This window comes from Pantoea leporis (genome assembly GCF_028048155.1).
Lineage (GTDB): Bacteria > Pseudomonadota > Gammaproteobacteria > Enterobacterales > Enterobacteriaceae > Pantoea > Pantoea leporis.
Map to the genome: position 1 here is coordinate 171,938 of NZ_JALMEU010000007.1, position 40,566 is coordinate 212,503.

General features: G+C 56.2%; 30 protein-coding genes and 1 riboswitch (1 of these 31 running past the window's edge). Of the genes, 13 read left to right on the top strand and 17 right to left on the bottom strand.

The annotated features are described in order from the left end of the window. Positions 1 to 1,127, bottom strand: partial view of a signal recognition particle-docking protein FtsY gene (ftsY, locus tag MWH02_RS17540; protein WP_101763101.1) — the 5' portion only. The gene continues 319 nt to the left of window position 1, outside the view; only the first 1,127 of its 1,446 coding nucleotides appear in the window; it begins with the start codon at positions 1,125 to 1,127; its stop codon lies beyond the left edge, outside the window. A 232-nt stretch (positions 1,128 to 1,359) separates the two neighbouring features. On the opposite strand from ftsY, the gene rsmD reads away from it, so the two are divergent. Both rsmD and MWH02_RS17550 read left to right on the top strand, forming a co-directional pair. Next, positions 1,360 to 1,956 (top strand): 16S rRNA (guanine(966)-N(2))-methyltransferase, encoded by a 597-nt coding sequence (gene rsmD, locus MWH02_RS17545; RefSeq protein ID WP_101763102.1) that lies wholly within the window; start codon positions 1,360 to 1,362, stop codon positions 1,954 to 1,956. Further along, positions 1,946 to 2,215: a DUF1145 family protein gene (locus MWH02_RS17550; RefSeq protein ID WP_008109883.1), complete on the top strand. Its 270-nt coding sequence runs from the start codon at positions 1,946 to 1,948 to the stop codon at positions 2,213 to 2,215. The genes rsmD and MWH02_RS17550 overlap by 11 nt, the downstream gene beginning before the upstream one ends. Positions 2,216 to 2,255: 40 nt before the next feature. On the opposite strand, the gene MWH02_RS17555 is transcribed toward MWH02_RS17550, so the two are convergent. Next, entirely contained in the window at positions 2,256 to 2,612 is a 357-nt protein-coding gene (locus MWH02_RS17555; protein WP_222211757.1) for a DUF2500 domain-containing protein, read from the bottom strand. 164 nt (positions 2,613 to 2,776) lie between these two features. Here MWH02_RS17555 and MWH02_RS17560 point away from each other — a divergent pair, with 164 nt between their 5' ends. Then, positions 2,777 to 3,406, top strand: a complete 630-nt coding sequence (locus MWH02_RS17560) for a lysoplasmalogenase (RefSeq protein WP_101763104.1) — start codon at positions 2,777 to 2,779, stop codon at positions 3,404 to 3,406. A 92-nt stretch (positions 3,407 to 3,498) separates the two neighbouring features. Next, a complete protein-coding gene (locus tag MWH02_RS17565; protein WP_271461133.1) occupies positions 3,499 to 5,775 on the top strand; it encodes a zinc/cadmium/mercury/lead-transporting ATPase in 2,277 nt (758 codons plus the stop codon). On the opposite strand, the gene tusA is transcribed toward MWH02_RS17565, so the two are convergent. After that, positions 5,772 to 6,017: a sulfurtransferase TusA gene (gene tusA / locus MWH02_RS17570; protein ID WP_036649974.1), complete on the bottom strand. Its 246-nt coding sequence runs from the start codon at positions 6,015 to 6,017 to the stop codon at positions 5,772 to 5,774. The genes MWH02_RS17565 and tusA overlap by 4 nt on opposite strands. A gap of 192 nt (positions 6,018 to 6,209) precedes the next feature. On the opposite strand from tusA, the gene MWH02_RS17575 reads away from it, so the two are divergent. Together MWH02_RS17575 and MWH02_RS17580 are read left to right on the top strand one after the other, a co-directional pair. After that, entirely contained in the window at positions 6,210 to 6,875 is a 666-nt protein-coding gene (locus MWH02_RS17575) for a 7-cyano-7-deazaguanine/7-aminomethyl-7-deazaguanine transporter (RefSeq protein ID WP_271461134.1), read from the top strand. A 116-nt stretch (positions 6,876 to 6,991) separates the two neighbouring features. Next, on the top strand, positions 6,992 to 7,549 hold the full coding sequence (locus MWH02_RS17580) for a DcrB family lipoprotein (protein WP_271461135.1): 558 nt from the start codon (positions 6,992 to 6,994) through the stop codon (positions 7,547 to 7,549). 183 nt (positions 7,550 to 7,732) lie between these two features. Here MWH02_RS17580 and glgP read toward each other — a convergent pair whose 3' ends face one another. The 6 genes from glgP to asd all read right to left on the bottom strand — a co-directional run bounded on the left by glgP (position 7,733) and on the right by asd (position 18,634). Beyond that, positions 7,733 to 10,180 (bottom strand): glycogen phosphorylase, encoded by a 2,448-nt coding sequence (glgP, locus tag MWH02_RS17585; protein WP_101763107.1) that lies wholly within the window; start codon positions 10,178 to 10,180, stop codon positions 7,733 to 7,735. A 21-nt stretch (positions 10,181 to 10,201) separates the two neighbouring features. Continuing rightward, positions 10,202 to 11,635, bottom strand: coding sequence for a glycogen synthase GlgA (glgA, locus tag MWH02_RS17590; protein ID WP_101763108.1), 1,434 nt, complete (start codon positions 11,633 to 11,635; stop codon positions 10,202 to 10,204). A gap of 63 nt (positions 11,636 to 11,698) precedes the next feature. Next, on the bottom strand, positions 11,699 to 12,991 hold the full coding sequence (gene glgC / locus MWH02_RS17595; RefSeq protein WP_192236049.1) for a glucose-1-phosphate adenylyltransferase: 1,293 nt from the start codon (positions 12,989 to 12,991) through the stop codon (positions 11,699 to 11,701). A 10-nt stretch (positions 12,992 to 13,001) separates the two neighbouring features. Next, on the bottom strand, positions 13,002 to 14,981 hold the full coding sequence (gene glgX, locus MWH02_RS17600; protein ID WP_271461136.1) for a glycogen debranching protein GlgX: 1,980 nt from the start codon (positions 14,979 to 14,981) through the stop codon (positions 13,002 to 13,004). After that, on the bottom strand, positions 14,981 to 17,167 hold the full coding sequence (gene glgB, locus MWH02_RS17605; RefSeq protein ID WP_271461137.1) for a 1,4-alpha-glucan branching enzyme: 2,187 nt from the start codon (positions 17,165 to 17,167) through the stop codon (positions 14,981 to 14,983). Before glgB ends, glgX begins: the two co-directional genes overlap by 1 nt. A 357-nt stretch (positions 17,168 to 17,524) precedes the next feature. Then, on the bottom strand, positions 17,525 to 18,634 hold the full coding sequence (asd, locus tag MWH02_RS17610) for an aspartate-semialdehyde dehydrogenase (protein WP_271461138.1): 1,110 nt from the start codon (positions 18,632 to 18,634) through the stop codon (positions 17,525 to 17,527). Positions 18,635 to 18,829: 195 nt separating this feature from the next. Between asd and MWH02_RS17615 the strand changes: the two genes are divergently transcribed. Beyond that, the gene (locus MWH02_RS17615) at positions 18,830 to 19,423 is read left to right on the top strand and encodes a YhgN family NAAT transporter (protein WP_110868123.1); all 594 of its coding nucleotides are present in this window, start codon (positions 18,830 to 18,832) and stop codon (positions 19,421 to 19,423) included. 87 nt (positions 19,424 to 19,510) lie between these two features. On the opposite strand, the gene panS is transcribed toward MWH02_RS17615, so the two are convergent. From panS to lysC, 3 genes are all read right to left on the bottom strand, one after another. Next, positions 19,511 to 20,434: a ketopantoate/pantoate/pantothenate transporter PanS gene (gene panS, locus MWH02_RS17620; RefSeq protein WP_101763113.1), complete on the bottom strand. Its 924-nt coding sequence runs from the start codon at positions 20,432 to 20,434 to the stop codon at positions 19,511 to 19,513. 174 nt (positions 20,435 to 20,608) lie between these two features. Next, positions 20,609 to 21,301 (bottom strand): aquaporin Z, encoded by a 693-nt coding sequence (gene aqpZ / locus MWH02_RS17625; protein ID WP_271461139.1) that lies wholly within the window; start codon positions 21,299 to 21,301, stop codon positions 20,609 to 20,611. A gap of 264 nt (positions 21,302 to 21,565) precedes the next feature. Further along, positions 21,566 to 22,921 (bottom strand): lysine-sensitive aspartokinase 3, encoded by a 1,356-nt coding sequence (gene lysC / locus MWH02_RS17630; protein WP_110868121.1) that lies wholly within the window; start codon positions 22,919 to 22,921, stop codon positions 21,566 to 21,568. Between the two features lie 112 nt (positions 22,922 to 23,033). Beyond that, positions 23,034 to 23,228, bottom strand: a riboswitch (Lysine riboswitch). Positions 23,229 to 23,601: 373 nt separating this feature from the next. Here lysC and pgi point away from each other — a divergent pair. The 5 genes from pgi to MWH02_RS17655 all read left to right on the top strand — a co-directional run bounded on the left by pgi (position 23,602) and on the right by MWH02_RS17655 (position 29,565). Then, positions 23,602 to 25,248, top strand: coding sequence for a glucose-6-phosphate isomerase (gene pgi / locus MWH02_RS17635; protein ID WP_137384941.1), 1,647 nt, complete (start codon positions 23,602 to 23,604; stop codon positions 25,246 to 25,248). Positions 25,249 to 25,771: 523 nt separating this feature from the next. Beyond that, positions 25,772 to 26,020 carry an exopolysaccharide production protein YjbE gene (gene yjbE / locus MWH02_RS17640; RefSeq protein ID WP_101763117.1) on the top strand — a complete coding sequence of 83 codons (249 nt, stop codon included), beginning with the start codon at positions 25,772 to 25,774 and terminating at the stop codon, positions 26,018 to 26,020. Positions 26,021 to 26,093: 73 nt separating this feature from the next. Beyond that, positions 26,094 to 26,741: a YjbF family lipoprotein gene (locus MWH02_RS17645; RefSeq protein WP_110868119.1), complete on the top strand. Its 648-nt coding sequence runs from the start codon at positions 26,094 to 26,096 to the stop codon at positions 26,739 to 26,741. Continuing rightward, complete coding sequence (locus MWH02_RS17650; RefSeq protein WP_137384939.1) at positions 26,738 to 27,475, top strand: capsule biosynthesis GfcC family protein; 738 nt, start codon at positions 26,738 to 26,740, stop codon at positions 27,473 to 27,475. Before MWH02_RS17645 ends, MWH02_RS17650 begins: the two co-directional genes overlap by 4 nt. Then, positions 27,475 to 29,565 (top strand): YjbH domain-containing protein, encoded by a 2,091-nt coding sequence (locus tag MWH02_RS17655; protein ID WP_101763120.1) that lies wholly within the window; start codon positions 27,475 to 27,477, stop codon positions 29,563 to 29,565. Before MWH02_RS17650 ends, MWH02_RS17655 begins: the two co-directional genes overlap by 1 nt. A 97-nt stretch (positions 29,566 to 29,662) precedes the next feature. Here MWH02_RS17655 and metH read toward each other — a convergent pair whose 3' ends face one another. After that, positions 29,663 to 33,346 (bottom strand): methionine synthase, encoded by a 3,684-nt coding sequence (metH, locus tag MWH02_RS17660; RefSeq protein ID WP_271461140.1) that lies wholly within the window; start codon positions 33,344 to 33,346, stop codon positions 29,663 to 29,665. A 197-nt stretch (positions 33,347 to 33,543) separates the two neighbouring features. Between metH and iclR the strand changes: the two genes are divergently transcribed. After that, on the top strand, positions 33,544 to 34,377 hold the full coding sequence (gene iclR, locus MWH02_RS17665) for a glyoxylate bypass operon transcriptional repressor IclR (RefSeq protein ID WP_101763122.1): 834 nt from the start codon (positions 33,544 to 33,546) through the stop codon (positions 34,375 to 34,377). On the opposite strand, the gene aceK is transcribed toward iclR, so the two are convergent. The 4 genes from aceK to metA form a co-directional block, all read right to left on the bottom strand. Continuing rightward, positions 34,374 to 36,107: a bifunctional isocitrate dehydrogenase kinase/phosphatase gene (gene aceK, locus MWH02_RS17670; protein WP_192412743.1), complete on the bottom strand. Its 1,734-nt coding sequence runs from the start codon at positions 36,105 to 36,107 to the stop codon at positions 34,374 to 34,376. The genes iclR and aceK overlap by 4 nt on opposite strands. A 57-nt stretch (positions 36,108 to 36,164) precedes the next feature. Next, positions 36,165 to 37,466, bottom strand: coding sequence for an isocitrate lyase (gene aceA / locus MWH02_RS17675; protein ID WP_271461141.1), 1,302 nt, complete (start codon positions 37,464 to 37,466; stop codon positions 36,165 to 36,167). Positions 37,467 to 37,482: 16 nt separating this feature from the next. Further along, positions 37,483 to 39,081, bottom strand: a complete 1,599-nt coding sequence (gene aceB, locus MWH02_RS17680; protein ID WP_192412745.1) for a malate synthase A — start codon at positions 39,079 to 39,081, stop codon at positions 37,483 to 37,485. Positions 39,082 to 39,347: 266 nt separating this feature from the next. Beyond that, the gene (metA, locus tag MWH02_RS17685; RefSeq protein ID WP_101763126.1) at positions 39,348 to 40,277 is read right to left on the bottom strand and encodes a homoserine O-acetyltransferase MetA; all 930 of its coding nucleotides are present in this window, start codon (positions 40,275 to 40,277) and stop codon (positions 39,348 to 39,350) included. Between the last annotated feature and the right edge of the window lie 289 nt (positions 40,278 to 40,566).

Below are 40,566 nucleotides of genomic sequence, written 5' to 3' on the forward strand. Positions count from 1 at the left end.
TGCGATTTGTTCTGCAGACGACCAGCGGTATCGGCGATCAGTACATCCACATTGCGCGACTTGGCCGCCTGGATGGCGTCAAAAATCACCGAGGCAGAATCTGCGCCGGTATGCTGCGCCACCACAGGAATGTTGTTGCGCTGGCCCCAAACCTGCAGCTGCTCAACGGCGGCGGCACGGAAGGTATCGCCCGCTGCCAGCATCACCGATTTGCCCTGCGCCTGATACTGACGCGCCAGCTTACCGATGGTGGTGGTTTTACCCACGCCGTTGACGCCCACCATCAGGATGACGAATGGCGTTTTGCCACCCACTTCCAGCGGCTGATCCACTTTTTCCAGAATACCGGACATTTCCGCTTTCAGCAGGCCATACAGCGCTTCCGCATCGCGTAGCTGCTTGCGGTTGGCCTGTTGTGTCAGATTGGTGATGATGCGGCGGGTGGTTTCGACGCCAACGTCGGCAATCAGCAGCTGCTCTTCCAGCTCTTCAAACAGATCGTCATCGATTTTCTTGCCGCGGAACAGGCTGATAAAGCCCGAACCGAGGTTTTCGCGGGTTTTTACCAGGCTGCGTTTCAGTCGGGCGAAGAAGCCCTCTTTGGTCGGACGCTCCTGCTCCTGCGCGATGATTGGCGCAGCGGCCAGCGGCAGATCGCTCACGGTATCCTGCGTGGCTTCGGCTAGCTCAGCATCTTCCGCATAGGTTTCCGCTAACGCCAGCGCTTCCAGTTCTTCGTCAGTTAATGGCGCTTCTTCGTGCAGTTCAGGCTCATCAATTGCCAGCTCTTCCAGCTGCGGCTCTTCTTCGATAGGTGCCACATCCGGCGCTGCTATCTCTTCTGGCAGCACCTCTTCAACGATTGCGGTAACCGGCTCAGGTTCCTGCGGCTCGATGACCGGCTCTTCAATCAGTTCCGGTTCAACCTGCTGCTGTTCCGCCACCTGTTCGGTGACGGCGACGGTTTCAACAGCCTGCGCTTCGGCGCGATCGAGCGCACTCTCTTCAACGGCAGGCTCAGCGACCACCTCGGCAGTTTGCTGCTGCTCTTCAGCAGGTTGTTGCGTCTCTTCTTCTTTGCCAAAGCCTAACCAGGAAAAAAAGCCGCGTTTTTTCTCTTTTGCCATTGTGTGACCCTACTCCTCGATGGCTTATTCCCGGTAGCACGCTTGTTCCCAGGGGATAAAATATTCAATTTTAAGCGGGTGAGCGGCGTAAAAATCAGGTAATTACGCGCGCTATACCAACTCAGTAGTCTAACACTTTCCAGCCAGCGCACCACAGCACCCTTTTTTAACGTTTCTTCTGCCCGCTACGCCCGTTAAACTACGCAACAAAATATGACGAGTTGTGAGCGAAATGAGTAAATCCCCCCGCAGCAGCAGCGCTGGCCAGATCCGCATCATTGGCGGTCAGTGGCGCGGCCGTAAATTACCGGTGCCGGATAGCGCAGGTTTGCGCCCGACCACCGATCGTGTACGTGAAACCCTGTTTAACTGGCTGGCGCCGGATATTCAGGAAGCGCGCTGCCTCGATTGCTTCGCCGGCAGCGGCGCGTTAGGGCTGGAAGCGCTGTCTCGCTATGCAGCGTCGGCCACGCTGCTGGAGCTGGAGCGTTCGGTGGCGCAACAGCTGTCACAGAATCTGCAAACGCTGCGTGCTACGCAGGCAAAAGTGGTGCAAACCAACACGCTGCAGTGGTTAAGCCAGCCGGGCGAACCGTTTGACGTGGTGTTTGTTGACCCGCCTTTCCGTAAAGGGCTGTTACAGGAAACATTGTCGCTGCTGGAGCAAAATGGCTGGTTAGCGGCTGAAGCGCTGATTTATGTCGAGAGCGAAGTGGAAAATGGCACACCTGTCGCACCCGCAAATTGGGATTTGTACCGCGAGAAGATTGCCGGTCAGGTGGCTTATCGCTTATATCAACGCCAACAGGAGACGCACGATGTGGCTTAATTTGGGACGTTTGCTGATGATTTGCGTCTGGGCCTTTTTATTGCTCAATCTGGTGCAACCTTTCCCAACGCCGCTGCGCTATTTCGTGCACGTGGCGCTGTTCTTTATGGTGATTATGCACGGCCTGCAGCTAGTGTTGCTGCGCGCCACCCAGCCAAAAGACGCCCCAAAACTGAGCGGCGTAACCCAGGCGAAGATCTTCTTTTTTGGCGTGTTTGAGCTGCTGGCGTGGCAGAAAAAGCATTATCCGAAGATGTAGTTTCGTGCGGTTTATAGTCAGGTCGCAATGAATGGCGACCCTACGGGGCCGGAGTAAAACTCACAAAACGCGTGCCTTTCATCTTCAACTCGCCCTTAGCGCCCTTATCGATCTGGTGATACTGGTTCGCATTCACCGTCACTTTAATATCGCTGGCACCGTTCAGCGGATGGAACCAGGCTTCATATTTCATCTCTTCCGCCACAATCTCTTCGCGCTGTCGTGAACGGCGATTGGGCGACGGAAATTCGCGTTTGGTTTTCACTTCCACGCTCAGCGAGCGCACCGGCGAGGCATCGTTCACCGCCGTTTCGCGGCGCTGTTTAATAAACTGACGGGTCGCCAAAACGGCAATAATGGCCAGTACGATGAAAAAGATTAGCGGTGGTTTGCTCATGATTTATCTCGTGCTTTGCGTTAATTCGGAACGGGTAAAGACGACAAAGCATACAACCAGAGTCGGCTGATTGTCACATTCGCCGCCGGTAACTTACACTGAGATCGTGATTTTGGGAAAATTCATCAAACTGGCGGACATTTCGTCCAGAAAAGGGAGAAAACATGCTTTGGTCTTTCCTTGCCGTACTTTTTTCCGGCTGGCTTTACGTCGATGCTTCATATCGCGGTCCGCAATGGCAACGCTGGCTATTTAAACCTGTCACCTTGCTGTTACTCGTTGCCTGGGCGTGGCAAGCGCCAACCTTCAACACCACCGATTATTTGATTCTGGCCGGGCTGGTCGCCACGCTGGTGGGTGACGCGTTAATGCTGTTACCGCGTCAGCAAATGCTCTATGCGCTGGGCGCATTCTTCCTGTCGCATCTGCTGTATACCATCAGTTTTGCCGCGCACATGACCATGAGTTTCTTCTGGCCGATCCCCCTCACCTTCCTGATCATTGGCGTGATCGTTATCGGGATTCTGTGGAGCAAACTGGAAGATCTGCGCTGGCCTATCTGCACCTTGATCGGCATGACGCTAGTGATGAACTGGATGGCGGCGGAGAACTACTTCTTCCGTCCAACTGACTTCAGTTTCTCGCTGCTGGTGGGTGCCGCGTTGCTGCTGTTAGCCAATATTGTCTGGTTTATCTCGCATTATCGCCGCCGTTTCAGCGCCGATAGCGCCATCGTCGCCGCTTGCTACTTCGCCGGTCACTTCATGATTGTGCGTTCACTGTGGCTCTACTGAAAGTAGCCTTACCTTCCGCTTGACTCTGGAGTCCACTCCAGAGTGTAGCATTAGGGCGCGGGCATCAGCCCGCCCCTGATTCCGGAGGTTACATGCATCAACATGCTCACCCTTGCCGCTGTGGCAAATCACACCGTCAGCCACAGCCGCTATGCTCGATTCGCAGCGTAAAACCCGCAACATTGAACATCTCCGCGGCGCAGCCCATCACGCCAGACAGCGATTGCGGCTGCTGTGACAGCGACAGCGGATCGCCAGGCGGCGAAAGCGACGCCGAAAGCGACAGGCCCGCCCTCTCTTCACATCAATTCCGCTGGCAGATTGCGGGCATGGATTGCCCCAGCTGCGCGCGTAAAATCGAAACCGCCGTGCAACGTGTACCGCAGGTTCAGCAAGCACGCGTGATTTTTGCCAGTGAAAAACTGGTGGTCGATGCCGACCAGGATATCCGCGCCACCATCGAACAGGTGGTGAAAAATGCCGGCTTCGCGCTGAGCGCCAGCGATTCCCCATCGCCTCCACAACCCGAAAGCCGCTGGCAGGAAAACGCCGGTTTGCTGCTGCTTGGCGGAATGATGCTCGCCAGTTGGCTGCTGAGCCAGCTTTCGCCGGTTTGGGGCGATCGCCTGTTTATCGCCACCACGTTGTTAGGTTTAGCGCCGATCGCGCGCAGCGCCTGGAAACTGCTGCGTAGCGGTTCGCCGTTCAGCATTGAGATGCTGATGACCATTGCCGCCGCTGGTGCGCTGGTGATTGGCGCGCACGCCGAAGCCGCGATGGTGCTCCTGCTGTTTCAACTGGGTGAACGCCTCGAAGCGTACGCCGCCGCACGCGCACGCCGTGGCGTCACCGCGCTGATGGCGCTGCGTCCCGCTACCGCCACGCGCATCAACGGCACACAGCGGGAAAACGTCCGCTTAGAAGCGCTGCAGCCCGGCGATGTGATTGAAGTGGCGGCCGGCGGACGTTTACCCGCCGATGGCGAACTGCTGCACGCCAGCGCCAGCTTTGATGAAAGCGCGCTGACCGGTGAATCGTTGCCGGTAGCGCGTGAGCCAGGCGAGCAGATCATGGCCGGTGCCACCAGCCTTGATCGTCTGGTGACGCTGAAAGTCATTTCCCAGCCGGGCCAAAGTGCCATTGACCGCATCCTGCAACTGATTGAGGAAGCCGAAACCCATCGTGCGCCGGTTGAGCGTTTTATCGATCGCTTCAGCCGCATCTATACGCCCGCCATTATGCTGCTGGCGCTGCTGGTGATGGTGCTGCCGCCGCTGCTGGGTTTTGGTGCGTGGTTGCCGTGGATTTATAAAGGGCTGACGCTGTTGCTGATTGGTTGCCCTTGTGCGCTGGTGATCTCCACGCCAGCCGCCATCACTTCCGGCCTGGCTGCTGCCGCGCGTCAGGGCGCGCTGATCAAAGGCGGCGCGGCGCTGGAGCGGCTCAGTCGCGTAAATATGATGGCGTTCGACAAAACCGGCACGCTGACCGCCGGTAAACCGCAGATCAGCCACATCCAGCCATTTGCCGCGATGGCGGAAAACAACTTGCTCACCATCGCCGCCGCCGTAGAACAGGGTTCCACCCATCCGCTGGCGCGGGCGATTGTCAGCGAGGCCGAGCGGCGCGCGCTCAGGCTTCCGCAAGCTGCACAGCAGCAAACGCTGGCCGGCAGTGGTATTCGTGCTGCGATAGATGGCGTGACCTATCAACTGCTGGCGCCGCGCGAAGTCAGCCATCTTGATAATGCACAACAGCAGCAGATTGCTCAGCTGGAAGCGCAAGGCCAAACCGTGGTGCTGCTGTTGCAGGAGCAGCAGGTTCTTGGCGCGTTAGCCTTGCAGGATCAGTTGCGCGCTGAAGCCCTCAGCGCGCTGTCTGAACTGAAGAAGCTTGGTGTTAACAGCATGATGCTGACCGGCGACAATCCACGCGCGGCTGCGGCCATTGCCGCTAAGCTCAACATCGATTATCGCGCAGGTTTACTGCCCGCCGATAAAGTTGCGGCGGTGAGGACGTTAGGCACACAGCACGCATTGGCAATGGTCGGCGATGGCATTAACGATGCGCCCGCCATGAAAGCCGCCACCATCGGCATTGCGATGGGCAGCGGCACCGATGTGGCGCTGGAAGCCGCAGATGTGGCATTAACGCAAAATCAGCTGGCGATTCTGCCGCGCACCATTGTGCTGGCACGGCGCACGCGTGCCATCATTCGTCAGAACGTGGCGCTGGCGTTGGGATTAAAGGCGATTTTTCTGGTCACCACGCTGCTCGGCTTCACCGGTTTGTGGCTGGCGGTCTTAGCGGATTCCGGTGCCACCGCACTGGTGACAGCCAACGCGCTGCGCTTGCTGCGTCAGCGTTAGGCGCCTTTTTTAATCAGAAACTGGTACGGCAAGCTTTCGGTCTGCTGTGCCAGCAACTCATGCTCCATAAAGCGGCAGAAACCAGGGATATCGCGCGTGGTGGCGGGATCGTCAGCAATGATCAGCAAGGTTTCACCGGCCTGCATGCTGCGCACGGTTTTACGCACCATCATTACCGGCTCCGGGCAGCGCAGGCCAAGGGCATCAAGCTGATGGTCTGGCGCAGAAAAGGGATCGCTCATGATTCTCTGTCGTTGTTAGGGATGGGCGCTCATTCTAGCGCGCGAATAAGCCAACGCAAGGCGATAACGATTGCGTTAAAATTAACCATTGCATAAATTGCGCAACGCGTTAAGATGCCGCCGATTTTTTATTTACCACCGTGCCAATGCACGAACCTGGGTTCCCTCACCCCATCACTAAAAAGGCTTACAATGATTAACTTCTCTGCACGTCAGCGCATGCATGCGCTGTTTTGGCTATCGCTATTCCATCTGCTGGTGATCACCTCCAGTAACTATCTGGTCCAGCTGCCGGTTTCCATCTTCGGCTTCCACACCACTTGGGGCGCGTTTAGCTTTCCGTTTATTTTCCTCGCCACCGATCTGACCGTGCGCATCTTTGGCGCGCCGCTGGCACGTCGCATTATTCTGGCGGTGATGATTCCCGCGCTAGTGATCTCCTACATTGTTTCCTGCGTGTTCTATCAGGGCGAATGGCAAGGTTGGGCGTCACTGGAAGAGATGAATCTGTTTGTTGCCCGTATCGCCTGCGCCAGCTTTATGGCTTATGCGCTGGGACAAATCCTCGATGTGCACGTTTTTAACCGTTTGCGCCGTTTATCGCAGTGGTGGATTGCGCCAGCGGCAGCGATGTTCCTCGGTAATATCAGCGATACGCTGGCCTTCTTTTTCATCGCCTTCTACAAGAGCCCAGATCAATTTATGGCCACGCATTGGGTCGAAATCGCACTGGTGGATTACAGCTTCAAGGTGCTGATCTGCATGATCTTCTTCCTGCCCGCTTACGGCGTGCTGCTAAATGCCATGCTGAAGCGCTTAGCCGAACGTTCCGCGCAGCAGCAGATCAATTTCGGCTAATTGCACATACACTAAATGCCGCATTACGCTAAGATTTCCTGACACTCCGGCGGTTGCTTTTGCTAACTAAATCCGCTTGTATAACGGCTGACTGGAATCATGTAAAAGGGAAAAGAATGCGTAACGTAGTGAAATATGTGGGTATTGGCCTGTTGGTTATCGGCCTGGCGGCATGTGACCAGAAGAAAGATGATGCGGCAGCGAACAGCAACGGTGCGAGCGCCAGCCAGTCGGCCCAGACGGTTAACCTGATGGACGGCAAACTGAGTTTCTCTCTACCGGCGGGCATGTCTGACAAGAGCGGCAAGCTCGGCTCTGAATCCACCAACATGCACGTCTATGCCGACGAAACCGGTCAGCGCGCGATTATCGTGATTGCCGGCGATCCCACCAACGAAGCGCTTGATGCGCTGGCACAGCGTCTGGAACAGCAGCAGCGCGGTCGCGACCCACAGCTGCAGGTGGTGTCTAACAAAGCGGTGACGCTGAAAGACCAGCCGGCACAGCAGCTGGATACGGTGATTTCTGCCAGCAATCAGACCTCATGGTCTTCGGTGATTCTGGCGAAAGTGGATGGCAAACTGCTGACGCTGCAAATTACCTTGCCAGCCGACAACCAGCAGCAAGCGCAAAGCGATGCAGATAGCATCGTCAAAAGCATCACGTTGAAATAATACCCTTCATCCTTCGAACGGCAGGTGCGTTGGCTGCATTCGTTCACCCCGGTCACTTACTAAAGTAAGCTCCCGGGGATTCGCTCATTTGCCGCCTTCCTGCCGTCCAAATGATTTTGGGTATCGATTTGGGTGTTCACGTAGGGTCGCCATTCATGGCGACTTGGTTCTGCAATCCTCGCCTTACAATCTCACTGGCGAAATGTGCCAGATCTCATCCGCATATTCCTGAATGGTGCGGTCCGACGAGAAATAACCCATATTGGCGATATTCAGCGCCGCGCTGCGTTGCCACTTATCCGGCTGACGATACAGCTTGTCCACCTTGTCCTGCGTATCCACATAGCTGCGGTAATCCGCCAGCAGCTGATAGTGATCGCCGAAGTTCACCAGCGCATCAAACAGATTGCGATAGCGCCCTGGCTCCTGCGGGCTGAACACCCCGCTGGCGATTTGCGTCAGCGCCTGATGCAGCTCAGGATCATCCTCATAATACTTACGCGGGTTGTAACCGTCGGTGCGCAGCTTCTCGACCTGCGGCGTAGTGTTACCGAAGATAAAGATATTCTCCTTGCCGACATGCTCCAGCATCTCAACGTTGGCACCATCCAGCGTACCGATGGTTAACGCGCCGTTCAGCGCAAACTTCATGTTACTAGTGCCAGAGGCTTCGGTACCGGCAGTGGAGATCTGCTCGGAGAGATCCGCCGCCGGAATGATGATCTGCGCCAGGCTCACGCCATAGTTTGGAATGAACACCACCTTCAGCTTGTTCTTCACCTGCGGATCGTTGTTGATCACATTGGCGACGTCGTTAATCAAGTGAATGATGTGTTTCGCCACGTAATAGGCCGACGCCGCTTTGCCGGCGAAGAGATTAACGCGCGGCACCCATTCAGCGCTGGGATCGGCCTTGATGCGGTTGTAGCGCGTGATAACGTGCAGCACGTTCAGCAGCTGACGTTTGTATTCGTGGATGCGCTTGATCTGCACATCAAACAGCGCATGCGGATCGAGCACGATATCCATGTTCTTCGCCACCCAATCCGCCAGGCGTTTTTTGTTGGCAAACTTGGCGTCGGCGATCTGCTGGATAAAGGCCGGATAATCGATCTGCGTGGTCAATTCGTTGAGCTGGCCAAGATCGGTGCGCCAGTTGCGGCCAATCGCCTCGTCCAGCACCTCGGAGAGCGCCGGATTTGCCAGCGCCAGCCAGCGACGTGGCGTCACGCCGTTGGTTTTATTGCAGAAACGGCCCGGGAACAGACGCGCGAAGTCAGCGAACAGCGATTGCACCATCAAATTGGAGTGCAACTCTGACACACCGTTAACTTTGTGACTCACCACCACCGCCAGCCACGCCATGCGAATGCGGCGGCCGTCGTTCTCATCGATGATCGAGATGCGCGCTAACAGCTCCCAATCATCCGGGTAATATTCCTGAATGGTTTTCAGGAAGTAGTCGTTAATTTCAAAAATAATGCTGAGATGACGCGGCAGGATCTTGCCAATCATATCCACTGGCCAGGTTTCCAGCGCTTCCGTCATCAGCGTGTGGTTGGTGTAGGAGAACACCTGACAGGTCACTTCAAAGGCATCGTCCCAGCTGAATTTCTGCTCGTCGATCAGTATGCGCATCAGTTCCGGGATCGCCAGCACCGGATGCGTATCGTTGAGGTGGATGGCAATTTTGTCCGGCAAATTGTCCCAGGTTTCATGCATCTGCCAGTGACGATTGAGAATATCCTGCACCGTCGAGGAGACGAGGAAATACTCCTGACGCAGACGCAGCTCGCGCCCCGAATAGGTGGAATCATCGGGATAGAGCACGCGCGACACGTTTTCCGAATGGTTTTTATCTTCTACCGCGGCGAAGTAATCCCCCTGGTTGAACTTACCAAGATTGATTTCGTTACTGGCCTGCGCGCCCCACAAGCGCAGCGTGTTGGTGGCATCGGTATCAAAACCGGGAATGATTTGATCGTAAGCCATCGCCACGATCTCCTCGGTTTCCACCCAGCGCACCCGCGCGCCTTCATGCTGCAGACGGCCACCGAAGCGCACTTTGTAGCGCGTATTAAAGCGCTGAAATTCCCACGGATTGCCGTACTCCAGCCAATAATCCGGCGATTCGCGCTGCTGGCCGTCAACGATATTCTGCTTAAACATGCCGTAGTCATAACGAATGCCGTAGCCGCGCCCCGGTAAACCGAGCGTGGCGAGCGAATCCAGGAAGCAGGCCGCCAAACGCCCCAAACCGCCATTACCGAGGCCGGGATCGTTCTCCTCTTCCATCAGTTCGCTGAGGTCGAGGCCCATCTCTTCCAGCGCCTGATTGAGATCCTCATAAATGCCCATCGCCAGCAACGCGTTGCCGAGCGTGCGCCCCATCAGGAACTCCATCGACAGGTAATAAACCTGCCGCACATCCTGCGAGAGCTGCGCGCGGCTGGAGCGCAGCCAGCGTTCCACCATGCGATCACGCACCGCCAGCAGCGCGGCGTTGAGCCACTCATGCTTATTCGCGATCGATGGATCTTTACCAATAGTAAACATCAGCTTATAGGCGATTGAGTGCTTCAGTGCATCAACCGTCAGCGTGGGTGAGGCATAGGTGAAAGGTGCATTCATATCAAGTATCCCAATCTCTCATTACAGCAAACGTTGATAAAGATCGCGGTAGGCTTGTGCTGCCACCTGCCAACTAAAATCCATCCCCATCGCCTGCCGCTGAACGTAACGCCAGAGTGCAGGACGAGACCACAGAACAAATGCGCGCCGAATCGCCCGCAGCAGCGACCAGGCATTACTGTCTTCAAAAGTGAAACCGCTGGCGACGCCATCCGCCAGATTCTCAAGCGAGCTGTCTTGCACCGTATCCGCCAGTCCGCCAGTGCGACGCACCAGCGGCAGCGTACCGTATTTCAAACCATACAGCTGGGTTAAGCCGCACGGCTCAAAACGGCTCGGCACCATAATCACATCCGCGCCGCCAACAATGCGGTGCGAGAAGGCTTCGTGATAACCAATCTGCACGCCAACGCGGCCCGGATGCTCCGCCGCCGCCGCAAGGAAACCTTGCTGCAGCTCCGCATCGCCCTGACCGAGCAGCACCAACTGTCCGCCCTGCGCCAGTAAGCCCGGTAGCGCTTCCAGCACCAGATCCAGCCCTTTCTGTTTGGTCAGACGGCTGATGACGCAGAACACCGGTGCTTTATCATCCACCTTCAGGCCCATGGCAATTTGCAGCTGGCGCTTGTTCTCCGCTTTGCTCTCCAGCGTTTCGCTGTCGTAGCGCGCGGTGAGCAGCAGGTCGTGCGCCGGATCCCAGATGCCCGGATCGACACCGTTCAAAATCCCGCTCAGGCGCCCTTCACGCAGTCGCTGTTCGAGCAGTGATTCCATGCCGTAACCAAATTCCGGTCGGGTAATCTCCAGCGCGTAAGTCGGGCTGACCGCCGTAATGTGATCGGCAAAGAACAGCCCCGCCTTGAGGTAGGAAATTTGCCCGAAGAACTCCAGTCCATGCATGTCGAAGAACGCGCGCGGGATCTGGATCTCATCCAGATGACGCGCCGAAAACAGCCCTTGGTACGCCAGATTATGCACGGTGAACACCGTTTTCGCCGGACGCCCGCGCGCCGCAATATAAGCGCAGGTTAAGCCAGCATGCCAGTCATGCGCATGCACGATATCTGGCTGCCAGTCGGTATCCAGCCCGCTGGCAATCTCGGCGCCCATCCAGCCCAGCAGCGCAAAACGCAGATAGTTATCGACGTAAGCAAACTGCGACGTATCGTGATACGGGCTGCCGGGACGTTCATACAATCCCGGCGCATCGATTAAATAAATACCAACGCCGTTAAATTGTCCAAAAAGTAAGCGTACCGGTCCCGCAAAAGTTTGCAACTCCGCCAGGACCTCTGTATCAGGAATCCCTTTACGCAGATCCGGAAAGGCGGGAATCAACACCCGCGCATCCGTACCATCGGCTATTTGCGCCTGTGGTAATGCACCGACGACATCAGCCAGTCCGCCGGTTTTCAACAGCGGGAAAAGCTCTGAACAGACATGTAAAACCTGCATCCTGAACCCCTATTGTTATCGCACACGTTCCACGCGGCAATTTTCTCTATATTCTTTCGTCACTTACTGACCGCCTCCGGCCAATTTGGCCAGCATGGCGCGCGTCACCAGTACGATGCCCTCTTCAGAACGGTAAAAACGACGGCTGTCTTCGTCGGGGTTTTCGCCAATGACCATACCTTCTGGCAGTTCGCAGGCGCGATCGATCACGCAGCGACGCAGACGACACGATCGGCCAACCACCACATCAGGCAGCAGCACTGCGGAATCAATATTGCAAAACGAGTTGATGCGAATACGCGGGAACAGCACCGAGTTCACCACCACCGAACCGGAGATGATGCAGCCGCCCGAGACCAGCGAATTCATTGTCATGCCGTGGCTACCGGATCGATCCTGAACAAATTTCGCCGGCGGCAGCGGCTCCATGTGGGTACGAATCGGCCAGCTGTGATCGTACATATCCAGCTCAGGCGTGACCGACGCTAAATCGAGATTGGCGCGCCAGTAAGCTTCCAGCGTTCCGACGTCGCGCCAGTACGGCTCAGCGTTTTCATCAACCTGCACGCAGGAGAGCGTGAAGGAGTGCGCATACGCCTCGCCGCTGGCGACGATTTTCGGCAACAGATCTTTGCCGAAATCGTGGCTGGAATCGGCCACGAGCAGATCCTCTTCCAGCAGCTGATAAAGATAATCGGCATTGAACACATAAATGCCCATGCTGGCCAGCGCGCGGGTATCGTCACCCGGCATTGACGGCGGCTTCGGCGGTTTTTCGACAAAATCGATTACGTTGTTTTCGGCATCCACCGCCATCACCCCAAACGCCGTGGCTTCAGCTAACGGCACCGGCAAGCAGGCGATGGTGCATTTGGCACCGCGATCGACGTGGTCGAGCAGCATGCGCGAGTAATCCATTTTGTAGATGTGATCCCCGGCGAGGATCACGATGTACTGCGCGTTATAGCGGCGAATAATGTCGAGGTTTTGCGTCACCGCATCGGCAGTCCCGCGATACCAATGTTCGGTAGCGGCACGCTGCTGCGCCGGCAGCAGATCGACAAACTCATTCATCTCTTCGTTGAACAGCGACCAGCCACGCTGGATGTGCTGCACCAGCGTATGCGACTGATATTGAGTGATCACGCCGATGCGCCGAATGCCCGAGTTGATGCAGTTGGACAGCGCAAAGTCGATGATGCGGAACTTGCCACCGAAGTGCACGGCAGGTTTGGCGCGTTTCGCGGTGAGATCTTTCAGGCGCGTACCGCGCCCGCCAGCAAGGATCAGGGCAACCGTTTGTGTAGGGAGCTGGCGCGCCAGCATCAGATGATCTGTTCTATCTAATTTCACCATGTCTGACTCCTTATGATTGCTTTAGGAACACACACACACCGTGTGCGGGACCGTGCCAGACAGTTGTCAGGATGGGGTTATCTTCCCCGGCGAAAGGAGGAATGGCACGCCACTCTCCGTCTGGTAAGGCGATATCACTCACCGATTCCGTGGCGTTTATTGTTATTAACCAGCGGCCGGAGAGCAGGATCTGCATTCGGTGCGTCCCCTGTTCCCACTGCTCGGTTTCCAGTGGTGTGCCGCTGGCATTGCACCACTGCACGCTGCCATCGCCCTCCTGCCACCAGCGATCCTGCGTCAACGCGGGAATGCGCTGGCGCAGACGGATTAACGCAGCAGTGAAGTCGACCAGGCCAAAATCATCCTGTTGCCAGTTCAACCAGGTCAGCGGGTTGTCCTGACAATAGGCGTTGTTGTTGCCATGCTGGCTGTGACCGCGTTCGTCACCCGCCAGCAGCATCGGCGTGCCCTGCGCCAGCAGCAGCGTGGTCAGTAAGCCATGCACGCTGCGCCGCCGCCGTTCGACAATATCGAAATTGACCTGCAGTCCCTCTTTGCCGTGGTTATGGCTGAAGTTACTGCTGCTGCCGTCGCGATTGTCTTCGCCGTTAGCCTGATTGTGTTTGTTGTTAAAACTCACCACATCGCGCAGCGTGAAGCCGTCGTGAGCGGTAATGAGATTGATGCTGGCGTGCGGTAGTCGCGCCTCACGCTGGAAAACGTCGCTGGATGCGGCAAAACGGCGGGCGAAATCGCCATTATTCAGTTGACCATGCAGCCAGTAACGGCGCGCCGCATCGCGAAAATGGTCGTTCCACTCGGCGAAGTCCGGCGGAAAGTTGCCGACCTGATAACCACCGGGGCCGATGTCCCACGGCTCGGCAATCAGCTTCACCTGCGACAGCAGCGGACAGGCTTTGATGGCGGCAAACAGCGGCGCATCCTGATGAAACTCCGGTGTGCGTCCCAACACGCTGGCGAGGTCAAAACGGAACCCATCAACATGGCAAACACGCACCCAGTAGCGCAGCGCTTCCAGCGCCCACGTCATCACCTGCGGATGACTGAGATTTAGCGTGTTGCCGCAGCCGGTCCAGTTTTGATAGTCGCCGTTGCCATCCAGCCAGTAATAGCTGGCGTTATCCACGCCGCGTAGGGAAATCGTTGGCCCGATCTCTTCCAGCTCGGCGGTATGGTTGAACACCACATCCAGAATCACTTCGATGCCCGCGGCATGCAGTGCTTTAACCGCCTGCTGAAACTCCTGCAGCGGCGTTAAACCGTTTTCTCCCGAGGCGTAACGCGCATCCACCGCCCACAAGGCAAAGGGGTTGTAGCCCCAGTAATTACTCAATCCCAAACGGCGCAGGCGCGGCTCGCTGGTGAATTGGGCAATCGGCAACAGTTCCAGCGCGGTGATGCCGAGGTGGCGCAGGTACTTCACCATAGCAGGATGACCCAGCGCCGCATAAGTGCCACGCAATCTTTCCGGAATTTCCGGATGCTGCTGGGTTAAGCCGCGTACGTGCGCTTCATAGATCACCGTGTTGCCCCACGGCGTGCGCGGCGCGTGATCGTCCTCCCAGTCAAAATCTTCGGCAGTCACCAACGATTTGGGCGCGATGGCGGCGTTATCCAAACCATTTAGCTCACGTTCCCCGCCGTTGAAACGCGCGTCGTCCGCCACTTCACCCGCCACCGCTTTGGCGCAGGGATCGACCAACAGCTTAGCCGGATTGAAGCGATGTCCCTGCTGCGGCGCCCATGGACCGTGTACGCGATAGCCGTAGCGCTGGCCGGGCTTCAGCGCGGGAAAATAGCCGTGCCAGATGTCACCGCTGCGCGCGGGCAGTGCGAAACGGCGCTCAGCACCGTGCGCGTCGAACAGGCAGAGTTCAACGCGTTCGGCATGCTGGGAGAACAGCGTAAAATTAACGCCGTGCCCATCATAGTGCGCACCTAACGGTTCCGGCTGCCCCTGCTCCAGCATCAGTCGCTCTCCCGCACCAGCCAAAGCGTTGCCAGCGGCGGTAAGGTCAAACTCAGCGACTGCGGCCGACCGTGACTCTCCATCTCATCGGTGTGTACCACGCCGTGATTGCGCGTGTCGCTGCCGTGATAATCGTGCTGGTCGGTGTTCATGATCTCGCGCCAGCCGCCACGCTGGTTGACGCCAAAGCGATAGTTGTGACGCGCCACTGGCGTAAAGTTGCTGGCTACGATGATTTCATTGCCGTCGCGATCGCGGCGCACAAATACAAACACGGAGTTTTCGTAGTCATCGACCACCAGCCACTCAAAACCTTGCCCATCAAAGTCGAGCTGATGCAGCGGCGCGTAATGGCGATAGGTGTGATTGAGATCGCGCACCAGACGATGCACGCCGTTGTGCCAGTTATCCTCACCTTCCAGCAGATGCCAGTCGAGGCTGGTGTCGTGGTTCCATTCGCGACCCTGCGCAAATTCATTGCCCATAAATTGCAGCTTCTTACCGGGGAAACCCCACATCCAGCCGTAATAGGCGCGCAGGTTAGCGAACTTCTGCCAGGCATCGCCCGGCATGCGATCGAGAATCGAACGTTTGCCGTGCACCACTTCGTCATGCGACAGCGGCAGCACGAAGTTTTCGGTGTAGTTGTAGATCATGCCAAAGGTCATCAGCTGATGATGATAACGGCGATGCACCGGGTCGAGCTTCATATAGTCCAGTGTGTCGTGCATCCAGCCAAGGTTCCATTTGAACCAGAAGCCGAGGCCGCCATCTTCTGAAGGGCGCGTAACGCCGGGATAATCGGTGGACTCTTCCGCCACCGTGACGCTGCCCGGTGCGGTGCGACCCAAAACGCGGTTGGTGTGACGCAGGAACGAAATCGCTTCGAGGTTCTCGCGTCCACCAAACTGGTTCGGCACCCATTCGCCTTCGGCGCGGCTGTAATCACGGTAGATCATTGATGCCACCGCATCGACGCGCAGCCCATCAATGCCGAAACGCTCCATCCAGTACAAGGCGTTGCCGGAGAGATAATTGCTCACTTCACGGCGACCAAAGTTGTAGATCAGCGTGTTCCAGTCCTGATGAAAACCTTCGCGCGGATCGCTGTGTTCGTAGAGTTCGGTGCCATCGAACTTCGCCAGGCCAAAATCATCACTCGGGAAGTGGCCAGGCACCCAATCGAGCAGCACGTTAATACCAGCATCATGCGCGGCGGCCACGAAGTGGCGGAACTCATCGCGCGTACCGAAACGGCGCGTCGGCGCATACATGCCGAGCGGCTGATAGCCCCAGCTGCCATCAAAGGGGTGTTCGTTAATCGGCATCAGTTCGATGTGGGTGAAGCCCATCTCTTTAACGTAAGGAATCAGCTGCTCCGCCAGCTCTTTGTAGCTGAGCCAGAAGTTGTTATCGGTGTGACGTCGCCATGAACCGAGGTGCACTTCATAAATCGAAATCGGCTGGTCAAAAGCATTGGCGGCCTTACGCTGCGGCTGCATCTCGGTTTTCGGCGGCAGCCCGCAGATCATCGAGGCGGTTTGCGGACGCATCTGCGCTTCAAAGGCGAAGGGATCGGCTTTGATGCGCATCTGGCCGGAATTATCCACGATTTCAAATTTATAGAGCTGGCCGTTTACCGCGCCCGGCACAAACAGTTCCCAGACGCCAAGTTCACGGCGAAAACGCATGGGATGACGTCGGCCATCCCAGAAGTTGAACTCGCCTACCACCGATACGCGACGCGCGTTAGGTGCCCAAACGGCGAACCGCGTGCCGTGCACGCCATCAATGGTGGTGCCGTGCGCGCCGAGGGTTTCGTAGGGACGCAGATGCGTGCCTTCACCCAATAACCATGCATCCATTTCCTCCAGCAGCGGGCCGAAGCGATAGGCATCATCAATCAGGTTTTGCTGGCCGTGCCAGTTCACTGCCAGCTGATAACCAAAGCGGTTTTTACGACGCGGAATCACGCCACTGAAGAAACCGCGTGAGTCGAGGCAGGTAAGCTGAGCACATTTGCGTCCGGTGTTGGTTTCAATGACCCAAACATCGGAGGCATCGGGCAGCAGCGCACGCACTTCAAGGCCTGCAGCCGTTTGGTGCATGCCCAGTAGTGAAAAGGGATCGGCATAATTCCCGGCAAAAAGGGCATTGATCGCCTGGCGATCGGGAAGCTCTGACATGACTTTCTTCCTATGATTTTGCGCAGGCGACCAGAGTCGGCAGGATTATCGCCTCGGGTGCGCTGCTTTTCATTGAGCCATAGGTACACCGTGAGGACACAACCGTCCGTGGGAAAGATCTTCACCGTGTACAACAACCATTCAGTTCGAAAAAACAAAAACAGTTAACAACCGGCACATCTCTGTTAAATCATAGCTTGGCGATAGCAGAAGCCAGGGAGGATCGTGAAAAATACTTATCGGGCAAGCAAAAAAGGGAAGCGGATCACTTGTCAGGCGCAATTTGCATGAATTTTTGCGGCCTGGATAATTAAAAAAAGGCCGGGAAACCCCGGCCTTTCTGGTTTGCCGCTGCGCTTAGTCGATCAGCAGACGCAGCATGCGGCGCAGCGGTTCAGCCGCGCCCCACAGTAACTGATCGCCCACCGTGAAGGCGGAAAGGTATTCCGGCCCCATGTTCAGTTTGCGCAGGCGGCCTACTGGCGTGGTCAGGGTGCCGGTGACGGCGGCTGGCGTCAGTTCGCGCATGGTGATGTCGCGGTCGTTTGGCACCACTTTCACCCATTCGTTATGCGAGGCCAGAAGCTGTTCGATTTCGCTCAGCGGCAGGTCTTTTTTCAGCTTCAGAGTGAATGCCTGGCTGTGGCAGCGCAGCGCACCAACGCGCACGCACAGGCCATCAACCGGAATCACACTGCTGGTACGCAGGATTTTGTTGGTCTCCGCCTGGCCTTTCCACTCTTCACGGCTCTGGCCGTTATCCAGCTGCTTGTCGATCCACGGAATCAGGCTGCCCGCCAGCGGTACGCCGAAATTGTCGGTTGGCAACGTGCCAGAACGGGTGAAATCGGTCACGCTGCGTTCGATATCCAGAATTGCCGAAGCCGGATCCTGGAGCGACTTCGCCACGTGGTCATGCAGCATGCCCATCTGCGTCAGCAGTTCACGCATATGACGCGCGCCGCCGCCTGATGCCGCCTGATAAGTCGCCACCGAGGCCCATTCAACCAGATCGTTAGCAAACAGACCGCCCAGCGACATCAGCATCAGACTGACGGTGCAGTTACCGCCGACAAAGGTTTTGATGCCGTTATTGAGGCCCTGACGAATCACGTTATGGTTAACCGGATCGAGAATGATGATGGCGTCATCTTTCATGCGCAGCGTGGAAGCCGCGTCAATCCAGTAACCCTGCCAGCCGCTTTCGCGCAGCTTCGGATAGACTTCACTGGTGTAATCACCGCCCTGGCAGGTGATAATAATATCCAGCGCCTTCAGCGCCTCGATATCAAAAGCATCCTGCAGCGCACCGGTCGACTTACCGCCGAATGTGGGTGCCGCCTGACCAAGCTGTGACGTGGAGAAGAAGACCGGATTGATGACATCAAAATCGCGTTCTTCGCTCATGCGTGACATCAGCACTGAGCCGACCATGCCACGCCAACCAATAAAACCTACATTCTTCATTTTCTGTCCGTCTCGGGTGCTCTCGAAAGAGGCCGTGTGGTGCGAGGAAAAGACTGGCCGGATAATCGTGCCGGTCTGCGTAATAATCAGGTTTACCTATGACCGTCAACTCTACAAAATGCAGCACTTCTGGCAAGTGAATTAATTCGATTGCGCCAACTTTTTCAGCAGTACAACTAATAATGGCTAACCAACATGACTGAAATGATATCCGCGACCATATTGCTGCTGTTGATTATGGATCCGCTGGGCAACCTGCCGATTTTTATGTCGGTATTGAAGCATCTGGAACCCAAACGCCGCCGCGTGGTACTGATGCGCGAAATGCTGATTGCGCTGATTCTGATGCTGCTGTTTTTATTCGCCGGTGAACGCATCCTGGCGTTTCTCAATCTGCGCACTGAAACCGTGTCGATCTCCGGCGGCATCATTCTTTTCCTGATCGCCATCCGCATGATTTTCCCGTCAGAGGAGAGCAGCTCGAGTGGCTTGCCGGCCGGTGAAGAACCGTTCCTTGTGCCGCTGGCAATTCCGCTGGTGGCCGGTCCGTCCCTGCTGGCGACGCTGATGCTGTTGTCGCATCAATATCCCAACCAAATGACGCATCTGGTCGGCGCGCTGCTGATCGCGTGGGGTTTGACGGTGGTGATTCTGCTGATGTCGGGTCTGTTTTTACGCCTGCTGGGCGACAAAGGCGTTAACGCGCTGGAGCGCCTGATGGGATTGATTTTGATTATGCTGGCGACGCAGATGTTCCTGGATGGGATTCGTACCTATCTGAAGCTGTAATACATTCAGAGCGCAGGCAGCGTAGCGGCGCAATTTATTGCGCCGCTACGCTATGTGCATGAATTAATTGTGATGCTTTTTTGAATATTACTTCTGCTTCTTATCAATCGGTTTACCCGACCAGTAACCGGCCAGCAGCGAACCTGACAGGTTGTGCCACACCGAGAACAGCGCGCCCGGCAAGGCCGCTAACGGCGAGAAGTAAAGTTTGCCCAGCGTCGCCGCCAGACCTGAGTTCTGCATGCCCACTTCCAGCGCCAGCGTGCGGCAGGTCGATTCATCGAAGCCAAACAGCTTACCGCCCCAATAACCGCCCAACAGACCGATCGCGTTGTGCAGGATCACCGCCACAATCACCATCAAGCCGACAGAACCGATAAAGCCCTGGCTGCCAGCCACCACCGCGCTAATGATCAGCAGAATGCACACCATAGAAAACGCCGGCAGATAAGGCTCAACGCGGCGCACCACGCTATTCATGGAGTGATGGATAATCAGACCCAAGCTAATCGGAATCACCACGATTTTCACGATGCTGAGCAGCATACCGACCACATCCACCTGAATGTGGGTATCAACGTAGAAGCGTGTTAGCAGCGGTGTGGCGAATACACCTACCAGCGCCGACACGGATGAGATGGTCACCGACAGCGCCACATCGCCCTTCGCCAGATAAATCATCACGTTTGAAGCGGTGCCGCTGGCCACGCTGCCGACCAGAATCATGCCTGCCGCCAGATCCGGTGGCATCTGGAACAGCTTCGCCAGGCCCCACGCGGCCAGCGGCATCACCAGATAATGCAGGAAAGTCCCGGCGATCACCGGCGCAGGACGCACCAGCACGCGTTTGAAATCATCAATGTTTAGCGTCACGCCCATGCCGAACATAATCAGCATCAGCAGGTAAGTCACCCACGGCCCAATGCCGAGAAAGGTGCCAGGAGAATAATAAGCAGCGACCGAGAGCAGCACGGCCCAGAGCGGGAACAGGCGGGTAAGTTTGCCGAGCATAACCAGACTTCCTTAGGAATTTTTTTATATTGCCACAGATGAAATGTCGCGCAGGGAACGACCACAGCGACGGACGCGGGATCATAACATTTCATTATCTTGACGTAAGGCGGGAAGTCGCTTGCGGGGCAAAATGCGGATCGGCTGCTGCCGATCCGCTGAAATACGGCAAAGTTACTCTGCTTTTTCCAGTGCAAAGCGGTAGATCGCACCACCAATCGCGGCACCGATAATCGGTAACAACCAGAACATCCACAGCTGTTCCAATGCCCAGCCGCCCTGGAAGATCGCCACACCGCTACTGCGCGCCGGGTTGACTGAGGTATTGGTGACGGGAATGCTCACCAGGTGAATCAGCGTTAGCGCCAGGCCGATTGCAATGGGCGCGAAGCCAGCCGGAGCACGTTTATCGGTCGCGCCCATGATCACAATCAGGAACACGGCGGTCAGCACCAGCTCGGCGATCATGCCCGCCTGCAGGCTAAAGCCCCCCGGCGAATGTTCACCGTAACCGTTCGACGCGAAGCCGCTGGCCACGGCATCGAAACCGGCTTTACCGCTGGCGATCAAATACAGCACGCCAGCAGCCGCAACCGCGCCGACCAGCTGCGCGATAATATAAGGCACAACCTGCGCCGTCGGGAAACGTCCGCCAACCGTCAGACCGAGGGTGACCGCCGGGTTAAAATGGCCGCCCGAAATATGGCCGACGGCAAATGCCATTACCAACACCGTCAGACCAAACGCCAGCGCAACACCAGCAAAACCAATACCCAATTCTGGAAACGCCGCGGCCAAAACCGCACTGCCACAACCGCCCAACACCAGCACGAAAGTGCCCAGCGTTTCAGCCACTAATCTTTTCATCTCTGTTCCCTCAAATAATTTAATGTTTTCGCGGCGGGATTATCGTTTTTGGCGATTGAAGCGCAACCGAAGAATAAGGGATTAGGGTGATTTTTAGGCGATAGCAGCGTATTTGAGACGGTTCTCGCGAGCCATAATGGGGTTCATCAGAAATGTCTGGAGCGAAGCAGTGAATGCCGCTGGGCTTGAATTATTGTTTAAAAAATTTCACCAATAAAAAAGCCGGACCCGGTCCGGCTTGATTCCGCATGCTAAAAACTGGCCTTAAGAACCAAAAAGATTCTTGTGCAGCGCACGTACCACTTCTTCCGCGTCTGGGGTGGGAACCAGGAAGCAAAGGTTATAACTGCTGGCACCGTAGCAAATCATGCGCAGGTTGAACGGCTCGAGTGCGCCAAACACTTCTTTGCCGACGCCGCACGCTTTTGACAGGTTGTTGCCGATGATCGCCACCAGCGCCAGATTCTCTTCCACTTCCACACGGCACAGTGAAGAGAGCTCGGTCAACAGCGCCTGGGTCAGCAAGCTGTCGCCGGTGGTGGTTGAACCGGTGCTGTCCAGCGTCAGCGCCACGCTCACTTCGGAAGTTGTCACCAGATCAACGGAGATGCTGTGGCGCGCCAGAATGTTAAACACTTCGGCGAGGAAGCCATGTGCATGCAGCATGTTCAGGCTGTGCAGCGTTACCAGCGTCTGCTTACGACGCAGCGCCAGCGCACGGAACAGCGGTGGATTCTTGGTTTCGTTGCACACGCGCGTACCGCCTGCAGCGGGATCTTTGCTCGAACCGACAAACACCGGAATATCGCTACGCACGGCCGGCAGCAAAGTGGCCGGATGCAGCACTTTGGCACCAAAGATCGCCATCTCCGCTGCTTCTTCGAAGGTAATCTCTTCGATGCGTTTAGCGGTGGACACCACGCGTGGATCGGTGGTGTAGATACCGGCCACATCGGTCCAGATATCAATGCGCGCGGCCTGCAGCGCTTCGCCCAGCAGCGCAGCAGTATAGTCGCTGCCGCCACGACCAAGCGTGGTGGTGCGGCCTTTGATTTCGCTACCGATAAAGCCCTGCGTCACCACCAGCGCTTCCGCAATACGCGGCTGCAGCTGCGTTGCGGCCAGCTCTTTCAGCGTCGCCACTTCGGGTTCTGCGCGGCCAAAACGATCGCTGGTGCGCATCACTTTACGCACGTCAAACCATTCGCTGTTGACCTGACGCTCGCGCAGAATCTCCACGAACAGCAGCGTCGACATCAGCTCACCGTGGCTCACCAGCTCATCGGTCAGCGCATGTGAGGTCGCCAGCGAGGTGGCTTCAGACAGCATGGTGATGTTTTCCAGCATGCGATCAATCTCATCGCGGATCACATCCGGCGATTGCAGACGATCGATGATGGCATATTGAATACGGCGGATTTCATCCAGCAGGTAAGCGCGCTGCGCTTGTTCCTGGCCTTCAGCAAGGGCAACCAGCAGATTGGTCACGCCAGCGGAGGCAGAGAGCACCACTAAGCGGGTATTGGCGTCCGACAGCACAACATCTGCGCTGCGGTTCATAGCATCAAAATCGGCAACGCTGGTGCCGCCAAATTTAGCCACGATAAGATTTTGGGACATATTACGAACCCCGTGTCAGGTTATCTTTCTTCCGTTTTGGGGCGGAAGACATAGTAGCAGCCTAGGCACAAGAGAAGAGCAGAATTGGGCAGACAAGATCAGTAGTAGACAAGTCACCAAAAGCGCTTCACCTTGCGAACCGTCCGACTGTGGACGATTCTGGTGACAACCCAGAGGATTCAGCCCCTGCAGCCGACAGTGCAACACCCCGCGTGTTGCCCCACCTCGGCGTCACACCCCCTGATGTGTTCTCTGCGGATACGGATCCTCAAACACACTGCCTGGGCGACGCGCCTCTTCTGGCTTACACCCGGAGGTGTAAGTAGCGCGCATAAATTACTGATTATTTTCCCCCCTGTCCATCCCCGCACTTTGAGGATTTCTCACTTTTACACTTCGGTAAACGCATCGTTGAACAAACGCGCCCACCAACAGCGGCCTAAAGTAGTGTCCGAATCAGACAAAAGCGGCTTTTTTCTGATGCGGCACAGGGAATTCTGCTGGCGCAGCACCGACAATCGCTGCCGGATTTACCTGAAACAGTGCGGCCACGGTCACAAATTTTTTCCCTTAGCCAGTAACTGTGGTCATACTCATCCCCGTGCAAGAATGCTATGGATGCCGGGCCAGCAGGACGCCCCGGATGGAATGACGGTTCTTATATCAACTAGAGTGTTGCCATGAAAAATATCAATCCGACCCAAACCGCTGCCTGGAAAGCGCTGCAGCAGCATTTTGAGCAGATGAAATCGGTGCAAATCGCCGACCTGTTTGCGCAAGATGCCGATCGTTTTGCGAAATTCTCTGCCACTTTCGATGACCAGATGCTGGTGGATTTCTCAAAAAACCGCATCACCGAGGAAACCCTCGAAAAATTACAGGCGCTGGCTAAAGAGACCGATCTGGCAGGCGCCATCAAATCGATGTTCTCTGGCGAGAAGATCAACCGCACCGAAGAGCGTGCAGTTCTGCACGTTGCGCTGCGTAACCGCAGCAACACGCCCATTGTGGTGGACGGCAAAGATGTGATGCCGGAAGTCAACGCGGTGCTGGCGAAGATGAAAGGCTTCTCTGAGCGCATCATCAGCGGCGACTGGAAAGGCTATACCGGTAAAGCCATCACCGATGTGGTGAATATCGGGATTGGCGGTTCAGACCTCGGCCCGTTCATGGTGACCGAAGCGCTGCGTCCGTACAAAAACCACCTGAACATGCACTTTGTTTCTAACGTCGATGGCACCCACATCGCCGAAACGCTGAAAGATCTCAGCCCGGAAACCACGCTGTTCCTCGTGGCATCTAAAACCTTCACCACGCAAGAAACCATGACTAACGCCCACAGCGCGCGTGACTGGTTCCTGAAAACTGCGGGCGATCAGCAGCACGTGGCGAAGCACTTCGCTGCGCTGTCGACCAACGGTAAAGCGGTGGGTGAATTCGGTATTGATACCGACAACATGTTTGAGTTCTGGGATTGGGTTGGCGGCCGCTATTCATTGTGGTCAGCTATCGGCTTGTCGATCATTCTCTCCATCGGCTTCGAGAACTTCGAGCAGCTGTTGAGCGGCGCGCACGCCATGGATAAGCACTTCGCCAACACGCCTGCCGAGCAGAACCTGCCGGTCCTGCTGGCGCTGATCGGTATCTGGTACAACAACTTCTTTGGTGCCGAAACCGAAGCGATTCTGCCGTACGATCAGTACATGCATCGCTTTGCTGCTTACTTCCAGCAGGGCAACATGGAATCCAACGGTAAATACGTTGACCGTGAAGGCAATCCAGTGGATTACCAGACCGGCCCAATCATCTGGGGCGAGCCAGGCACCAACGGCCAGCACGCGTTCTACCAACTGATTCATCAGGGCACCAAACTGATTCCGTGCGACTTTATCGCACCGGCACTGAGCCACAACGTGCTGACCGATCACCATCCGAAGCTGCTGTCGAACTTCTTCGCGCAGACCGAAGCGCTGGCGTTTGGTAAGTCACGCGATGTGGTGGAGAAAGAGTTTACCGATGCCGGTAAATCTGCCGAATCTGTCGCGCACATCGTGCCGTTCAAAGTGTTCGAAGGTAACCGCCCAACCAACTCAATTCTGCTGCGTGAAATTACCCCGTTCAGCCTGGGTGCACTGATTGCGCTGTATGAGCACAAGATCTTCACTCAGGGCGCGATTCTCAACATCTTCACCTTTGACCAATGGGGTGTTGAGTTGGGTAAACAGCTGGCAAACCGTATTCTGCCAGAACTGGAAAATGACGCTGAAATTAGCAGCCACGATAGCTCCACTAATGGCTTAATTAATCGCTACAAATCCTGGCGTTAATTTTCCGGCTAATTTACACAAGGCGGCGTAATTGCCGCCTTTTCTTTGTCAACCATGCCATCTCACTCGCAATATTATCAATTACTGCATTAAACAGGGTTAGAAAATTCTTAAAGTGGCGTAAGGAAATTCGTAATTCATTTCAATTTACCGCACCTTACCTGGCTTAAAAATGGACCTAATTCAGCCCGATAAATAGTTTATCTAACTGATTGATCTATGATTTTAATTTAAGTCTTATAAGTAAATTCCGATTATTCCCATTCCGTACCAATAATTAGTGCAAAAGTGAAAAACTCTGCCGTGAAATGCGCAGCCATTCACTTATCCTATCAGCCTGAAAAAAGGCGTTAAAAAAAAGCAGCTAACGCCAATTCGCCGTATTTATCACCAGAAAAACCCCGACTTCCTGCCCTCTTTTACTCATGCTGAACTCTGGTAATTTGTTGCCCTATACTGAACGCGCCCGAAATCTGGGTAAATCCTACATTCATTGATTCATATAAATGCAGGAAACGTTGTTATGAAAAAACTGATGGTTGCCGGTGCAGCCTTACTTTACGTTGCCGTTTCTTCCGCTGCGATTGCCGCGCCGGAAGAAGCTGGTGCTGCAGCAGGCGCGCAGGCGGGAGCAATCTCTTCCGGCGCGTCTACCGCTGTGGGTATCGGCGCGCTCGGTGCGTTAGTGGGTCTCGGCATTGCTGCTTCTGGCGGCGGTGACGGTGCAAATACCGGTACAACAACAACCACCACAACGAGCACCACTCGTTGATGTAGCACCTTTAAGCATAACCACACACCCGTGTGGTTATTTTTTGCTTGGCTTATTTAGACAGGGATACCCCGTGCGCCGACTCTCTTTGCTACTTCTTTGCCTGTTGTTGCAGGCCTGCACACAAACGCAAAAAGGCCTCGAACAAACCGTGATGCTGGCCGTGAATGGCCCGGATGATGTCACGGTCACCAACGAGCAGGTTGCTAACCTGCCCTACGCCAGCCTCTATGCCCGCATCAATGAAGGACCGCGCATCTTCGTGGTGCTCGGTTACAACGAAAACGGCCAACAGAAGTGGATCACCCAGGATAAAGCGATGTTGGTGATGCAGCATGGCCGTCTGATCAAAACCCTGGGTTTACCGAGCAACCTCGCTGACGTCAGTAACCTGGCGCAGGATCCGCTCGCCGATGCGCTGCATCTGCAAAACGGTGCCAGCTGGACGCGCGTGGTGCAGTGGCGCGAGCAAGATAAAGTGCGTGCCGCCACAGCGGTTTCCCGCTTCGAGCGCGGTGACGATACGGTGCTGGACATCGCCGGTGAACGCGTACCGTGCCGCGTCTGGCATGAAACCGTGCGCATGGAGAACGTAGGCGCGGAGTGGCAGAACACCTTCTGGATCGATAACCGCGATGGCACGGTATTGCAGGCCAACCAGATGCTGGCCGCCGATGCCTTCCCCGTTGAAACCACCATTCTGAAGCCGGCGAAATCATGAAAAAAATAACTCCTATGCTGGCAGCATTGACGCTGCTCACGGCTGGCCACGCACTGGCGGCGGCGCAAGTCACCGTGCACGATCTGCCGGGAAAAAACACACTGCAAATTAACGATGCGCAGAATCTTAGTCAGTTGCTCACCCATCCTGAACTGCGCAGTTGGTGGCCGGGCACGGTGATTGCCGAACGCGGCGCAACGGCGGTAGCACAGCAGCAACAGAAGCAGCTGCTGGCCGATCTGCGCGCATGGCAAGCAGACAGCGGCGAGTCGTTGGCCGCAACCATCGGCTCGGTTATCCACCAGCTTGGCGCGCTGCAGGTAACGGGCCGCCAGTTCACCTCGCTCGATCCCGATGACGTGCGTCTGCGTCCACAGGATAACCGCACGCTGCAAGGCAGCTATGACCTCTATATGCTGGCGCAGCCGACGCAGGTACTGGTGCTGGGGGCGTTGAGCAATCCGGGTAAAGCGCGCTGGCAGCCTGGCCGCGAAGTGCGTGATTACCTCGAAGGCCACGATCGTCTGTCCGGCGCGGAACGCAGCTATGCCACGGTGATTGCGCCGTCCGGCAGCACCCAGCAAGTTCCGGTTGCCTACTGGAATCATCGCCATATCGAAGTGGAACCCGGCAGCATTATCTGGCTCGGTTTCACCTCATGGAGCTTGCCATGGGGCCAAAGCGATTTGAATGAGCGCATGCTTTCCGTTCTGACTCACCGGATACCAGACTGATGAAAAAACAATTACTTCTCAGCCTGTTGGCTGCTTCTGTTTCCGCCGCTTGCCAGGTGCATGCGGAAACCTGGCCTGAACCGGTCGGTCCTTCTCAATCAGATTTTGGTGGCGTTGGCCTGATGCAGACGCCCACCGCGCGTATGGCGAAAGAGGGCGAATTTAGCGTCAACTTCCGCGATAACGATCAATATCGCTACTATTCTGCCTCGCTGCAGCTGTTCCCGTGGCTGGAAACCACCGTACGCTATACCGATGTGCGTACCCGCCGTTACAGCGCAGTAGAAGGTTTCAGCGGCAACCAAAGCTATAAAGATAAAGCCTTCGATGTGAAGCTGCGCCTATGGCAAGAGAGCTATTGGCTGCCAGAAGTGGCGGTTGGCTCACGCGATTTAGGCGGTACCGGTCTGTTCGACAGCGAATATCTGGTGGCGAGCAAAGCATGGGGCCCGTTCGATTTCACCTTGGGTCTGGGCTGGGGTTATCTCGGCAACAGCGGCACCATCAAGAACCCGTTCTGCTCCTACAGCGACAGCTTCTGTAGCCGCACCGGCGGTGGCGAAGCGGGTTCAATTAATGGCTCGCAGATGTTCCACGGTCCGGCGGCGCTGTTTGGCGGCGTAGAGTATCAAACACCGTGGCAGCCGCTGCGCCTCAAGCTGGAGTACGAAGGCAATGATTATCAGGATGATTTCGCCGGTCGTTTGGATCAGCGCAGTAAGGTCAACGTCGGCGCGATTTATCGCCTCACCGACTGGGCGGACATCAACGCCAGCTACGAGCGCGGCAACACCTTTATGTTCGGCTTTACCCTGCGCACCAATTTCAACGATCTGCATCAGTCGCATATCGATAGCGAGAAGCCGGCCTACAACCCGCAGCCGCAGGGCGATCTGTTGCAGCCAACGGTGGTGGCAAACCAGCTGACCGATCTGAAGTACAACGCCGGACTGAACGGCCCACATATTCAGACCAAAGGCAGCACGTTGTATGTGTCCGGCGAGCAGACCAAATATCGCGATACGCGCGAAGGGGTCGATCGCGCCAATCGCATTATCATGAACAACCTGCCGGCCGGCATCGATACCATCGACGTCACCGAGTCGCGCTTCAATATGCCGCAGGTGAGCACGCGCACCAACGTTGCCAGCCTGCATAACGAACTCGTGGGTTATCCGCTGGGGCATGAACAGCCGCTGCAGCAGACGCGTGAAAATCCGGTCGATCCCGGTACCACCGAGCAAGGTTTCTTTATCCGCAAAGATCGTCTGAACTACAGCCTGTCGCCGGTGCTGAATCAGTCCGTCGGCGGACCGGAAAGCTTCTACATGTATCAGGTTGGCGTGATGGCCAACGCCGATTACTGGCTTACCGATCACCTGTTGGTCGGCGGCAGCCTGTTTGGCAACCTCGCCAATAACTACGATAAGTTCAACTACAACGGCGCACCGGCGGATTCAACGCTGCCGCGCGTGCGTACGCATATTCGTGATTACGTTGAGAACAACGTTTACGTTAACGATCTGCAAGCCAACTACATGCAGGCGCTCGGCAACGGTTTCTACGGCCAGGTTTACGGCGGTTATCTGGAAACCATGTACGGCGGCGTCGGCGGCGAAGTGCTGTATCGTCCGATAGATAGCAACTGGGCCTTCGGGGTTGATGCCAACTACGTGAAGCAGCGTGATTGGGACAACATGATGCAGTTCACCGATTACAAAGCGCCAACCGGACATTTCACCGCGTACTGGCGTCCGTGGTTTATGCAGGACGTATTGGTGAAAGCCAGCGTCGGTGAATATCTGGCGAAGGATAAAGGCGTTACCGTTGATGTGTCGAAGCGGTTTGATAGCGGCGTGATGGTGGGCTTCTACGCCACCAAAACCAACGTGTCGGCGGAAGCCTATGGCGAAGGCGACTTCACTAAAGGCTTCTATATTTCGGTGCCGATGGATCTGTTTACCGTGACGCCAACGCGAGGCCGCGCGCAGGTGAACTGGGTGCCGTTGACACGTGATGGTGGTCAGATGCTGGGTCGCAAATATCAGCTGTATGACCTGACGTCAGATCGTGATGCGCGATTTAATTAACATCAGCACGGGTGGTTTGAAACCCGCGCGATAAATCGCGCCGCTACGGAGAGGTGCACATACCGTAGCGGCGCCATTTATTGCGCGTTACCGACTATTAATCTGCGTCATAACCCAAATTGGGTGCCAGCCAGCGCTCAACCTCGCTCACGCTCATGCCTTTACGCGCGGCGTAATCTTCCACCTGATCGCGCTGAATCTGCGCCACGGCGAAGTATTTGCTATCAGGATGGCTGAAGTACCAGCCGGAAACCGCTGCGCCTGGCCACATGGCGAAAGACTCGGTGAGCTTCATGCCGGTATGTTTTTCCACCTCCAGCAGCTGCCAGATCGGTGCTTTCTCAGTGTGTTCCGGACAAGCCGGATAACCTGGCGCGGGACGAATGCCCTGATAGTTCTCGCGAATCAGCTCTTCGTTGCTGAGATTTTCATGGGCGGCAAAGCCCCAAATCACCTTCCGCACGCGCTCGTGCAGATATTCAGCAAAGGCTTCTGCCAGGCGATCCGACACCGCTTTCACCATGATTTTGTTGTAATCATCGTGCTGCTTGTCATACGCCTCGGCCAGCGCATCTTCCTCAATTCCGGCGGTAACCGCAAACGCGCCGAGATAATCGGCTTTACCGCTGGATTTCGGTGCCACAAAGTCGGCTAAACAGTAGTTGGCGAAGTCGGTTTTCTCGGTCTGCTGACGCAAGTGATGACTGACGCACAGCACCTGATTGCGGTTCTCGTTGCTGTAGATTTCAATGTCATCGCCGACACGGTTGGCCGGGAAAATCCCCACCACGCCGCGTGGATTGAGCGTGCCGGTGCTGCTCAGCATATCGAGCATGGCGTTGGCATCGGCAAACAGGCGTTTGGCCTCTTCGCCCACCACTTCATCTTCCAGGATACGCGGATATTTGCCGGCCAGCGACCAGGTCATAAAGAACGGCGTCCAGTCGATGTAATTACGCAGCGTTTCAATGCTGGCTTCAACCGGACTCACACCGAGGCGGTGCGCCACCGGCGGCGTATAGCTTTCCCAATCAATGACATAATCATTATCGCGCGCAGTTTGCAGGCTCACCGGCGGCGTGCGCGGCTTTTTGCGCGCGTGCTGAATACGCACCGTGTCGTACTCTTTGCGCGTGCGCGCCACGAAATCTTCTTTCAGCGTTTCGGACAGCAGCGATGACACCACGCCCACGGTGCGCGAGGCGTTCTGCACGTAGACCGTTGGTCCGCTATAGTTCTGCTCGATTTTCACTGCGGTATGCGCTTTCGAGGTAGTCGCGCCGCCAATCAGCAGCGGGATGGTGAATCCCTGGCGCTCCATCTCTTTGGCGACGTTGACCATCTCATCCAGCGACGGCGTGATCAGGCCGGAAAGCCCGATGATATCGGCGTTCTCGGCAATCGCGGTTTTGAGGATTTTGTCACTCGGCACCATAACGCCGAGGTCAATGATTTCGTAGTTGTTACATTGCAGCACTACGCCGACGATATTTTTGCCGATGTCATGCACATCGCCTTTTACCGTCGCCAGCACAATCTTGCCGTTGCTGCGTCCGGCCTCTTTGCTGGCCTGAATATAAGGTTCGAGATAGGCCACCGCTTGCTTCATCACGCGCGCTGATTTTACCACCTGCGGCAGGAACATCTTGCCCTCGCCGAACAGATCGCCAACCACGTTCATGCCGGACATCAGCGGCCCTTCAATCACTTCAATCGGCCGCGCTGCTGCCTGGCGCGCCTCTTCGGTATCCAGCTCAATAAACTCGGTGATGCCTTTCACCAGCGAGTATTCCAGACGTTTTACCACGTCCCAGCTGCGCCATTCGGCCTGCTGTTTCTCCTGCTCGCCGTCGCTTTTGCTGCCGCGATACTTCTCCGCCAGCTCCAGCAAGCGCTCGGTGCCATCGTCACGACGATTCAGCACCACATCTTCCACCGCGTCACGCAGTTCGGCAGGCAGATCGTCGTAAATCGCCAGCTGACCGGCGTTCACGATGCCCATGTCCATGCCGTTGCGGATGGCGTAATAGAGGAACACCGCGTGAATCGCTTCGCGCACCGGTTCGTTACCACGGAACGAGAACGACACGTTGGAGACGCCGCCGGAGATCATCGCGTGTGGCAGTTCGCGTTTGATGTCTTCGCAGGCACCGATAAAGTCCATCGCGTAATTGTTGTGTTCTTCAATGCCGGTCGCTACGGCAAAAATATTCGGGTCGAAAATGATGTCTTCTGGCGGGAAACCGACCTCTTCGGTCAAAATCTTGTAGGCGCGACGACAGATCTCGATTTTGCGCGCCCGCGTATCCGCCTGACCCAATTCGTCAAACGCCATCACCACCATCGCTGCGCCGTAGCGACGCACTTTGCGCGCGTGCGCGATAAACGGTTCCACGCCCTCTTTCATCGAAATAGAGTTCACAATGCCTTTGCCCTGAATGCACTGCAGGCCTTTCTCGATCACTTCCCATTTGGAGGAGTCGATCATAATTGGCACGCGGGCGATATCCGGCTCACCGGCAATCAGATTGAGGAAGCGCACCATCGCCGCTTCCGCATCCAGCATGCCTTCATCCATGTTGATGTCGATGATTTGCGCACCGTTCTCTACCTGCTGGCGTGCCACATCCAGCGCTTCGTTGTATTTCTCTTCTTTGATCAGACGCTTAAATTTGGCCGAGCCGGTGACGTTGGTGCGTTCACCGACGTTGACGAACAGCGAATCGGCCTGAATGTTAAGCGGTTCAAGCCCGGCTAAGCGGCAGGCAACCGGAATCTTTGGCAGCTGGCGCGGCGCAACGCCTTCTACCGCTGCCGCCATCGCCGCGATGTGTTCCGGCGTGGTGCCGCAGCAGCCGCCGATAATATTGAGGAAACCGGCGCGCGCCCACTCACCAATTTGCTCAGCCATGATCGCCGCATCGAGATCGTATTCACCAAAGGCGTTGGGCAAACCGGCGTTCGGGTGCGCGGTCACATAGCTTTCGGCAATGCGCGACAGCTCCGCCACATACTGACGCAGTTCATCCGGGCCAAGCGCACAGTTGAGGCCGAACGACAGCGGTTCGGCGTGGCGCAGCGAGTTATAGAAACCTTCGGTGGTTTGGCCGGAGAGCGTACGACCGGACGCATCGGTGATGGTGCCGGAGATCATCAGCGGCAGCTTCACGCCCATCGCTTCCATCTCGGCCTGCACCGCGTAGATCGCCGCTTTGGCATTCAGGGTATCGAACACCGTTTCGATCATGATGAGGTCGGAGCCACCGGCGATCAGCGCATGCGTCGATTCGCGGTAGGCTTCCACCAGCTGATTAAAGGTGACGTTACGATAGGCGGGATCGTTGACGTCCGGCGAGATAGAACAGGTGCGGTTGGTCGGGCCCAACACGCCTGCCACGTAGCGCGGACGATGCGGCGTTTTCGCCGTCCATGCGTCGGCGCTGGCACGCGCCAGTTTGGCGGCTTCGAAGTTGATCTCCGCCGACAGCGCTTCCATCGCGTAATCGGCCATTGCAATGGTGGTGGAGTTGAAGGTGTTGGTCTCGAGAATATCCGCGCCGGCAGCGAGATAGGCATCGTGGATTTCGCGGATCACCTCCGGTTTGGTTAGCACCAACAGATCGTTGTTGCCCTTCAAATCAGATGGCCAGTCGGCAAAGCGGCTGCCACGGAAATCCTGCTCACTCAGTTTATAACTCTGGATCATGGTGCCCATGCCACCGTCCAGAATCATAATGCGTTGCGCCAGCTGCTGCTGCAGCATTTCTGTTTTGTTGCTCACTCTCGCCCCGTCCACGTCATTGCGTTGGCTAATATGCCAGCCAGTCATACTGGCACAACTTGCAGGTGATCAAAAGTCAGCTCAGATGAGACATTTTCAGCTATTGCCGATGACAGGTCTGACCAGAAAGTCAGCGTTTGCATTAATGCGGTTAAAAACGAAAATGGTTTCCAGCATTTATGCGAATTGGAGACGTTATGGCAACCCCTGCGCCCGTGAAACGTGGCAAGAAACCGCGTGCGACAACGGCTACCACCAGCGCGCCCGTCGGCGGGCAAGTACAATCTTTGACGCGTGGTCTGCGCCTGCTGGAGCTGATTGCCGAATCCCACGGCAGCGTGGCGCTGACCGAACTGGCACAACAGGCCGGTTTACCCAACTCCACCACTCATCGCCTGCTCTCCACCATGCAGCAGCAAGGTTTTGTGCATCAGGTGGGCGACTTAGGTTTGTGGACCATTGGTTCGCACGCGTTTGTGGTCGGCAGCAGTTTCCTGCAGAGCCGCAATCTGCTGGCGATTGTGCATCCGCTGCTGCGCAAGCTGATGGAAGACGCCGGCGAGACGGTGAATCTGGCGGTGCTGGATCTCAGCGATTATCAGGCGGTGATCATCGATCAGGTGCAGTGTACGCAGCTGATGCGCATGTCCGCGCCGATTGGCGGCAAGCTGCCGATGCATGCATCCGGCGCCGGCAAAGCGTTTCTGGCGCATCTGAGTGATGAGCAAGTTACCGCGCTGCTGCATCAAAAAGGGCTGCATCACTACACGCCGAAAACGCTGATGTCGCCGCACAGCCTGAAGGAGAATCTGGCGCTGATTCGTAAGATGGGCTTTTCGCACGATGATGAAGAGCACGCGCTGGGTCTGCGCTGCGTTGCGGCACCGATTTATGACGAACATGGCGAACCCTTCGCCGCCATCTCAATCTCCGGTCCGATTGCGCGCATGACTGACGACCGCATCACCGAGCTGGGAGCGCTGGTGATCCGCGCCGCGAAGCAGGTGACCCAAACCTATTCTGGCCGCTAAGCGGCCACCGACGCATAGCGCGCGCTGAAACGCTGGCTGGCGCGCCACGCAATGACCTCTTCAATATGCCCTTCGCGGATGCGCGTTTGCAGCGCGCGCCACCAGTTGGGATCAAACAGCTGCGGATGCAGCGCCTGCAGCAGTTTGCCGGTCGAGGGTTCGCTGCACAGCGCATAGCGGAAGGTTTCCGGGAACACATCATCCGGCCCGACGCTGTACCACGGCTCGGCCTGCAGCTCATCTTCCTCATAGCGCGCCTGCGGCACATCGCGGAACACCAGTTCGGTCATCGGGCGGATTTCGTCGTAATCGTAAAACACCACGCGGCCATGACGCGTCATACCAAAGTTTTTGTACAGCATGTCGCCGGGGAAAATATTTGCCGCCGCCAGCTGACGAATCGCATCACCGTATTCGCCAATCGCGTGCTGCCGCTGTTCCGGCGAAGCCTGAGCCAGCCACAGATTAAGCGGCTCCATGCGGCGTTCCAGCCACAAATGGCGGATGATCACTACATCGTCGCGCAGCTCGAGCTTTTCCGGGATATCGCGCTCAAACTCCGCCATCAGCTCGGCCGGAATTCGCGCGCGCGGTAACGCAAAGTGCTCAAACTCCTGCGTATCCGCCATGCGGCCCACGCGATCGTGCTCTTTGACCATGCGATAGCAGTCGCGCACCTGCGCATCGGTGACCTCTTTTTGCGGTGCGAAGCGATCTTTGATCACCTTGAATACGCGATCAAAACCCGGCAGCGTGAACACCATCATCACCATGCCGCGAATGCCGGGTGCGACGGTGAAATCTTCCTGACTGTGCGCCAGATAGTGCAGGTATTCACGGTAGCATTCGGTTTTACCGTGCTTCTGACAGCCAATCGCCATGTAGCGCTCTGCCACGGTTTTTCCCGGCAGAATCGGTTGCAGCCACGCCACCAGCGCGGCTGGCACCGGCGCGTACACCATGAAATAGGCACGGGCAAAACCAAACACGATGCTGGCATCATCGCTGTCGGTGAGACAGGTATCGATCCACAAACGGCCAGCATCATCGCGCTGAATCGGCAGCAAACAGGGCACCATGCCATCACTCAGCTGCAGGCGCGCCACTATCCACGCGGTTTTGTTGCGGTAAAACAGTTCGCTGGCGACATCCAGCGTCGCCGTCGCCAGCTGTGTGGCACCAAACTGCTCGTGCAGATGGCGCACAATCCAGCCGATATCGCGCGTTTGATCCTGCCACGTTAGACGCAGCGGAATGTCATTCAGCACCTGACGCAGTGTTTCCTGCCAATTCTGCTGCGGACGATAGAGGCGCGACAGCGGGCGCGGCGCAACCGGTGCAGGCGCATAGGGCTGCGACGGCAAGATAAACAGACGCTCGGGCGACAAATGGCTGTGGCCCTGCAGGCGACAATAGACCGAATTGAAGAAGCTTTCGGCGATTTCATGGCGCGGATAGCCGGGCAGCAAGGTTTCGTAATGGCTTTTCACCCGTAGCCAGAACGCGTCATCCCAGTCCGAAGTGTCATTGAGAATGCGCAGCTGGTTGGTGACCAGGCCAACATGGTGATCGTAAAGATGGATACGCGCTTTCATTGCCTGCTGCACCGCGTGCCAGTCGGCCTGCTCGAAGCGCTGTTGCGCACCGGCGGTAATATCCAGAAAGCGGCCATACTGCGCGTCAAAACCTTGCAGAATGGTGTGGGCGATCAGCGATTCTCTCGGTGTCATCGGCTACGCTCCTTTAGCGGTAAGTGGTCGCCATTGAATGGCGACCTTACAACGGCTTCAGAATTGTGCGGCTTCGGTGGAGCCGGTCAGCGCGGTCACGGAGGATTGTCCGCCCTGGATGACGTTGGTGACGCGATCGAAATAGCCGGTGCCCACTTCCTGCTGATGCGATGAGAAGGTGTAACCCTTATCGCGCGCCGCAAACTCCGGCTGCTGCACTTTCTCCACGTAATGGCGCATGCCTTCGCCCTGTGCATAGGCGTGCGCCAGGTCAAACATGTTGAACCACATGCTGTGAATTCCGGCGAGCGTAATGAACTGGAAGCGATAGCCCATTTCGCTCAGCGCCTGCTGGAAACGGGCGATAGTGCGATTGTCAAGGTTCTTCTTCCAGTTGAACGAAGGCGAGCAGTTGTAAGCCAGCAGCTTGCCGGGATACTGCGCGTGAATCGCGTCGGCAAAGCGCTGCGCCATCTCCAGATCTGGCGTTGAGGTTTCGCACCACAGCACATCGGCATAAGGCGCATACGCTAGCCCGCGGCTGATCGCCTGTTCAATCCCGGCACGCGTGCGGAAGAAGCCTTCCGAGGTGCGCTCGCCGGTGATAAACGCCGCATCGCGCGGGTCGCAATCTGAGGTGATCAGATCGGCGGCATCCGCATCGGTGCGCGCCAGCAACACCGTCGGCACGTTCATGACGTCCGCGGCCAGACGCGCCGCCACCAGTTTCTGAATCGCTTCCTGCGTTGGGACTAATACCTTGCCACCCATGTGGCCGCACTTCTTCACCGCCGCCAGTTGGTCTTCAAAATGCACCGCGCCGGCACCGGCCTGAATCATCGATTTCATCAGCTCGAACGCATTGAGTACGCCGCCAAAGCCCGCTTCCGCATCGGCGACAATCGGCAGGAAGTAATCAATGAAATCACTGTCTTCTGGCGATACGCCGCCGGCCCACTGAATTTGATCGGCACGCTGGAAGCTCTGGTTAATCCGCTCCACCACATTTGGCACCGAATTCACCGGATACAGCGATTGGTCGGGATACATCTGCCCGGCCAGGTTAGCATCTGCCGCCACCTGCCAGCCGGAGAGGTAAATCGCTTCTATGCCGGCTTTCGCCTGCTGCACCGCTTGTCCGCCGGTCAACGCGCCGAGGCTGTTGATGTAGCCTTTGCTCGATTCACCATTCAGCAGCGACCAGAGTTTGGTGGCACCGCGTTCCGCCAGCGTGCAGGCGGGATTGACCGAACCGCGCAGATTGACCACATCCTCCGCACTGTACGGACGAGTAATTCCCTGCCAGCGCGCATCATTCCAGCTCGATTCCAGTTGTTTGATCTGTTGCGTACGATTCATCGTCATATCTCCAGGTTCAAGGCAGCAGGCGGTAGCCCGGCAGAGTGAGGAAGGAAACCAGTTCGTCATCGGTGGTAATTTGCGCCATCAGCGCGGCGGCATCGTCGAAGCGTCCATTTTGAAAACGTTCTGCGCCAACGGTTTGCTGCAAGGTGGCCAGCTCTTCCTCCAGCAGCCGTTCAAACAGCGCCACCGTGACCGGCTGGCCATCGCTGAGAATTTGTTTGTGATGAATCCATTGCCAGATGGAGGTGCGGGCGATTTCAGCGGTGGCGGCATCTTCCATCAACCCATCAATCGGAACGCAGCCGTTGCCGCTGATCCAGGCTTCCAGATATTGCAGCGCCACGCGGATATTGGCGCGCATGCCGGCTTCAGTACGCTTGCCGCGACAGGGCGCCAGCAGACGTTCGGCGGTGATTGGCGCATCCTGCTCACGCGTGATGTGCAGTTGGTTGGGCTGATCGCCCAGCCGACGGTCAAACTCCTCCATCGCGATATCAGCCAGGCCGGGATGCGCCACCCAGGTTCCGTCGTGACCGTTGCCCGCTTCTCGCGCTTTATCTTCCTGCACCTTTTGCGTCACCCATAAATTGCGCTCCGCGTCTTTGCTCGGAATCAGCGCCGACATACCGCCCATCGCCAGCGCGCCACGACGATGACAGGTTCGAATCAGCAGGCGTGAATAGGCATCGAGGAATGGCTGATCCATGCTGATTTGCTGGCGATCCGGCAGGATACGATCGGGATGCTGGCCCAGCGTTTTGATGTAGCTGAAGATGTAATCCCAACGGCCACAGTTGAGGCCAACGACGTGATCACGCAGTTCCCACAGGATCTCATCCATCTGGAATACCGCCGGCAGCGTTTCGATCAATACCGTGGCTTTGATGGTGCCGCGCGGCAGATCGAAGCGATCTTCACTGAAGCGGAAGATCTCACGCCACCACGCCACTTCAGCGGCATGCTCGGTTTTCGGCAGATAGAACCATGGCGCGTGGCCCTTCTCCAGCAGCGCTTCAACGTTGTGGAAAAAGTAGAGCGCAAAGTCGAACAATCCGCCGGGAATGGCCCGATCGCGCCACTCCACATGCTTTTCATTCAGATGCAGACCGCGCACCCGACACATCAGCAGCGCCGGATTGGCGCGCAGCTGATAGATCTTGCCGGTTTCACTGGTAAAGCTCAGCGTGCCGTTGGTGGCATCGCGCAGTGTTAATTGTCCGTCGATTAGCTTCTGCCAGGTTGGCGCCAGTGAATCTTCAAAATCGGCCATGAAGACGTTGACGTTCGCGTTGAGCGCGTTGATCACCATTTTGCGATCCGGCGGCCCGGTGATCTCTACGCGACGATCTTGCAGCAGCTGCGGAATAGGACGAACTTGCCACGCATTTTCACGAATGGAAGCGGTTTCCGAATCAAAGCCGGGTAACTCACCCTGATCGTAACGCTTCTGTCGTTGCTGGCGTGCTTTCAGCAGGCGTTCGCGCTCTGGTGCAAAGCGCACCACTAATGCGTGTATAAAGTCGATCGCTTCTGGGGTAAGCAGCTGCTTTTCCGCGTGGGTAAAGGGCTGGCTGAAGGTTAGCGTATTGCTGATAACCGAGTCTGTCATGCGGGCTGCCTCCTGAGTTGATCCATCGTTTAACGATCGGATCCGGATGTAGGGTGTTTTATAACCTGCAAGATCAGAGCATAATGATTTTTATTTTAATTTCAAAAACTATTTCCATTTTAATGTTTATGTTAATTTATCAGATTGATATTTATGTAATTTAATCTCTCGAATTAAAGGCAATAACTTCCACTGGTGAATTGAAGGCAAAAAAAAAGCCGCGATAGCTTTCGGCTAGCGCGGCAGGATCAAACGAGGTGTTTGATCTATTCGAGTGTTGGATTCATCCGGCGCAGATCGAACGGCGTGATCTGATAAACGTAGTAGTTCAGCCAGTTGGAGAACAGCAGGTTGCCGTGGCTGCGCCAGGTGGCGCGCGGTGGCAGCTCTGGGTTGTCGTGCGGGAAGTAATTGAACGGCACGTCCGGCTGCAGGCCAGCATCGTAATCGCGATGATACTCACCCGAGAGCGTCAGGGCATCGTATTCCGGATGGCCGGTGACAAACGCCAGGCGCTTGTCTTTGCTCGCCATCAGATATGCGCCGGTGGATTCCGATTCGGCAAATAGCTCGAGATCGGTGTAATCGCGGATCAGCTGGCTCGGAAAATCAGCATAGCGTGAATGCGGGGCCAGGAAATTGTCGTCAAACCCGCGCGTTAGTAAGGCGTGGGGATGCAGGATTTGGTGCTCATAAACACCGGACAATTTGTTCTGCCGCGTCTGCTTAGGAATGCCATACAGAATGTTGAGTGCCGCCTGAACCGCCCAACAGACAAAGAGCGTGGAGGTAACGTGTTCATTCGCCCAATGCAGCACGCGCTGAATCTGCGGCCAGTAAGCGACATCATTGAAATCGACCAATCCCAGCGGCGCGCCGGTCACAATCAGTCCATCGAAGTTATCGTTTTGGATGTCTTCGAAGTTGCAGTAGAAGTTGTTCAGATGCTCCGTCGGCGTGTTGCGCGACTCGCGACTATCAATGCGCAGCAGCTGCACATCAATCTGCAACGGTGAGTTAGAGAGCAGACGCAGGAACTGATTTTCTGTCTCAATCTTCTTTGGCATCAGGTTAAGAATCAGCACTTTTAGCGGACGGATCTCCTGAACACTGGCGCGCGACGACGTCATGACAAAGACGTTTTCATCACGCAAAAAATTCACTGCCGGTAATTCGTCGGGAATCCTGATTGGCATAACCTGCTCACCTCGTACTGATAACCGTATAAACGTTTAGACATCCAGATGCCCGACATTAACGTGTTATGTCGAGAATGTCGAGTCTTCATGCGGTTTATGAAAATGTTTCAGCTTTAGATGGGATTTGGGATAAGTCGTGGCGTATTTATGCTGGATTTGCTTCTTGAAATGAAAGTTTGAGATGAAATTTGCGTGATTTTCATACACTGAATCGCTCTATTCTATGCGATTTTAGCTGATTTCAGACGCAAAAAAACCCCGGACTCTCGTCCGGGGCTTCTTCACT

Bases quoted from the DNA above. Each gene is read 5' to 3' on its own strand.
- rsmD (WP_101763102.1), top strand. From the start codon at position 1,360: ATGAGTAAATCCCCCCGCAGCAGCAGCGCTGGCCAGATCCGCATCATT.
- MWH02_RS17550 (WP_008109883.1), top strand. From the start codon at position 1,946: ATGTGGCTTAATTTGGGACGTTTGCTGATGATTTGCGTCTGGGCCTTT.
- MWH02_RS17555 (WP_222211757.1), bottom strand. From the start codon at position 2,612: ATGAGCAAACCACCGCTAATCTTTTTCATCGTACTGGCCATTATTGCC.
- MWH02_RS17560 (WP_101763104.1), top strand. From the start codon at position 2,777: ATGCTTTGGTCTTTCCTTGCCGTACTTTTTTCCGGCTGGCTTTACGTC.
- MWH02_RS17565 (WP_271461133.1), top strand. From the start codon at position 3,499: ATGCATCAACATGCTCACCCTTGCCGCTGTGGCAAATCACACCGTCAG.
- tusA (WP_036649974.1), bottom strand. From the start codon at position 6,017: ATGAGCGATCCCTTTTCTGCGCCAGACCATCAGCTTGATGCCCTTGGC.
- MWH02_RS17575 (WP_271461134.1), top strand. From the start codon at position 6,210: ATGATTAACTTCTCTGCACGTCAGCGCATGCATGCGCTGTTTTGGCTA.
- MWH02_RS17580 (WP_271461135.1), top strand. From the start codon at position 6,992: ATGCGTAACGTAGTGAAATATGTGGGTATTGGCCTGTTGGTTATCGGC.
- glgP (WP_101763107.1), bottom strand. From the start codon at position 10,180: ATGAATGCACCTTTCACCTATGCCTCACCCACGCTGACGGTTGATGCA.
- glgA (WP_101763108.1), bottom strand. From the start codon at position 11,635: ATGCAGGTTTTACATGTCTGTTCAGAGCTTTTCCCGCTGTTGAAAACC.
- glgC (WP_192236049.1), bottom strand. From the start codon at position 12,991: ATGGTGAAATTAGATAGAACAGATCATCTGATGCTGGCGCGCCAGCTC.
- glgX (WP_271461136.1), bottom strand. From the start codon at position 14,981: ATGCTGGAGCAGGGGCAGCCGGAACCGTTAGGTGCGCACTATGATGGG.
- glgB (WP_271461137.1), bottom strand. From the start codon at position 17,167: ATGTCAGAGCTTCCCGATCGCCAGGCGATCAATGCCCTTTTTGCCGGG.
- asd (WP_271461138.1), bottom strand. From the start codon at position 18,634: ATGAAGAATGTAGGTTTTATTGGTTGGCGTGGCATGGTCGGCTCAGTG.
- MWH02_RS17615 (WP_110868123.1), top strand. From the start codon at position 18,830: ATGACTGAAATGATATCCGCGACCATATTGCTGCTGTTGATTATGGAT.
- panS (WP_101763113.1), bottom strand. From the start codon at position 20,434: ATGCTCGGCAAACTTACCCGCCTGTTCCCGCTCTGGGCCGTGCTGCTC.
- aqpZ (WP_271461139.1), bottom strand. From the start codon at position 21,301: ATGAAAAGATTAGTGGCTGAAACGCTGGGCACTTTCGTGCTGGTGTTG.
- lysC (WP_110868121.1), bottom strand. From the start codon at position 22,921: ATGTCCCAAAATCTTATCGTGGCTAAATTTGGCGGCACCAGCGTTGCC.
- pgi (WP_137384941.1), top strand. From the start codon at position 23,602: ATGAAAAATATCAATCCGACCCAAACCGCTGCCTGGAAAGCGCTGCAG.
- yjbE (WP_101763117.1), top strand. From the start codon at position 25,772: ATGAAAAAACTGATGGTTGCCGGTGCAGCCTTACTTTACGTTGCCGTT.
- MWH02_RS17650 (WP_137384939.1), top strand. From the start codon at position 26,738: ATGAAAAAAATAACTCCTATGCTGGCAGCATTGACGCTGCTCACGGCT.
- MWH02_RS17655 (WP_101763120.1), top strand. From the start codon at position 27,475: ATGAAAAAACAATTACTTCTCAGCCTGTTGGCTGCTTCTGTTTCCGCC.
- iclR (WP_101763122.1), top strand. From the start codon at position 33,544: ATGGCAACCCCTGCGCCCGTGAAACGTGGCAAGAAACCGCGTGCGACA.
- aceK (WP_192412743.1), bottom strand. From the start codon at position 36,107: ATGACACCGAGAGAATCGCTGATCGCCCACACCATTCTGCAAGGTTTT.
- aceA (WP_271461141.1), bottom strand. From the start codon at position 37,466: ATGAATCGTACGCAACAGATCAAACAACTGGAATCGAGCTGGAATGAT.
- aceB (WP_192412745.1), bottom strand. From the start codon at position 39,081: ATGACAGACTCGGTTATCAGCAATACGCTAACCTTCAGCCAGCCCTTT.
- metA (WP_101763126.1), bottom strand. From the start codon at position 40,277: ATGCCAATCAGGATTCCCGACGAATTACCGGCAGTGAATTTTTTGCGT.